Consider the following 48,089-nt stretch of genomic DNA (forward strand, 5'->3'; position numbering starts at 1 on the left):
ACGCCGAGACGATCCTGCACTGGCGCGAGCGGCCGACCGGCCAGCACATCGAGCTGGGCATCGCGGAGACCAACCTCGTCGGGCTGCTCGGCGAGCTGGGCGCGACCTGGTCGCGGTGGGGTGAGCCCCTGCTGCCCATCGGCGTGCTCTACGACCCGTTCGTCGCCCGCGCGCTCGAGCCGTGGGCGTTCGGGATGTACGCGGGCGGGCAGTCGATCCTGGTGGGGACGCCGTCGGGGGTGTCGCTGGCCCCGGAGGGCGGCGCGCACCAGTCGATCACCACGCCGTCGATCGGGCTGGAGCAGCCGGGCTGCGTCGCCTTCGAGCCGGCGTTCGCGATCGAGGTGACGTGGTGCCTGCTCGACGGGCTGGGCCGGCTCGGCCGCCCCGACGGGTCGTCCTCGTACCTGCGGCTGTCCACCGCGCCGGTGGACCAGTCGCTGGCCGCGGTCCCGGACGATCCGGCCGCCCGCGAGGAGCGGCGGCGCCAGGTCGTCGCCGGTGGGTACGTGCTGCGGCGCTCGTCGGAGGCGCCCCGCGTGACGATCGCGGCCATGGGCGCGACGGTGCCGAACGCGCTGGCGGCGGCGGACCGGTTGGGCGCTCTCGGCGTGCCGGCCGACGTCGTCGTCGTGACGAGCGCCGACCGGCTGTTCCGCGCCGTGCGCGCGCGGCGCTCCGACACCGGCGACCCGTCGTGGATCCTCGACGCCTGCTTCCCGGTCGACCGTGCGGCGCCCCTGGTCACGGTGCTCGACGGGCACCCGCACACCCTGGCGTTCCTGGCGGGCGTGCACGGGGTGCGCGCCGAGCACCTGGGCGTGACCGACTTCGGCCGCTCCTCGGACCTGGCCTCGGCGCACGCGCTGCACGACATCGACGCGGACGCGATCGTGAGATGCGCTGTGCGCCTGTGAGGAGCACCTCGGCCGACGGCCGCTGTGGCACAGTGATGCCCGTGAGCATCGACCTGGGGCGGGCCGAGGCCGTCGTGCGTGAGCAGGCCGCGCGCGCCGGCGTCCCGGTCGAGCGGTGGGTCCTCCGGCTCGCGGCCGAGCACTCGGCGCGGGAGCACGCGGCGTGGCACCGCGACAATCCCGGTGTCCTCGAGGCGGAACTCGCGGAAGTCGAGGCCGCACGACTCGCGGACTGACACACTCCCGTGTCGTGCGCCGCGGAGATCTGATCGCCTACGAGCCGGTTCTCGCGACCCGACCAGGCGTCTCCCGACTCCGTCTCATCGTCAGCTCCGACGCCGTGAACGACGCCGACCTCGCCGTCGTCCTCGGCCTGCCGGTCACCCCTTCCGACCGCGGCGGCCTGTTCTCCGTTCGCATCGGCGACCACGGCTGGGTCTCGGCCCTCAGCCTCGAGGCCGTCCTCCGTTCCCGCCTCGGCGAGGTCGTCGGGCATGCGGCGGACGACGAGCTCCAGGAGGTCGGGATCGCTCTCCGGGCCGCCCAGGACCTGTGAACGGGAATTCGAGCAACCAGCACGAGTGAACCGAGCTCCGACCTGGCGTCAGGAACGGGCGTACTCCGGGGGTTCCCCCGAACCCGGCTCCGTGGGGAGGCCCGCCGCCCGCCAGGCGGCGAAGCCCCCGACGACGTCCGTGGCGCGGTGGATGCCCAGGTCCTGCAGCGCGGCCGCGGCGAGCGAGGACGTGTAGCCCTCGGAGCACAGCACCACCCAGGCGACGTCGTGGTCGGTCGCCTCGGGGATACGGGCCTCCGACGTCGGGTCGAGCCGCCACTCGAGGTGGTTGCGCTCGATCACGACGGCGCCGGGGACCTCGCCCTCGCGCTCGCGCTGCCAGCCGGGCCGGATGTCGACCAGCCGCCCGCCGTCGTCCAGGGCCCGGACCGCCTCGGCCGGCTCGAGGCGGGTCAGCCGGGCGCGCGCCGCGGCGAGCAGGTCTGCGATCGTCGTCACTCCGGCGATGCTCCCGGCTCGACGAGCTCGGAGCGCGTCCGGGTCAGCGTGCCGCGCTCGACCCCGTAGTAGGACATCGCCGAGAGCGGCGGCGAGTAGGCGTGCACGCTCACGGCGGCCTCGGTGCGGCGGTTGGACACGTCGTGGACGTGGCCCAGCGGGAAGGCCGCGCCGGACCCCGCCGTCAGGGTCCGTCGCCGCAGGCCGGGCCCGCGGGCGGCGAGCTCCTCGGGGCTCGCGAGGTGGTCGTCGTCCTGCCCGGCGGTCCAGCGCCACTCGGTCAGCTCGCCGCGCACGACGGTGAGGGCGCCGATCGAGCCGCCGTGGTCGTGCAGCTCGGCGGCCTGCTCGGTAGCCCAGCTGATCAGCCAGACATCGAGGTGCGGGTCGGCGTGCAGGCGCCGCGACCAGCGGTGCGACTCGTCGACCTCGACGGGGTGCAGGCCGGCGACGACCTCGGCGGCCACCTGGCGCGTCAGGGCGGTGAGGTCGGCGAGGCTCACCGGGGTGGGGCCGTCGTGCCAGCGGCGGCGGTCGCCGTGCAGCGAACGGGGCAGGAAGGAGGGGGACAGGACTGCGGTCATGACGATGCCTCGCGGTGACGCGCGGCCGGGTGCCGGCCGCGGACGACGCTCCCCGGGGCTCGGCGCCGCGCAGGGAACGGAAGGAATCGTTAGCGACAGTGCTGGTCGAACAGGTGCCCGCGACGGCTCACCCAGAACGGGTCGATGCGGACGCGGAGCAGCACGTGAGATTCATACCAGTTCCTCCGTCGGGCAGGGTGTCGGACCCCCGACCTAGCCTGGACTCCGTGCCCGATGCTCCCCCCGACCGGCCCCAGGGCTGGGTCCGCCGGCTCGCCCGCGACTGCTGGCGCCACCGCGCCCTGACCGCCTCGTCGGTCGGCGCCTCGGTGCTGGGCGTGAGCCTGGAGTCGGTCGGGCCGCTGCTGACGGCGGTCGCGGTCGACCGCGCGGTGCGCGGGTCCACCGACGGGCTCGGCCTGATCGTGGCCGCGGTCGTCGGGCTCGCGCTGGTGAAGTTCGCGATGGCGTTCCTGCGGCGCTACCTCGGCGGGCGGCTCTCGCTGTCGGTGCAGCACGACCTGCGCCGCCGGGTGTTCGGCTCGATCTCGCGGCTCGACGGCCCGCGGCAGGACGCGCTGCGCACCGGGCAGGTCGTCTCGCGGGCGAACTCGGACCTGCAGCAGGTCCAGGGCCTGCTCGGGATGGTGCCGTACTCGGTGGGCACGCTCGCCCAGGTCGTCGTCTCGGTGACGATCATGGCGTTCCTGTCGCCGCTGCTCACCGTCGTCGCCCTGATCACGCTGCCGGTGGCGCTGGCCTTCACCACCGTGATGCGCCGGCGGCTCTTCCCGGCGACCTGGGCGGCGCAGCAGCGGGCGGCCGAGGTGGCGCAGTCGGTGGAGGAGGCCGTCACCGGGGTCCGCGTGGTCAAGGGCTTCGGCCAGGAGGAGCGCGAGACCGGCAAGCTCGCCGGCCTGGCCTCCCGGCTCTACGGCGAGCGGCTGCGGGCGGCCCGCCTCACCGCGCGGCTCACGCCCACGCTGTCCGCGCTGCCCACGGTCGGCCAGCTCGTGGTGTTCGCGCTGGGCGGCGGGCTCGCGCTGGGCGGGCAGATCACCATCGGGGTGTTCCTGGCCTTCACCACCTACATCGCGGCCCTGATCGGCCCGGCCCGCATGGTCGCCGCCGTCGTGGTGACGGGGCAGCTGGCGCGCGCCGGGGTGGAGCGGGTCTACGAGCTCATCGACTCCCAGCCCGACATCGTCGACCCCCCGGGCACCCCGCCGGTCCCCGACGGGCCGGTCACCCTCGAGCTCGACGGCGTCCGCTTCGGCTACGCGCGCAGCGAGCCGGTCCTCGACGGGCTCTCGCTGACGGTGCGGCCCGGCGAGACGCTCGCGGTGATCGGGACGGCGGGGTCGGGCAAGTCCACGATCGCCCTGCTCATCCCCCGCTTCTACGACGTGCAGGACGGGGCGGTGCGGGTCGCGGGCCGTGACGTGCGGGAGCTCTCGCTCACCTCGCTGCGCCGCACGGTCGGGGTGGTCTTCGAGGAGGCCTTCCTCTTCTCCGACACCGTGCGCGCCAACATCGCCTACGGCTGCCCCGACGCGACCGACGAGCAGGTCCGCGCGGCCGCCCGCGCCGCCCAGGCCGACGAGTTCGTGTCCGCCCTGCCCGAGGGCTACGACACCCGGGTCGGCGAGCGCGGGCTGACCCTGTCCGGCGGGCAGCGCCAGCGCGTCGCGCTCGCGCGGGCGCTGCTCTACGACCCGCGGCTGCTCGTCCTCGACGACGCGACCAGCGCCGTCGACGCCACCACCGAGGCCGCGATCGGCGAGACGCTGCGCGCGGTCACCGCCGAGCGCACCACGCTCGTCATCGCGCACCGGCGCTCCACCCTCGCCCTGGCCGACCGGATCGCGGTGCTGGACGAGGGCCGGGTGGTCGACGTGGGCACCGCCACGGAGCTCGCGGCGCGGTGCGACCTGTTCACCGCGCTGCTCGCGGGGCCGGGCGAGCGGATCGACGAGCCGGTGCGCGACGGCGTCGGGCCCGGGCCGTCCGGGGTCACCGACGAGCTGTGGCCGGCCTCCCCCGACCCGGACGACGCCGCCGACGCGCCGCCCACCGATCGCGGGGCGCCCGACGTCTCGGCCGGGCTCGACGGGTCGGTCTCCTCGCGGGAGATGCGGGCCGCGCTGGCCACCCTCCCGCCCGCGGACGAACGGCCGGACCTGCACGGCGAGGACCCGACCACCCCCGACCCGGGCTTCCGGCTCGGCCGGCTGCTGCACCCCGTCCGGTGGGCGCTGGCCGGCGTGATCGCCCTGGTGGCCCTGGACGCCCTCGCCACCATCGCGTTCCCGTCGCTCGCCCGGCTCGCGGTGGACGGCGGCATCAACGGCAACTCGCCGGCCGTGCTGGGTGTGGCGGTCGGCATCGGCCTGGTCGTCGTGCTCGTCGACTGGGTGGTGGTCTGGTTCCAGACGGTGCTCACCGCGCGGGTCGGCGAGAGCCGGCTCTACCTGCTGCGCGTGCGCAGCTTCGCCCACCTCCAGCGGCTCGGCCTGGACTTCTACGAGCGCGAGCTCGGCGGCCGGATCATGACCCGGATGACGACGGACGTCGACGCCCTGTCGTCGTTCCTGCAGACCGGCCTGGCCCAGGCCGTCGTCGCGCTGCTCACCGTGCTCGGGGTGGCGACCGCGCTGCTGGTCACCGACGTCGAGCTCGGCCTGGTCTCGCTGTCCGTGATGCCGGTCCTGATCGTCGCGACCGTGATCTTCCGGCGGCTGTCCTCGGTGGCCTACGCCGACGCCCGCGAGCGGATCAGCGTCGTGAACGCCGACCTGCAGGAGAACGTCGCCGGGCTGCGGGTGGCGCAGGCGCACACCCACGAGCAGCGCTCGGCCGCGGACTTCGCCGACCACTCGGACGCCTACCGGCGCGCCCGGCTGCGGGCGCAGCGGCTGATCGCCACCTACTTCCCCGGCGCGAACCTGCTCTCCGACGTCGCCCAGGCCGCGGTGCTCGGGGTCGGGGCGGCACGGGTCGCCACGGGCGACCTGTCCTCGGGCGTGCTGGTCGCGTTCCTGCTCTACCTGGCCATGTTCTTCGGGCCCGTCCAGCAGCTCTCGCAGGTCTTCGACGGCTACCAGCAGGCCCGGGTCGGCCTCACCCGCATTGCCGAGCTGCTGCGGACACCGACCACGGTCCCCGCCCCGACCGACCCGGTGCCGGTCCACGGTCTGCGCGGCGAGGTGGAACTGCGCGACGTCGGGTTCGCCTACGCGGGATCCGAGGGTTCCCCGGCCCTGTCGGAGGTGTCGCTGCACGTCCCGGCGGGACGCACCGTCGCGCTGGTCGGGGCCACGGGCGCGGGCAAGTCGACCGTGGTGAAGCTGGTGGCACGGTTCTACGACGCGAGCCGCGGCGCGGTGCTGGTCGACGGCATCGACGTCCGCCGCTACGACCTCGCCGGGCTGCGCCGCCGGCTCGGTGTGGTGCCGCAGGAGGCCCACCTGTTCGTCGGCGACGTCGCCTCCAACATCGCCTACGGCCGCCCGGACGCCACCCCGGCACAGATCGAGGAGGCCGCCCGGCGGGTCGGGGCGCTCGACGTGGTCGCCTCGCTGCCGGCCGGTTTCCGCCAGCCGGTCGGGGAGCGCGGCGGTGGGCTGTCGGCGGGTCAGCGCCAGCTGGTCGCCCTCGCCCGGGCCGAGCTGGTCGACCCGGCGCTGCTGCTGCTCGACGAGGCCACCGCCGCGCTCGACCCGGCCACCGAGTCGGCCGTGCTCGCCGCGGGCGACCGGGTGGCGGCCCGGCGCACCACGTTCGTCGTCGCGCACCGCCTGGCCACCGCGGCCCGGGCGGACCGGATCGTGGTGCTGCACGGCGGCCGGATCGTCGAGGAGGGCACCCACGACGAGCTCCTCGCCCGCGACGGCCGGTACGCCCTGCTGTGGCGGACCGGGGCGAGCACGGCCGACGACGCCGAGGAGCTCGTCGACCGGGAGGAGATGCAGGTGGGGAGTGCGGCGGGGCCATGACGCCCCCTCGACGTCACGGCCCCGCCACCAGGCCTCCGCACGCACCCCCGGTGACGGTTCAGGTGCGGATCGTGTGCACCACCAGGTTGTCGGTGTAGCTGCGCGCCCCGCGGTCGAACTCGCCCGCGCACGTGACCAGCCGCAGCACGTCCCCGCGGACCGCGCCGAACACCGCGAACGTCGGGAAGCGGTCCTTGGCCACCTGCTCGGTCCGCGTCACGGCGTACCGCGCGGTCGTGCCGTCCGCGCGGCCCACCTCGACGACGTCCCCGGGCCGCAGGTCCCGCAGGCGGTAGAACACCGCGGGCCCGGTGCGGGAGTCGACGTGCCCGAGCAGGACCGTCGGCCCGCGCCCGGCTCCCCCGGCGAACCAGCCGACCCGGTCGTAGTCCGCCGGCACCTCCGCCGTGCCGTCCGCCGTGAGCCCGAGACGCTGCACGTCGTCGCGGGCCACGTCGATCGCCGGCACCCGCACCGACACCGGTGCCGTCGGATCGGTCTGGCCCGCCCCCGTCACGACGGCGGGTGGCGGGCCGGCGGGCGCCCCCGCCGTCGGGGACGGTGCGGCGCAGCCCACGACGAGCAGCACCGCACCCACGGCCGCGAGGACCGCGACGACCACCGGGACCCGCCGTCGGGACGGCACGCTCAGGCCCGCGACCGCCGGTAGGCGACCGCGCCGGCCGCCCCCGTCGCGAGGACGGCCGCGGCCCCGAGCGCGATCGGGGCGGCGTCACCGGCGTCGGCGCCGCCGGCGCCGGTCTCGACCCCGCCCATCGGCACGGGCGTCAGCTGGCCGCGGACGGTGCCCGCGGTGTAGCCGGCGGTGTGGGTGTCACCGAAGAACGCGGACGGGTTCGCCTCGATCTGCTTCAGCGAGAAGCCCGTGCCGCTGTCCTGGCCGTTCGCCATCACGCCGGTGGTGAACGGGCCCTTCAGGCAGCCCGAGCTGGTGCGGACCTCGCCGTCGCCCTCCGGGTTCGGGAAGGCGATCCGCGGCGGACCGGAGACCCCGGACGCGGCCTCGTGGATGTGCGTCGCCGTGCGGGCCGGGCTCTGGTACTCGCCGGTGACGCCCTCGAGGCGGAGGTCGTAGCAGATGACCTCCTCGTCGGAGTTGATCCGGTAGTCGAAGGTGCCGGTCGCGCCCGGCTCGCCCGGGGCCGGCTGGTTGTTCTGCCCGATCACCATGTCGGGGGTCGCCATCACGGTGAACATGCTGGTGAAGCTCGACGGCTCGTCGACCTGGCCGTCCTGGGCGAGCGCCGTCCCACCGGAGAGCGCGAGCGCGCCGACGGTGACGGCGGACAGGGCGGCGAGCCTGACGGGGGTACGACGCACGGGTCCTCCTGGGTGGTTCGTCCGTTTGCTCCCCTCCCTACGGAGCGCGGGTCACCGGCGTTGACCGGTCCGGGCAGGAATTCCGGGGCGACCGCAACGCCGGACGGCCGGCGTCCGTATCCATCCCGTGCGCTCTTCCGCCCCGCCACACCCGCGGCCCGGCACCATGGCGCTCGTGCAGCGGGAGGTCCGGGTGGACGAGGCCGACGGGGCCGACGGGGCCGACGGGGCCGACCCTGTCGCCGTCGCGCCCGACCTGCGGCGGCCGGCCGACCTCGAGGCCGCCTACCGGGCGCACGCGGGCGAGCTGCACCGCTTCGTCACCCGGCACCTGCGGGACGCGACGGCGGCCGCGGACGTCGTCCAGGAGGTGTTCGTCCGCGCCTGGCGGCACGCCGAGCGCTACGACGCGAGGGTGGCCGGCCTGCGCGTCTGGCTCTTCACGATCGCCCGCAACCTGGTGGTCGACCAGGTCCGCCACGACCGGGCCCGTCCCGGCCGGCCCACCGATCCGGGCGTGCTCGGCGAGGTGGCCGAACGGGCCGCCCGGGACCGGGGCCGCTCGTTCAGCGACGACCTCGTCACCGCCTGGTTCCTCGAGGAGGCGCTGGGGATGATCGGGGCGGACCAGCGGGTCGCCATCGTGGAGACCTCGCTGCGCGGCCGTCCCTACGCGGAGGTGGCCGCCGAGCTGGACGTGCCGGTCGGGACACTGCGCAGTCGCGTGTTCCACGGTCTGCGGAACCTGCGCTCGATCCTGGACGACACCGGAGTGCCGCTGTGACCCTCCCGCCCGACGAGCACGAGGCCCTGCGCGACCGGCTCGGCGCCTACGCCCTCGACGGTCTGGACGCCGCGGAGCGCGACGCCGTCGAGACCCACCTGGCCGGCTGCGCCGACTGCCGCGCGGAGCTCGCCGCCGTCGCGCCCCTCGCCGGGCCGCTGGGCCTGGTCGACCCCGACCTGCCCGCGGCGGCCCGCCCCGGGGACGCCGGTCCCGGCCCGGGCGGCTTCGACGACGTCCTGCGCCGCATCGGGGCCGAGGACGCCGCCGGGCCCGGACCCGCGCCGGTGCGCCCGCTCGCCCGGCCGCGACCGGCCCGCCGGACCGGCCTGCTGCTCGCCGCCGCGGGCCTGGTGATCGCCCTGGCGGGTGCGGCGGCCGGCTTCGGGCTCGGTGCCCGCAGCGCGCAGGGCCCGGTCGAGCCGGTCGCCGTCCAGGCCCTCGCCCCGGGCGTGGAGGCCGACGCCGGGACGATCGCCCACACCTGGGGCGTCGAGGTGGTGCTGACCGCCCGCGGGTTCGACGCCGGCCGGACCTACCTCGTCGCCGTCATCGACCGGGCCGGTCGCCCGGTCGGCGCCGGGGCCTTCGTCGGCACCGGTACGGCCGAGATGGTCTGCCGGCTCAACTCGCCGGTCCTCCCCGCCGAGGCCACCGGGTTCGTCGTGACGACGGGACAGGGCGACGAGGTGCTGCGCAGCCGCTTCGCCTGAGGGGCCGCGGAGGGGCCGATGTACCGGTGCAGTGCGCGACACGGCACCCACCCACGCGCGCGCGGGGCGCTAACCTGGTGTCCGTTTCCGTTCCCGCGCGTGATTGAGGCGATCTCCAGCCGTGTCGACGAGCAGCCCGGCAGCCCAGTTCGGTCCCAACGAGTGGCTGGTCGACGAGATGTACCAGCGGTACCTCGCGGATCCGGACTCCGTGGACGCGGCCTGGCACGAGTTCTTCGCGGACTACGCGCCCGACGACGGGTCGAGCGTCGCGGGGGCGAGCTCGGCGTCGTCCACCCCCTCGTCCAACGGCTCCGTCTCCGGGTCGGCCGACTCGGGCGCGACCCGCACCGAGCGCAACGGGTCCAGCGGATCCGGCACGGCCGGGGCCGCGAAGTCCGCCTCGTCCAACGGCACGGTCACCAACGGCGACGCCGCGACGAAGCCGGCCGACCCGGCCACGCAGCAGAAGACGGCGGAGAAGCCGAAGGCCGAGCCCACCTCCGAGCCCAAGGCCGACGCGAAGGCCGACGCGAAGGCCGAGGCGAAGGCCGAGGCCAAGCCCGCCGCCGGGTCGACCACGCCCGCGAAGGCCTCCGGCGACGGGTCCACCGACGAGACCGTCACCCCGCTGCGCGGCGCGGCGAACGCGATCGCCAAGAACATGCAGGCCTCGCTCGAGCTGCCGACCGCCACGAGCGTGCGCGCGGTGCCCGCGAAGCTGCTGGCCGACAACCGCATCGTCATCAACAACCACCTCAAGCGCACCCGCGGCGGGAAGGTCTCCTTCACCCACCTGCTGGGCTACGCGATGGTCCGGGCGCTCGCGCAGTTCCCGTCGATGAACCGCCACTACGGCACCGACGCCAAGGGCAAGCCCGCGGTCGTCGACCCGGGGCACGTGAACCTCGGCCTCGCGATGGACCTGCCCGGCAAGGACGGCTCGCGCTCGCTCGTCGTCGTGGCCCTCAAGGGCTGCGAGACCATGAACTTCGCCCAGTTCTGGGCCGCCTACGAGGACATGGTCCGCAAGGCGCGCTCGGGCAAGCTCGGCACCGAGGACTTCTCCGGGGTGACGATCAGCCTCACCAACCCGGGCACGATCGGCACCAACCACTCCGTGCCGCGGCTGACCGTCGGGCAGGGCACGATCGTCGGCGTCGGGGCCATGGAGTACCCGGCCGAGTTCCAGGGCGCCAGCGAGGAACGCCTGGCGAACATGGGCATCAGCAAGATCATCACGCTGACGTCGACGTACGACCACCGGATCATCCAGGGCGCCGAGTCCGGCGACTTCCTGCGCCGCATCCACCACCTGGTGCTCGGCGAGGACGGGTTCTACGACGACATCTTCGCCTCGCTGCGGATCCCCTACGAGCCGATCCGGTGGGTGCAGGACCTGCCGGAGTCGAACATCGACCGCACCGCGCGGATCCTCGAGCTGATCGACGCCTACCGGGACCGCGGCCACCTCATGGCCGACACCGACCCGCTGGACCACCCGCAGCGCAAGCACCCCGACCTGGACATCCAGAGCCACGGGCTCACGCTGTGGGACCTCGACCGCGAGTTCCCGGTCGACGGGTTCGCGGGCCGGCAGTGCATGAAGCTGCGCGACATCCTCGGTGTCCTGCGCGACTCGTACTGCCGCACCATCGGCGTCGAGTACATGCACATCCTCGACCCGGAGAAGCGCGCCTGGCTGCAGGAGCGCATCGAGGTCCCGCACGAGAAGGTCTCCGCGGCCGAGCAGAAGTACATCCTGTCGAAGCTCAACGCCGCCGAGGCGTTCGAGGCCTTCCTGCAGACCAAGTACGTCGGCCAGAAGCGCTTCTCGCTCGAGGGCGCCGAGACCGTCATCCCGCTGCTGGACGCGGTGCTCGACGAGGCCGCGGCGCACGAGATGGACGAGGTCGTCATCGGCATGCCGCACCGCGGCCGGCTGAACGTGCTCGCCAACATCGTCGGGAAGCCGGTCTCGCAGATCTTCCGCGAGTTCGAGGGCAACCTCGACCCGGGCCAGGCGCACGGCTCCGGTGACGTGAAGTACCACCTCGGCGCCGAGGGCAAGTTCTTCCGCATGTTCGGCGACGGCGAGACCACGGTCTCCCTGACCAGCAACCCGTCGCACCTCGAGGCGGTCGACCCGGTCCTCGAGGGCATCGTCCGGGCGAAGCAGGACATGCTCGACAAGGGCCCGGACGGCTTCACCGTCATGCCGGTGGCGATGCACGGCGACGCCGCGTTCGCCGGGCAGGGCGTGGTCGCGGAGACCCTGAACCTGGCGCTGCTGCGCGGCTACCGCACCGGCGGCACCGTGCACGTGATCGTCAACAACCAGGTCGGCTTCACCACCGCCCCGGAGCACACCCGCTCCACGCACTACTGCACCGACGTCGCGAAGATGATCGACGCCCCGGTCTTCCACGTGAACGGCGACGACCCGGAGGCGTGCGTCTGGGTGGCGCGCCTGGCGGTCGAGTTCCGCGAGCGCTGGAACTCCGACGTCGTGATCGACATGGTCTGCTACCGCCGCCGCGGTCACAACGAGGGCGACGACCCCTCCATGACGCAGCCCGAGATGTACGACGTCATCGACGCCAAGCGCTCGGTGCGCAAGACCTACACCGAGTCGCTGATCGGCCGCGGCGACATCTCGCTCGACGAGGCCGAGCACGCGCTGCGCGACTACGGCAGCCAGCTCGAGCACGTGTTCAACGAGGTCCGCGAGCTGGAGAAGGCCGAGATCGAGCCCAGCCCGTCGGTCGAGTGGGAGCAGGCGGTCCCGAACTCGCTGCAGACCGCGGTGCCGCTGGAGGTCGTCCAGCGGATCGCCCGGGCGTTCGCGGAGCCCCCGGAGGGCTTCTCGGTGCACCCGCGGGTCAAGCCGGTGCTCGAGCGCCGCGGGAAGGCCGCCTCGACCGAGACCCAGGAGGGCATCGACTGGGCGTGGGCCGAGCTGCTGGCGTTCGGGTCGCTGCTCATCGACGGCAAGCTCGTGCGACTCTCCGGACAGGACTCGCGGCGCGGCACGTTCACCCAGCGCCACTCCGTGCTGATCGACCGCAAGACCGGCGAGGAGTACGTCCCGCTGCGCCACCTGACCGCCGACCAGGGCCGCTTCATGCCCTACGACTCGGCGCTCTCGGAGTTCGCCGCGGTCGGCTTCGAGTACGGCTACTCCGTGGTCAACCACGACGCCCTGGTCTGCTGGGAGGCGCAGTTCGGCGACTTCGTCAACGGCGCCCAGTCGATCATCGACGAGTTCATCTCGTCCGGTGAGGCGAAGTGGGGCCAGACCTCCGACGTCGTGCTCCTGCTGCCGCACGGCCACGAGGGCCAGGGCCCGGACCACACGTCGGGCCGCATCGAGCGCTTCCTGCAGCTGTGCGCGGAGGGCTCGATGACGGTCGCGGTGCCGTCGTCGCCGTCGAACTACTTCCACCTGCTGCGCCGGCACGCCACCGACGGGGTGCGCCGCCCGCTGATCGTCTTCACGCCGAAGTCGATGCTGCGCAACAAGGCCGCGGTCAGCCCGGTCGAGGAGTTCACCTCGGGCGGCTACCGCCCGGTGCTCGACGACCCGACGTTCTCCGCGAACGACAAGGCCGCCGGCGCCTCGAAGGTGCTGATGTGCGCCGGGAAGATCTACTACGAGCTCGTGGCGGCCCGGGAGAAGGCCGGCCGCACCGACGACATCGCGATCGTCCGGATGGAGCAGCTCTACCCGGTCGCCGGCGACGAGATCGCGTCGATCATCGGCCGGTACCCGGGCGCGAAGGAGATCGCCTGGGTCCAGGAGGAGCCCGCGAACCAGGGTGCGTGGCCGTTCCTCGGCCTCATGCTGCCGGAGAAGGTGGAGGGCCTGCGGGGCCTGCGCCGCATCTCCCGGCGCCGCATGGCCGCGCCCGCGGCCGGCGTCGCGAAGGTGCACGAGGTCGAGCAGAAGGCGCTGATCGCCGAGGCGATCGGCTAGCAGCCGTGTACTTCACCGACCGCGGCATCGAGGAGCTGGAGGACCGGCGGGGCGAGGAGGAGGTCAGCCTGTCGTGGCTGGCCGACCGCCTCCGCGCCTTCGTCGACGCCCACCCGGAGCACGCCGGGGCCGCGGACCGCTTCGCGGTGTTCCTGGCCCGCGACGATTCCGACGACGAGGTGGACTGACGTCCATGTGAGCACTTTTCGGCGCTATAGCACCGAAAAGTGCTCACGAGCCGTAGGCACCTACCCGATACCCGCCGACGACAGCCAGTCGCGGGCGACCTGCGCGGGGTCCGGCCGGTCGGGCCCGGCGAGGCGCGCGTTGAGGTCGGTCAACGTCGCGGTGTCCATCCGCTGGGAGATCAGGTTCAGGACGTCGCTCACGGCCGGGTTGCCCAGCTTCGCCGCGTTGACCAGCGGCACCACCTGCTGCGCCGCGAAGTTCGACCGCGGGTCCGCGAGGATCACGAAGTCGTTCTCCACGATCGCCGGGTCGGTGGTGAACAGGTCCGCCGCCTGCACCGTGCCGTCGCGCAGCGCCGCCACCGTCAGCGGACCGCCGGCGTCGAGCGACCGGAACTCCCGGAACGTGCAGCCGTAGCTCCGTTCGATGCCGGGGATGCCGTAGGGACGCGTCTGGAACTCCGGCGGCCCCCCGAACACCATGGTCGGGCACAGCGGACCGAGCTGGTCCAGCGAGGTGATATTGTTCTGCGTCGCGAACGCACGGGTGACCACCACGGCGTCCTTGTCCTCCGCCGGGCTGGGTTGCAGCACCCGCAGCGACGGCGGCAGCTTCTGCTGGACCTGGGCGTAGACGTCCGCGGGGGCCGTGGCGGTGGCCTGGGCGTCCAGGTACTGCAGCAGGTTGCCCGTGTAGTCGGGGATGAGGTCGATCGACCCGTCGCGCAGGCCGGGGAAGTACGTCTCGCGGCTGCCGATGCCGAACTGGCGCTCGACCTTGACCCCGCGGATCGACAGGGCGGTCGCGTAGATCTCGGCGAGCAGCCGGTTCTCGGTGAAGTTCGCCGAGCCGATGCGGATGGTGTCGCCGGCCGCGGGGGCCTGCGGCTGGGAGGCGAGCGGGTCGCCCCCGCCACCGCACGCGGCGACCAGGAGCGCGAGGGCGGCGAGGAATGCGGCGCCCAGGGCGCGGGTCGGTCTCACGGGCATCAGCCTCCAGCGGTGACGGTGTCGGTTCGGGGAGCGGGTTTCCGGGGCGATCGAGCACGCCGGCCGGGGGTGACGGCCTTCTGCAGGCCCTGCAGCAGGACCTCGAGCACGATCGCGAGCAGCGCGACGAGGACGGCCCCGGCGGCCATCTGCGTGAAGTCGCGCTGCGCCTGACCGTCGACGATGTACCGGCCGAGCCCGCCGAGGGAGACGAACGCGGCGATCGTCGCGGTGGCGACCACCTGCAGGACCGCGGTGCGCAGCCCGGCCACCATGAGCGGCAGCGCGTTCGGCAGCTCGACCTGCAGCAGGATCTGCCGTTCGGTCATGCCCATCCCGCGGGCCGCGTCGACCGCGGCCGGGTCGACGCCGGACACGCCCGCGTAGGTGCCCGCGAGCAGCGGCGGCACCGCCAGCAGCATCAGGGCGAGCACCACCGGGGTGAGCCCCAGGCCGATGAGCAGCACGAACAGCACGAGCACGCCGAGCTCCGGCAGCGCGCGCAGCCCGTTCGCGACCCCGACCACCAGAAGCCGGCCGCGGCCGGTGTGCCCGATCCAGGCGCCGAGCGGCACGGCGATCACGGCGGCCACGAGGACGGCGAGGGCGGTGTAGCCGAGGTGCTGGAGCAGGCGTGCGGGGATGCCGGTGGACGCGGACCACTGGGCGGGGGCGGAGAACCAGGCGAGGAGCGAGGAGAGCACGGCTCAGACCTCCACCGACGTCGACGGCCGCGCCCGGCGGTTCGGCCGGCTCCAGGGCGCGAGCAGCCGCCCGACGAGCACCCACAGGGCGTCGAAGAGCAGCGCCAGCACCACGATCGCGAGCAGCCCGAACACGATCTGCGCGGTGTAGAACCGCTCGAACCCCTGGGTGAACAGGGCCCCCAGCGCGCCCTGGCCGATGATGGCGCCCACCGCGACCAGGCTGAACGAGCTCACCGTGGCCACCCGCATCCCGGCGATCAGCACCGGCACCGCGAGCGGCAGCTGGACGCCGACCAGCAGGCCGAGCGGGCGGTAGCCCATCGCGACACCCGCCGTCAGGACCTCGGAGGGGACCTCGTCGAGCCCGTCGACGACGCTGCGCACGAGCAGGGCGACCGCGTAGACGGTGAGCGCGACCGCGACGTTGACCGGGTCGAGGATCCGGGTGCCGAGCAGGATCGGCATGACGACGAACAGCGCCAGCGACGGGATCGTGTAGAGCACGCCGGTCAGCGGCAGCAGGATGCGCCGCGCGCCGCGCGAGCGCCACGCCCACCAGCCCAGCGGCAGGCTGATCACCAGGCCGAGCAGGACGGGGACCAGCGCGAGGACGACGTGCTCGCCCGCCAGCGGGAGGATGTCCTCGCCGAAGAGCCTCACCGCACGGCCTCGGGCGAGGACGCCCGCGCGGTGTGCAGCAGGGTGATCACGGCCTCCGGCTCGATCCCGCCGAGCAGCCGCCCGTCGTCGTCGACGGCCACGCCCCGTCCGGCCGGCGAGCTCAGCGCGGCGTCGAGGGCGCTGCGCAGCGACCCGCCCTCGGCGTGCACCGTGCCCAGCGCCACGTGCTCGGACCCCTGGCGCCAGCCGGTGGGCCGGCCGTCGTCGTCGACGACGAGCAGCCAGCCGTCACCGCCTATCGGCGTGCTGTCCTTGCTGGTCGGGAGAGTCTTGAGCGAGAGCGAGCCGGCCCCGACGAACTGCAGCCGCCGGTAGCCGCGGTCGCGGCCGACGAACTCGGCGACGAAGTCGTCGACGGGCGCGGCCAGCAGCTCCGACGGCGGCGCGAACTGCGCGAGGGTCCCGCCCACGCGCAGCACCGCGACCATGTCGCCGAGCCGGATCGCCTCGTCGATGTCATGGGTGACGAACAGGATCGTGCGGCCCAGCTCGGACTGCAGGCGCAGCAGCTCGTCCTGCAGGTCCGCGCGCACCACCGGGTCGACCGCGGAGAAGGGCTCGTCCATCAGCAGGACCGGGGCGTCACCGGCCAGGGCGCGGGCCACCCCGACGCGCTGCTGCTGGCCGCCGGAGAGCTGCGCGGGGTAGCGGCCGCCCACCCGCAGGTCGAGCCCGACGCGTTCGAGCAGCTCACCGGCCTGCCGGCGGGCCTGTGCGCGGCTGCGCCCGAGCAGCACCGGCACCGTCGCGACGTTGTCGAGCACGGTCCGGTGCGGGAAGAGCCCGGCGTTCTGGATGACGTAGCCGATGCCGCGGCGCAGCGTCGGCGGGTCCTGGGTGGAGACGTCCACCCCGTCGAGCCGGACCGTTCCCGACGACGGGTCCACCATCCGGTTGACCGTGCGCAGGGTGGTCGTCTTGCCGCAGCCCGACGGACCCACCAGCACCGTGATCTCGCCCTCGCGGGCGGTCAGCGACAGCGACTGCAGGGCGACGGTGCCGTCGGGGTAGGCCTTGTGCACCTCGGAGAACTCGATCACCGCAGTGGTTCCTCCGCGGTCCGCGGGCGGCATCCTCGTCGGCCGCCTGGGTCGCAGCACGGTAACCGAAGGTCCCGGTCAGCGCGCGGGAAAGCCGTGATCAGGAGGCGTCGGCCACGTCCGGGGCGATCGGACCGCGAGCGAGGACCTCGGCGAGCTTCGGCCCCGGCATGGCCCGGGCGAACAGCCAGCCCTGGTAGGCGTCCACGCCGAGGTCGCGCAGCACCGCGAACTGGTCGGCGTCCTCCACGCCCTCCGCGACGCAGGTCTGGCCGATCGCCGCGGCGAGCTCGACGACCGCGCGGGCGACCGCCCGGTCGGACTCGCCCGTGGCGACGCCGCGGACGAAGCCCCGGTCGAGCTTGACGATCTGGGCGGGCAGGCCGGTCAGGCGCGAGAGCGAGGAGTAGCCGGTGCCGAAGTCGTCCACCGCGAAGCGCACGCCCGCGGCGATCAGCTCGTTCATCTCCCGCAGCGTCGACGGCGGGAGGTCGGCCAGGCAGGTCTCGACGAGCTCGAGCACCAGCCGGTCCCACGGCAGCCCGGACTCGGCGACCGCCTCGTGCACCGTGGCGAGGAAGTCCGGGTCGCCGGGCAGCAGGCCCGCGAGGTTGACCGCGACCGAGGCCGTGCGGCCCCCGTGGGCGGGCCAGGTCGCGGCCTCGCGCACGGCCGCCCGGAGCACCCAGCGGTCGAGGTCGCCGAGCAGGTCGGCGGCCTCGGCGATCGGCAGGAACTTGTCCGGGAAGATCAGGCCGTGCTCGGGGTGCTGCCAGCGCACCAGGGCCTCGGCGGTCTGCACGCAGCCGTCCGGGCCGACCACGGGCTGGAAGTGCAGGACGAGCTCGTCGTTGACCATGGCCTGGCGCAGCTGGGACTCCAGGCGCAGCGCCTCGTCCGCGCCGCGCATGATCGCCTCGTCGGCCAGGGCCACCCGGCTGCTGCCGCTCTTGGCCTCGAACAGGGCCGCGTCGGCGAAGCGGATCAGGTCGCCGGTCGCGGGGTGGTCGGGCAGCTCCGGCTCGTCGACGTCGCCGCCGGCGACGGCCGCGGCGAGGACCTGCGCCACCGGGTCCGCGTACGGGTCGATCTCGCCGCCCCCGGCGCTGGCGGGCAGCCCCAGCGCCGCACCGACGGCGGCACCGATCGTGGCCGAGACCCGGACCAGCTGGCCGTGCACCGGCACGGCCGTGCGCAGGAGCTTCCCGACGAGGTCGGTGAGGGCGTCCAGCCCGCCGTGCGCGTCGACGTCGGCGCAGACCACGACGAACTCGTCGCCGGAGTGGCGGGTGGCGCTGCAGCCCGGGGGCAGCCCGTCGCGCAGCCGGTCGGCGAGCCACACCAGCAGCTCGTCCCCGGCGTCGTGCCCGAGCGAGTCGTTGACCCGCTTGAAGTTGTCCAGGTCGCAGAACAGCACCGCGGTGCGCCGCGCCGACGGGCCGGAGAGCAGCTGCGACACCGCGCGGGTGAGGGCCCGGCGGTTGGGCAGGCCGGTCAGCTCGTCGTGCATCGCCTGGTGGCGCAGCGACGCCTCCACCCGCCGGTTCTCGGTGACGTCGGTGAAGACGACCAGGTGGGTCGCGTGCCCGGCGTCGTCGACCGAGACGGACACGTGCAGCTCGCACCACACCGGGTCGGTCAGCTCGCCGCGGGCACCGCGTTCCCGGCGGCGCAGGGCGCGGGCGGTGCAGGACCAGCTGATCGAGCCCGCGGACCCGGCGGGACGGCCGAGCAGCGGGGCCGGCATCGCGACCGTGTCCGGGCCGAGCTCGGCCTCCAGGTCGAGCAGCTCGTCGGCACGCCGGCCGCGCAGCGCCTCCTGCCCCTCGCCGAGCAGCCGGCACAGCGACTGGTTGGCCTGCACCAGGCGCTCGTGGTCGTCGAAGATGGCGACGCCGACGGGCGCGACCGCCAGCAGGTCGGTGAACCGCTGCGTGGAGGTCCGCATCCGCGACTCCACCGCGCGGCGCTCGGTGACGTCCTCCACGGACCCGGTGATCACGACGCGGGCCCCGACGGTGGTCCGCTCCGCCCGGACGTGCAGCAGGCGGTTCGGGGCGTGGGCGGCCCGGACCTCGAGGTCCAGCCGGGCGCCGGTCTCGACCATGGCGGTCCACCGGGCCCAGACCTGCGGGCGGTCCATCGGGTGGACGCACTCGGCGACCGTGGTCCGGAGCACCGGGCCGACGCTCGGGAGCCCGAACAGGGTGCGCGCCACCGACGAGATCGTCCAGACGTCGGCGGTGCGGTCGAGCTCCCAGGCCCCGACACCCGCGAGGCGGGTCAGCCGCTCGAGCCGGCGCCGCTCGTCGGCGACCGCGGCGTCCACGGTGCGCCGCACCGTCTCGGAGCCGTCGAGGTCGCTGACGTCGACGGCGAGGAGGGCCCGGTGCGGGGAGTTCGGCAGGCGGTCCCAGCGCAGCAGGCGGACCGGCACGGTCGCCCCGCCCCGGCGCCGGATCTCGCCGGTCTCGCCGGTCGGTCCCGGTGCCCCGCCGGTGACGAGGACCGCGTCCACCGGGCGACCCGCCATCTCGGCGACGGGCGTCCCGGCGAGCCGGGCGAACTCCCGCGACGCGGTGACGACGAGGCCCTCGGCGTCGTAGACCACCGCGGGCCCCTCGGGGAGGAGCTCGAGCAGCGGGTCGGTGCCGCCGGGGGCGGACACGGGCGCGGCGGCCACGGTCGCGGCCTCGACGGGGCTGGCGGTGGTGCTCGCAGTGCCAGCGGTGCGCGCGACCGCGGGCAGCGGAGCGGACGGGGTGCCGGCCCGGTGGCGGTGCGCCCCGCCGTCCTCTCGGCGGCGCGGGCCGGGCGCCGGTGCCGCGGGCGTGGCGCCGTGGCGCGGGGCCGGGGCCGCCGGGGACCCGGGCCGGGTGGCCGCCTCGGAGCGGGCCGGGCGACCGCGCGGGACCGTCGGGAGGGTGTCCGCCTCGCACCGCCCGGCGGACCCGTCGGCGCGCTCCTCCCCGCGGGTCTCGTCGGCGGCGTGGGGACGGGCGGGCGCGGGAAGCTGGTCGCCGACGAGGCCGGGCTCGGACGCGGAGGCGGACGCGGCGGCGCCCGAGGCGTCCGCCACCCGCACCACCGCGAGTCGCGGCGTTCGCCTGGCTCCGTTCACGCGTTCGACCCCTCACCGGCGGTGCACCCCTGACCCGATCGGGCCGGTCGGACCGCCTTCCGATCACCGCAACGAAGGAGACCGCGCCGGGGTCCGGGCACATCACCCCGTCGGGTGCACCGGGGCGCCGACCGACCCGTCTCACGCGGTCGCGTGCATCAAGTCGGGCGTATCTGTCTCAACCCGGACGGTGAGCGGTTGGACGACGGCACGTAGAGGCGACGAACGGCACAGAACTCATGGTGTGTCGCGCGGCCGGTGGGTCGTTCACTCAGACGCGCGTCGTCCTTCACGATCCGTGCGAGCCCGTCGGCGCCAGCGGTCGGCAGGGCGCCGCGACCGGTACCCCGTCCCCGATCGGTTCACACCTGATCACCCAGAAGTTCGTGCCGTTCGTCGTGCGTGATCCGGCTCACCCGTCGGTGGCGACCTCGGCCACGTGCGTGCGCACCACCCCGTCGGCCCCCGCCGCCTCCGCGACCGCCGCGGCGACCGCCGGCGCGACCCGCGGGTCGAGGGCGCTGGGGACGATGTGGTCGACGCCGAGCTCCTCGGAGGCGATCCGGAAGATGGCGTCGGCCGCGGCGAGCTTCATGTGCTCGGTGATGCGGCGCGCGGAGGCGTCGAGGGCTCCCGCGAACACGCCGGGGAAGGCCAGCACGTTGTTGATCTGGTTCGGGTAGTCGCTGCGGCCGGTGGCGACCACGGACGCGTGCTTCCGGGCCACGGCCGGGTCGATCTCCGGGTCCGGGTTGGACAGCGCGAACACGATCGCGTCGTCGGCCATCGTCTCGATGACCGACTCGGGCACCGTCGAGCCGGAGAGACCGAGGAAGACGTCGGCGTCCGCGAGCGCGGTCGTCAGGTCGCCGCGCAGCCCGCGCGGGTTGGTCTGCTCGGCCAGGGCGTACTTGGCGACGTTCATGTTGTCGCGCCCGGTGTGGATGACCCCGCGGGAGTCCAGCACCGTCACGTCCTCGACACCGGCCTCGATGAGGATCTTCGCGCAGGCCACTCCGGAGGCGCCGGCCCCCGAGACGACCACCTTGAGCGGCTCCAGGTCCCGCCCCAGCGCCGCGGCGGCACCCCGCAGCGCGGCGAGGACCACGATCGCGGTCCCGTGCTGGTCGTCGTGCATGACGGGACAGTCGAGCGCCTCGATCAGCCGCCGCTCGATCTCGAAGCACCGCGGCGCCGCGATGTCCTCCAGGTTCACCGCCCCGAAGCTCGGGCGCAGGTGCACCAGCGTCTCCACGATCTCGTCGACGTCGGTGGTGTCGAGCACCAGCGGGATCGAGTCCAGGTCGGCGAACGCCTTGAACAGCGCCGACTTGCCCTCCATCACCGGCAGCGACGCGCGCGGGCCGATGTCGCCGAGGCCGAGCACGGCCGTGCCGTCGCTGACCACCGCGACCAGCCGGTGGGTCCACGTGTAGCGGGCGGTGAGCGCGGCGTCGTCGGCGATCGCGCGGCTGACCTTCGCGACTCCGGGGGTGTAGGCGATGGACAGGTCGCGGCGGCCGCCGAGAGGGACGGTCGGCGCGATCGAGAGCTTGCCGCCCTCGTGCGGGCCGAAGATCTCGGCGTCGGTGAGGTCGCGGCCGCTCGTGTCGGCGGTGGAGCCGGTGTCGGCGCTCGGGACGGAGCTCGTGCTGCTCACGCGGTCCTCCTGCTGCTGGTGGTGGTCGTGGTCGTGGGACCCGCCGTCGCCGACGACGGATGGGCGGCGAGAGGAGGGCGCCGGACCGGCGGACGGTGGAGTCCGGCGATCGGTCGGTGCACGGTGGACATCTCGCCGCGCGAGGGATGACTCGCGCCGGGCCGGGCGGGGGTGACCCGCAGGGGCCCGATCCTGTCGTGCGTCGGGCGCCGTGTCTGCGCCTCGTCGGGGTCGGGCCGGTCACAGGCGCGGCGGCATCCGGCCGGCCGATAGGGTGCGTCGGCGTGGATGCGAAGGAACTCGCCGTGCCCGGTGCGTGGGTGTTCACCCCGCCGGTCTTCCCCGACTCGCGCGGCGCCTTCGCGGCACCCTTCCAGGCGGAGGTGTTCGCCGGGGTGGTCGGGCACCCGCTGCATGTCGCGCAGGCCAACACCAGCGTATCCCGGCGCGGCGTGCTGCGGGGGCTGCACTACGCCGACGTCCCGCCCGGCCAGGCCAAGTACGTGCAGTGCTCCGCGGGCGCCCTGCTCGACGTGGTGGTCGACCTGCGCGTCGGGTCGCCGACGTTCGGCGACTGGGACGCGGTGCGGCTCGACGCGGACACGCTGAACGCGGTGTACCTGTCCGAGGGGCTCGGCCATGGGTTCCTCGCCCTCGTCGACGGCACCGTCGCCACCTACCTCTGCTCCACCGCGTACAACCCGGGCGCGGAGCACGGGGTGGACCCGCTCGACCCCGCGCTCGGGCTCCCCTGGACAGACCATGTACCCGCTGACGAGCTCGTCCTCTCCGACAAGGACCGTGCCGCTCCCTCCCTCGCCGACGCCCGTGCCGCCGGTGCCCTGCCCGACGCCGAGGCCTGCCGGGCCCGGGTGGCGGCGTTGACCGCGGGTTCCTGACGGCGGGTCGGGCCGGCCGCCGTCACCGTGATCGGCGGCTCGTGAGCGACACGCGCAAGCCGGTGTGCGACACGCTCACGAGGTCCGTGGCGGGCCGGCGGGTCACCAGGTGGCGGCCAGCTTCGTCAGGGCGGCCTTCGCCGTGGCCTCGGGGACGCCGGCCGACGGCGGCACGGTGAGGACGACCCGCCCGCCCGCGGCGCTGCGGGACACCCCGGGCCCGCCCGTCGGGGCGGGCGCGGACGCGGTGGTGGCGGCGACGGCGAGCACGAGCGGCTTCCCGCCGCGCGTGACCGTGCAGGTGACCTGACCGGCCTTCGGCCCGTTCGCGACGGCGGCCTTCAGCTCGGCCGCCGGCACCCCGAAGGCCTTCGCGACGGCGGGCACCGAGGCCGTGCATCGGGCGGCGGGGGTCGGGGTGGCCGGGGTGGTCGTGCTCGACGGCGCGGTGGTGCCCGGTGTGGTGGTCCCGGGCGTGGTCGAGCTCGGCGGCGTGGTCGTGGTGGAGGACGGCGGGGTGGAGGACGGCGGGGTGGTGGTCGACGGCCGACCCGACGACGATGGCGCGGCGGGCGCCCCTGCGCTGCTGGCCGGCGGTGCGGCGGGCGCCGGTGCCGGTGCCGGTGCCGCCATCGGCGCGGCCACGGCCGCGGCCGCCGCCGGTGCCGGGACGACCGGGCTGCCGCCGACCAGGCCGGTCGTCGGGACGGGAGCCGCACCCGCCGTCGTCGTCGCGAGGTCCGGGGACGGGAGCGCCGCGAGCGTGGGGTCCGGGGTGGTCCCGGGGGTGAGGTCGGCGTCCGGGATGCCGCCCTCGGAGTCCGGCACTCCCAGGGCACCCGAGGAGTAGGCGTCCGCCCAGCGCAGGACGGTGGCCACGTAGGTCTCGGAGTGGTTGTAGCGGAAGACCGCGTCGTGGCGCCCGGAGGCCGTGGCCAGGTCCGTGCCGCCGGCGCAGAGGTAGCGCCCGGTGGCGAGGGCGGCGTCGAAGGCGTTGTCGGGGTCGGCGGTCCCGTCGCCGTTGCCGTCGGCGCCGTAGGTCCGCCAGCTGGTCGGGATGAACTGGGTGGGGCCGACGGCCCGGTCCCAGGTGACGTCGTGGTCGAGGGCGCCGCCGTCGGTGTCGGTGATCGCCGCGTTGCCGCCGGTGCCGTCGAGCTGCGGGCCGAGGATCGGCCGCACGGTGGTCCCGTCGGCGCTGACCGCGCCGCCGTACGCGTGCGAGGACTCCACCTTCCCGATCCCGGCGACGAGGGCCCAGGACAGCGAGCAGCCCGGGGCGCTGCGGTACAGCGCGGCCTCGGCCCCGCGGTAGGCGGTCAGCATGGTCTCCGGGACCCCGGCGCCCCCGGACGGCAGCTCGGCGGGGGGCAGCTCCCCGGGCAGCAGCTCCGGCAGCGGGGCGACCCCGGCCTCGGGCGCGCGCCCGGTGGCGCCGACCTCGCTGGTGTCGACCGGCGGCAGCGCGGCCGTGACCGGCACGTGCGGCCCGCCGGCACCGAGGGCGCCGAGCAGCAGCACCGCACCCACCGCCCAGGTGACCAGCACGCGCGGCCGAGGACCACCGCCCGCGGTGCGCTCCGTGGCCACCATCCACGCCGAGCCGATCCACGGCCCCCGCTCGTTCCCCACCGACCGCTCCCGTCCCCCGGTACCCGTCGAGGGGACTGTCGTGGCGGCGGGTCCTGACGCTAGCCGCGTCCGGCCTTCGTCCCCCGAACGTGACCTTCAGCGTCGGCGCAGGCGGCCCGGACCCGGCCACAGCCGGTGGGTGACGACCGCGAGCGCCTCGGCCGGCCCGAGGGTGCGCGAGTCGGTCGACGCGAGCGGCGCGTCCCCGAGCGCGAACCAGCGCCCGTCGTCGTCGGGAAGGGCCAGGCGCTTGACCGAGAGCTGGTCCGGCCGCGCGGGCCACCGCACGAGCGCGACGTCCCCGGCCCGGGCCCGGCGCCCGGGCAGGGCCAGCACCACGTCGCCGTCGTGCAGCGTCGGCGCCATCGAGGAACCGCGCACGAGGACCCGGCGCGGCGCTCTCACCAGCGACGACCGTCCGCCGTCACGCGCCGACGCGTTCATCTCCCATCCCCTGCCCGGGCTCGACGCCGGGAGTAGGTTGGGCCGCGGTCGGAACGATCACCGTGAATGGAGGCGACATGGGACTGCTCAGCATCCTCCCGGGGCGAGCGCAGCGACGGGGAATCCTTCGGCCGCGCCTGGAGGCCACCGCGCACTGCGACCTCCCGTGCGGCGTGTACGACCCGGCGCAGGCCCGGATCGAGGCCGAGTCGGTCAAGGCGATCCAGGAGAAGTACCAGGGCTCCGACGACCCGGAGTTCAAGGAGCGTGCCATCCAGATCAAGGAGGAGCGCTCCGACCTGGTGAAGCACCACCTGTGGGTGCTGTGGACGGACTACTTCAAGCCGCCGCACTTCGAGAAGTACCCGCAGCTGCACGAGCTGTTCAACAAGGCCACCAAGGCGGCCGGCGCCACCGGGACCAAGGGCTCCACGGACCCGAAGTCCGGTGAGGAGCTGCTCGGCTACATCGGCGAGATCTCGGACATCTTCTGGGAGACCAAGAAGGGCTGAGGCCCGTGAGTCGGCGCGCCCGCCCCGCTCGTCGGGGCGGGCGCGTCGTCGTGTCAGGAGGTAGTGGTGAGCGAGAGCCCGGTCGGCCGGCTGTACCTGCTGCGTCACGGGGAGACCGAGTGGTCGCGGTCCGGGCAGCACACCGGCCGCACCGACATCCCGCTGACCGCGCGCGGCGAGGAGCAGGCCCGGGTGGCCGGCGACCTGTTGCGCACGCTGCGCGGCGACGCCCAGCCCGCGCCGGTGGTCTGGTGCAGCCCGCGCACGCGCGCCGCCCACACCGCGGACCTCGCCGGGCTCCGCGTCGACGAGGTGCGCGAGGACCTCGTCGAGTGGGACTACGGCGACTACGAGGGCCGCACCACGCCCGACATCCGCACCGAGGACCCCGGCTGGACGATCTGGACGCACCCGGTCCCGCACGGCGAGACCGACGAGGCGATCGCGGCACGCATCGACCGCGTCGTCGCCGACGCGGACGCCGAACTGGCCGGGCGGGACGTCATCCTCGTCGGCCACGGGCACGCCTCTCGCGTGTTGATCGCCCGCTACCTGGGCCTGCCCCCGTCGGCCGGGGTCGGGTTCGCGTTCGACCCGGCGTCGGTGACCGTGCTCGGCCACGAGCGCGGCGAGCACCGCATCGACCTGCTCAACGTGCCCGGAGGGCTCGTCGAGGCGCCCCCGCCGCCGGCGGACCGGCACTGAGGGCCGGCCCCGGCGCTACTGCTCGGCCCAGTCCCGCCCGGCCCGGGTGAGCACCCCCGCGAGGACGCCGACGCAGACGATCGCCAGCGGCCCGCCGAGGTCGGGGCGCCCCGAGGTCACGCCCGCGTAGAAGGCGACGCCCAGCCCGATGAGCTGCGCGACCACCACCGGTCCGCGCGCTCCGCGGCTCCCCCGGGCCAGGGCGACGCCGGCCGCCGCGGCCCCGAGGCCCAGCAGGATCACGAAGCCCCAGACCTGCGGCACGCCCTGGAGCGCGAGGAACACGACGCCCGCGACGAACAGGGCGATCCCCTCCCCCGCACACACCAGCGCGGCCACCACGACCGAGCGCGGCGGGGACGTCGACAGCACGGAGCCCAGCGTAGGCGCCGCCCGACGGGGCGTTCCCGGCCCCACGCCCGGCCCAACGGTCCGGGCGGCGGGGCTACGGTGAGTGCCGTGCGCGCCCTGCTCGTGGCCAATCCCTCGGCCACCACCACCACGGCAGCAGGCCGCGACGTCATCGCCCACGCCCTCGCCAGCGAGCTGAAGCTCGAGGTGGTGGCCACCCGCTACCGCGGGCACGCGGCGGAGCTGGCCGCGCGAGCCGCGAACGAGGGCGTCGACCTCGTCGTCGTGCTCGGGGGCGACGGGACCGTCAACGAGGCCCTCAACGGCCTGCTGGTGCACGGCCCGCACCCGCAGGCGCCCGCGCTCGGCGTGGTGCCGGGCGGGTCGGCGAACGTCTTCGCCCGGGCCCTCGGCGCGCCCCGCGACCCGCTGGAGGCCACCCACCAGCTCCTGGGCGCGCTCGCGGCGGGGCGCAGCCGGACGGTCGGGCTGGGCAAGGCCGACGAGCGCTGGTTCAGCTTCAACGCCGGTCTGGGCTGGGACGCGGACGTCATCGCCGCGATGGAGCGGGCCCGGGGCCACGGCCGCGAGGTCACCCCCGCCCGCTACGTCGACACGGCGATCCGGCGGTGGGCGCGGGCCCGGGCCAACCCGCCGTCGCTCACGGTGGAGATCCCCGGCGAGGAGCCGGTCGAGGGCGTGAAGATGGCCATCGTCTCCAACACCGACCCGTGGACCTACCTCGGCGGGACGGCGGTGCGCACCAACCCGGGGTGCTCGTTCGACGGCGGGCTCGGGTTCTTCGCGATGCGCCGGCTCGGGCTGCCGACGATCGCGCGCACGGTGCGGCAGATCCTCCGGGACGAGGGCTTCGGCGGCCTGCCGTCGGTGGTCCGCCACGACGACGTGCCCGCGCTGCGCATCACCACCGAGGAGCCCGTCAACCTCCAGGTCGACGGCGACCACCTCGGGCGGCGCAGCGACGTGGAGTTCGTGGCGGTGCCGGAGGCGCTGCGCGTGGTCGTCTGAGGTGACCTGGGTCACTTCCGCGCCGACGACCGCGTGTCGCGAGCCGACGAACGGCGGCTTGATCCGGCCTTCGGGGGACCTGAGAGCCACATCCCGGAGCCGCGAGGAGCGCCACCGGGAGCATAGCGACCGCTCGTCGCCGACCGACGCCCGGGTCGACGACTCGTCGTGTCGCGTTTTCCGCTCGTCGCAGTGACCGGCCCGTCACGGTCCGCCCAACTCCACTCACCGCCCGCGCAAGCCCGTCGAGCCGCTTGGGACTCGATCCAGAGGCGTATCTCCTGCAGATTCTTGGTCATCCCCCGCGAGTGCCGGGCAGGAATGCGAGAGCAGAACTGCCCGGCCGGTCCCCGGGAGCCGGTGAGAGATCACCGGAATCCGGAGGGCACGGGAGGTGGACACCGCCGGGTGTCCGGCCGGCGGCAAGGACGCCGCAGGTCGGAGAGCCGGATGTCGGGCCTCCCCGCACACGAGAACGGTACGGACGGACCGCGACGACGGTCCGGTGCGATTCCGCCCCGAAGGAATCGCCGACGACGACGCAACCCGGCGCGCACCCCGAGGCGCGCCCAGCTGAGGAGACCAGCACGATGGACTGGCGGAACGACGCTGCTTGCCGCGACGAGGACCCGGAACTGTTCTTCCCCATCGGGACGAGCGGCCCGGCCCTGACGCAGATCGCCCAGGCGAAGGCCGTGTGCCGTCGCTGCCCGGCGATGTCGGAGTGCCTGACCTGGGCCCTCGAGTCCGGTCAGGACGCCGGTGTCTGGGGCGGCGCGGACGAGGACGAGCGCCGCGCCATGAAGCGCTACGGCGTGCGCATGGACGTCCAGGCCTGATGCGGCCTGTCCGGGGACGGACGCTCGCTCCCCACGCGTCCGCCCCCGCACGGAGTTGAGCGAAGGGCCCCTTCGGTCGAGTAGATCGACCGGAGGGGCCCTTCGCTCGTTCCCGACGTCGGGTCCTACCGCCGCGTGAGCGGGATGCGCAGCTCCGCCCGCGTCCCGCCGTCCGCGTCCGGTCGCACCGAGAGGGTCCCGCCGAGCTCGGAGTCGACGAGCGTGCGCACGATCTGCAGGCCCAACCCGGGCGCGCGCTCCAGGGAGAACGTGTCCGGCAGTCCGGCGCCGTCGTCGACGATGTCGATGCGCAGCTCGCTCGCGGTCCGCGTCGCCACGATGCGGACCGACCCCGAGGTCTGCGGGGTCGGGAAGCCGTGCTCGAGCGCGTTGGACACCAGCTCGGTGACCACCAGGACCAGCGGGGTCGCCATCACCGCCGGGAGCGCCCCGGCCCGCCCCTCCCGGGACAGCGACACCCCGGCGCCCGCCCGCACCAGGTCGTTCATCATCGGCAGCACGCCGGCCAGGACCTCGTCGATGTCGACCCGCTCGTCGACCGACGCGGCCAACGACTCGTGCACCAGGGCGATCGAGGCCACGCGCCGCATCGACTCGGTCAGCGCGGAGCGTGCCTCCTCGTGGCGGGTCCGCCGGGCCTGCAGCCGCAGCAGCGCGGCCACCGTCTGCAGGTTGTTCTTGACCCGATGGTGGATCTCCCGGATCGTCGCGTCCTTGCTCATCAGCGCCCGGTCGCGCCGCCGGACCTCGGTGACGTCGCGGACCAGAACCAGGGCGCCGCTGGGCACCCCGCGCGGCCGCAGCGGCAGCGCGCGTACGACCGCCGTCGCTCCCCGCCCCTCCACCTCCGTGCGCGGCGAGGGGGTCCCGGCCAGCGCGTCGCGCAGCATCGAGACCACCTCGGCGCCCTCGAAGGGGTCCGCGGACACCCGGCGGGTCACCGTCGGCAGGTCCGCTCCCACCAGCTCGTCGGACCACCCGAGCCGGTGGAAGGCCGACGCGGCGTTCGGGCTGGCGTAGAGGACGGTGCCGATCGCGCTGACCCGCACCAGGCCGTCGCCGACCCGGGGCGACGAGCGGCCCTCCTCGGCGTCGTCCGCCGTGGGGAAGGTCCCGTCCGCGATCATCTGGCACAGGTCGCCGGCCACCGCGAGATAGGAGATTTCCAGCGTCGACGGGACCCGGGGCGCGGCGAGGTTGGTGTCGCGACCCAGGACGGCGATCACGCGCCCCTGGTAGACCACTGGCACCACCTCCCGCCGGATCGACCGTCCGCGGTGCCAGCGCGGCTGCTCCTCGCGGCGCATCGTCGTGTCGTCCAGGGCGCGGGCCAGCTGCGGGTGCTGGGTGGCGGTGGCGGTCCCGCCGACCATGTCGTCGGGGTGGGCGGTGGGCGCCGTCGTCGGTCGGCTGTGCGCGACGCAGAGGAAGTGCGGCGCCGCCTCCGGGTCGGTGGTCACCGGCACCCAGAGCAGGAAGTCCGCGAACGACAGGTCCGAGAGCAGCTGCCACTCCGACGCGAGCCGTTGCAGGTGCGCGACCTCGTCGCCGGAGAGCTCGGTGTGCGTGGCGAGCAGGAAGCTCAGCGTGCTCACCGGGTCATCCAACCATCGGCCGGGGCGGGCGACGGCGCATGGGAGACTGGCCTCATGTCGAAGCGCGCACGTCAGAAGCGGGACCGCAAGAAGAAGGGCTCGAACCACGGCAAGCGTCCCAACAGCTGACGCGGTGCCGGGCCGGAACGACGAAGGGCCCCCGGGTGTCACCCGGGGGCCCTTCGTGCGTCTCGGGGGCCTCAGACCTGCCGGCGGGTCTCCACGCGGGTGGAGTTGACCTCGACGACCGTGCCGCCGGGCGTCCGCTCGACGCTGATGCTGGCCTGCTCGAGCACCGTCTCCCGGATCCGCTCGCGCAGCTTGCGGTGCAGCGTGTCGGGGGCCCGCTCGCCGCCGCAGGTGCGGGCGAGCAGCGTCTTGACCTTCTCCTCGAGCCCGTAGCGCGCCAGGCACGGCCCGCACTCCTCGAGGTGGCGACGCAGCTGGGCGTCCCGCTCCTCGTCGCACTCGTGGTCGAGCAGCAGCCAGACCTCCGCGAGGACCTCGTCGCAGTCGGTCTCGTGGGGCTCTCCGCAGCTCATGCCTCGCTCACCTCACCCCTGATGAACCCGCGGTCGCGCGCGGTGTCGGTCAGCGCGTCCCGCAGCTGACGGCGGCCGCGGTGCAGCCGCGACATCACCGTGCCGATGGGCGTGCCCATGATCTCGGCGATCTCCTTGTAGGCGAACCCCTCGACGTCGGCGAGGTAGACCGCCATCCGGAAGTCGTCCGGCAGTGCCTGCAGGGCGTCGCGGATGTCGGTGTCCGGCAGCCGGTCCAGCGCCTCCGCCTCCGCGCTCGGCAGGCCCGCCGACGAGTGCTCGGCCGACTGCGAGAGCTGGTAGTCGGTGATCTCGTCGGTCGAGTTCTGCTGCGGCTGCCGCTGCTTCTTGCGGTAGGTGTTGATGTAGGAGTTCGTGAGGATGCGGTACAGCCAGGCCTTCAGGTTCGTCCCGGGCTTGAACGACGTGAAGGACGAGTAGGCCTTGAGCACGGTCTCCTGGACCAGGTCCTCGGCGTCCGGCGGGTTGCGGGTCATCCGCATCGCGGCCGCGTAGAGCTGGTCGACCATCGGCATCACGTCGCGCTCGAAGCGTTCGGCGCGTTCCGCGACGGACTCGGTCTCCAGGTCGGCGGGAGTCGACCCGCCCTGCTGCACGTCCGTGGCGGGGTCGTCCACCGCCGCCTGGTCGACCGCCTCGGACACCGCACTCCCTTCGCGCCACGTCTCGATCGTGGCGACGGATCGCGGTGAGGCTACCCCGGTGGCCGTGCCGACACCCCCTTCGTCGGGTGTGAGGAGCCGGATCGGGGTCCGCTCCAACGTCATGGCTGGCATGTCGGTGTGAACACGGTCCGGGGTGCGCCTGTTCCCGCTCGTAGGCTCACTCCCCGTGGCTCGTACCGCCGCCGGCACCCCGGCCCTGGCCCTGCTCGCGAAGGCCGGCATCACCGTCACCACCCACACCTACGAGGCCCCCGGCGTCGCTGCGTACGGCACCGAAGCTGCGGACGCCCTCGGCCTCGACCACGCGCGGGTGTTCAAGACCCTGGTCGCCGAGGTGGACGGCACGCCCCTGCTCGCGATGGTCCCGGTGTCGGGGCAGCTCGACCTGAAGGCGCTGGCGGCCGCGCGCGGCGGGAAGAAGGCCGTCATGGCCGACGTCGCCGTGGCCGAGCGCCTGACCGGCTCGGTCGCCGGCGGCATCTCCCCGTTGGGGTCGCGGCAGCGGCTGCCGGTCGTCGTCGACTCCTCGGCGCTCGGCTTCGACACCATCTACTGCAGCGCGGGCAAGCGGGGCCTGCAGATGGAGCTCGCGCCCGGCGACCTCGTCGCGACGGCGGGCGCGACGACGGCGGCCGTCGCCGGTCAGGGCATCTGAACGACGAAGCGGAAGCGCACGTCCCCGCGCGACAGGCGGTCGAGCGCGGACGGGAGCCCGTCCGGCGTCACGGTCTCGACGTCGGCCACGATCCCGTGCTCCGCGCAGAAGTCCAGCATCTCGCGGGTCGCCGGGACTCCGGCCGACCCGGTGCCCACCAGCCGCTTCTCCCCCACGACCAGGGACATCGGGTCGAGGTCCAACCGCTGCGGCGGGATGCCGGCGAGCACGTAGGTGCCGTCGACGCGCAGCGCCTCGAAGTACGGGGCGAGGTCCATCGGGTGGCCGGTGGTGTCGAGCAGGACGTCGAAGCGGCGCCGCTGACCGGCGAGACCCTCCGAGGTGACCACCACGTCGTCCGCGCCGAGCTCCTTCGCCGCGTCGGCCTTCGCCGCGCTCGTCGTCAGCGCCACCGTCTCCGCGCCCAGCGCGTGCGCGAACTTCAGCGCCACGTGACCCAGCCCGCCGACCCCGATCACGCCGACGGTCGTCCCCGGGCCGACGTCGTACCGGCGCAGCGGCGCCCACGTCGTCACGCCCGCGCACAGCAGCGGGGCGGCCTCGGCCGGGTCGAGGGCGCCCGGGAGCCGGTAGGTGAAGCCCCGGTCGACCACGATCTCCGTCGAGAACCCGCCCTGGGTCGTCCCGCCGGAGACGGGGTCCACGCCGCCGTAGGTCAGCGTCGGGAAGGCGTCGCAGTCGTTCTCCCGGCCCGCGCGGCACGGGCCGCACACCCCGCACGAGCCGATGATGTTCCCGACGGCGACCCGGTCCCCCTCGACGAGGTCGGTCACCTCGGCCCCGACGGCGGCGACGACGCCGGTCATCTCGTGGCCCGCGACCAGTGGGAACGACGCCGGGTCGCCGTGGGCGAGGGAGTGCAGATCGGTCGCGCAGACGCCGCAGTGGGTGATGCGGACGACGACGTCGGACGGGCGCGGGTCGCGCCGGGAGAACGTCCAGGGCGCGGGGGCGGCGCCCGGCGCGGCGGCGGCCCAGCCGGTGACCTCGTGCATGGCGGATCCCCTTCGAAACGAACTGGTTGGTTGCTCACGACGCTAGCACGTGACCAACCGGTTGGTTATGATCGAGCGATGCCGAAGGACGGGAGCGCGACGCGGCGCCGGCTCCTGGACGCGGCGACCGCGGAGTTCTCCGCCCGCGGGATCGCCGGAGCCCGGGTCGACCGGATCGCCGCGGCCGCGGAGGCGAACAAGGCCCAGATCTACGCGTGGTTCGACTCCAAGGACGGCCTGTTCGACGCCGTGTTCGCCGAGCACCTGGCGCTGATCGTCGACCTCGTGCCCTTCGACGCCCGCGACCTCCCCGGCTACGCCGTCCGCCTCTACGACGCCTACCTCGCGCAGCCGGCGGTGATCCTGCTGGCGGTGTGGGCGCGCCTCGAGCGGGTGCCCACCGGCGACCTGCTGACCCAGGTCGGCGACGAGGTGGCGCGCAAGCTCGACGCGGTCCGCGCGGCCCAGGCCGAGGGCCTCGTCGACCCGGAGATCGATCCTCGCGACGTGTACGCGCTGGTCATCGCGCTGTCGATGACGTGGTCGCCCGCGGCCACGGTGATCGCGGCCGCGCCGGAGGACCCCGAGGCCGACCACACCCGTCGTCGGGAGGCCCTGGCCCGCGCCGTCCGCGGCGGGCTCACCACCTGACCCACTTTCGGGGCACCTGGCCGGGAAACGCACCCGGCGGCCGTTTCACTGGCGGCCATGCGTGTGCTGGCCGTCGTCGTCGTGCTCCTGTGCTCGCTCGCCGGCTGCGCGTCGCTGGGACTCGGGCGCGACGACACCGCGGCGGGGGCGGCGGCCCGCGACGGCGCCGGCGGCGACAGCGGGACGGCGGAGTCGGTGCGCGCGGCCGCCCGGGCCACGGCGGCCGACGGCGGGGCGCGGGTCGCGGTGGACTCGCGGGGCCCGGCCCGCGACGGCTCCGTCACGACGACGGGCACCGGCAGCATCGACTTCCGCGGCCGGACCTCCTCGACGGCCCTGCGCATCAGCGACCTCGGCCGCGTGGACGCCCTCGCCGTCGGGCGGACCGCGTTCGGGGCCCTGCCGCCCCGCGCGCTCGACGACATCTCCCGGGGTCGGCAGTGGGTGGCCGTCGCGCTGGACCAGGTCGACACCGGGCTCTACGCGGACACCGTCATCCAGCTCGGGTCCGGGGTGACCGGCAACGCCGCGGACCTCATGACGGTGCTCGGCGCGATCCGCGACGACGTCGTGGTCGTCGGACCGGAGACGATCGCCGACCGGCCGACGGTGCACCTGCGCGGCACGGTCGACCTCGCCCGGCTGCGGGAGCTCGCGCCGGACCTGGCCGGTGCGGCGACCCGCGCGGCCGCCGAGCTCGGGCGTCCCGACGTACCGGTCGACGTGTGGCTCGACAACCGGGGCCGGGTCCGGCAGGTCACCCAGACCCTCGTCCCCGGCCGGGCGAGCACGACGACCACCCTGCTCGAGGCCACCCCGCCGGCCCCCGTCGTCGCCCCGCCCGCGGCGATGGTGCGCGACCTGTTCCGGGAGCTGCGCCTGCGCTCCCGGTGAGGGTCACTCGAGCACGAGCCCGTCCGGCAGCGGCGGGAAGAACCGCGCGATCCACGGCTCGATCGCCTCGCGCACGGGGCCCTTCGCCTTCAGGGAGTGGTCGCCGCGCACCGTCACCACCTCGCGGTGCGGCGCGACCGGCGGGACCCCGAAGCGGTCGCGGTCGCCGGACACGGCGAGCACCGGGATGCCGGCGTCGGACACGGCGTCGATCTCGGGCGAGCGGTCGGGACGGGTCCCGTCCTTGCGGGCCGGGGCGAGCAGCGGGAACGCCAGCGCGAGGACGCCGACCGGACGCTTCGGAGCCGCCACCGCACCCCGGCACGCCACCCGCGCGCCCGACGACCGGCCGCCGTGGACCTGGTCGGTGTCCGGGAACCGCTCCGTCAGCTCCGCGAGCACGCACGCCCACGCCTCGTCGAGCTGCGCGGCCGGTGGCGGGGCCTTGCGCCCGGCGACGCGATAGGGCTGCAGCACCCGGGCCACGGCGATCGGGACCGGCGCGCTCGCGGCGGCGGCGAGCAGGTCCGGGGCCTCGATGCCACCGCCCGCGCCGTGTCCCAGGACGAGCAGGCCCCCGCAGTAGCCCGGGTGCTCCAGGTGCACGACGGCGGGTCCGTGCGGGGTCGGGACCTCGAACTCGTCGATCCCGACGATCACGACGGGTTGACCGCCTCGAGATCCAGTCCCTGCTGCTCGGGCTGCTCGTGGTGTTCGGCCACCAGCTCCGCGCCGTGGTTGCGCACGTTGTTGACCTTCGACGACACCTGCCGCATCTCGATCGCCGCGAGGATCTCCTCGGACGGCCCGAGCAGCCCGGTCGGGTCGTCGTTCTCCGGGTCGAGCCAGTCGGCCCACCGGTCGGGCGGGAGGACCAGCGGCATCCGGTGGTGGATCTCGGTCAGCGGACCGGCGGAGTCGATCGTGACGACGGTGGTGGAGACCAGCGGGTCGGCGCCGCGCTCCGGACGCCAGGTCTCCCAGAGACCCGCGAGCGCGAGGGAGCGCCCGGCGAACGTCGAGTCGGCGGCGAACGTCATGAAGTACGGCGTCTTCTGCTTGCCGTCGCGCAGCCACTCGAACCAGCCGTCCGCCGGGAGCAGGCAGCGTCGCGACGCGGCCGCCTTGCGGAACGCCGGCTTCTCCAGCAGGGACTCACCCCGCGCGTTGATCATCCGGTTCCCGACCGACGGGTCCTTGGCCCAGGAGGGCACCAGACCCCACCTCATCGCGCGGACCGAGCGTTCGAGCGACTGCGGGTCCGGTGTCCCGTCCTCGTCGCGCGGGTGCCGGTCGACGACCCCCGGGATCGTCAGCGTGGGCGCGACGTTGTACTCGGGGGTGTCCAGCGTCCCGTCCGTGGCGTCCCGTGCGTCGAACTCCTCGGCCAGGTCGGCCGGATCCTTGGCGAGGGCGTAGCGACCGCACATACAGCGATTGTCGCACCGCTTCGGCACCCCGACCGGTCCTCGACCGGTCGTCGGTCATCGGTCATCGGTCGTCGGACGGCAGGTAGCGCGCCCCGCGACGTTCTCCGACCCGAACCAGGTCGCCGGCATCGACGAGATCGTTGAGGAGCTTCAACGCCTCCACGCGGTCCAGCGCGAACCGCTCCCGCAGAAGCCTGTTCGTCAGCGGCTCCGACCGTGCGAGCGTCAGGACGTCCTGCCGGAGAGTCGCACTCGACAGACGAAGACCGGGCGGGGGTGCGATCGACGGTGCGAGGACGTATCTGGCTCCGGCGCGCTCCCCCGACTGGGAGAGGAAGCCCGCGTCCCGCAGGCGCTGCAGTGCACCACGGGCGTGGGTGCTGTCGGCTCCGAGAAGTTCTCGGGCGACCGTGTTGGTGAGCACCTCACCTCGCGCGGCGTGGACGAGGAGAATCCGGTCTCGCGGCTTCAGCGCTCCACGGTTCTCGATCTCGCCGATCCAGGCGCGCTCGAACGGTGCCACCGCACTGTTCATCGGCAGACTGACGCTGACCGACGTCGAGTCGGCGTCGAAGACAGGAGCGTCGAGCAGCTGCTCCGCCATGACGTCCTGCATCAGGTCGATCCCACGACCTGCGTCCTCTGCCAGCCGATAGCGTCGGAGGGCGTCGATCACCGCCAGGTTGCGGGCAGCGTTCTGCTCCCTCAGGTTCGCCACCGTGACGGGCTCGGGCAAGGGGCCGGGAGAACGGACGAGCACCCGGCTCGGCCGGATCTCGATGGTCACCGGACGACGGTTGTCCTCGTAGACGCGGTGAGCGACGGCATTCGCCACCGCTTCACGCAGGACAGCCAGCGGTATGCGTTCCATCTCATACCGCCGGAGTCCGACCACGGCCAGTTCCGACCCGATCTCGTCGGTCACACGAGAGGTCGCACCGGCGACCTGTACGGGCAGTGGACCCGTGATCCGGTACCTCTTGTCCTCCACCATCGTGGCGTCGTCCCGGTAGCGGAACACCTCGATGTACGACTTGCCGAGCACACGCTCCGGCTCCGCGACCAGGTAGAGGACGCCCGCAACGGTCAGCGCTCCCCGCGCACCCGTTCCGGTGGCCAGACCGTGCTCCACCATGCGATCGCCGATGTCGGTCGACCAACCGAACCGGCTCGCCACGTCGTCGACGAGAGCCGGATCGGCCTGCTCGACGGTCAGACCCGTTGCCGTGGCCTCGAAGCGAGCGAGCGCGTGGCCGGTGACGAACTCGGCGAGCTGCGCACCCATCAACGTCACGTTCATGGCCTCCCGTCGGACGACGACCAGCCCTTCTGCCGTCTGCGCGAACCCCTGCTCGCGCCGAGCGACGGAGAGGACCGCGATGTCGACGTCACCGACGGAGACGACACCGACCTCGTACCGGCCACCGTCGTGAACGCTGGCCACCACGCGGTGGAGCCGAGCCAGCGCTTCCCCGTCGACGTTGACCCCGACCGCTCGCCCGTCAGGACCGACCCCGACGAGCACGACACCGCCATCGGTGTTCGAGAAAGCTGCGACCGCACGAGCGATGCGCGCTTCGGACACCCCTTGCTTGAACTCGACGTGGTTCGATTCGCCTGCGTATGCGCGGAGGAACTCCTCGGCGGTCATCGCCCTCGGCCACTCACCAGCAGCTCGAGGGTGGTGAACCGGATATGCCATACTTGTTCTCCCCGCCCTTGAGGGTAAGAAGTATGGCATAAGGGTGGCCGTCCACGACGGGCATCCCGGATACTCCGGAATGCCTCACGTCGCGAGGGGCCATGATGGGGCACGTGACGAGTCCCTGGAGCGCGCCCGCCGCCGACGGTCCCGTGCACGGGACCGTGGCCGTGCCGGGCTCGAAGTCCATCACCAACCGCGCCCTGCTGCTCGCGGCGCTCGCCACCGACGGCGTGCCGCGCACCGTCGCCGGGGCGGCGCGCTCGCGCGACACCCGCCTGATGGTCGACGGACTGGCGGCCCTCGGCGCCGGGACCACCGTGCGCGACGGCCGGGACGGGACCGTCGACGTCGACGTCGTCCCCGCGGGGAGGCTGCGCGCCGCGCGGATCGACTGCGGGCTCGCCGGCACCGTCATGCGCTTCCTGCCGCCCGCGGCCGCGCTCGCCGACGGCCCGGTGGAGTTCGACGGCGACCCGCACGCCCGCACGCGTCCCATGGGCGGCGTGCTCGAGGGGCTGCGCGGGCTGGGCGTCGGTCTGGAGCCCGCGGACGCCGACCGGCTGCCGTTCACCGTGCTCGGCCGCGGCGGGGTGCGCGGCGGGTCGGTCACCGTGGACGCCTCGGCGTCCTCGCAGTTCGTCTCCGGCCTGCTGCTCTCCGGCGCCCGGTACGACGACGGGGTGGCGGTCACGTCCTCGACGCCCGTCCCGTCGCTGCCACACGTGGACATGACCGTGACGATGCTGCGGCTCGCCGGGATCACGGTGACCTCGGAGGACTCCCGCTGGGCGGTGTCGCCGGGGCCCGTCGTCCCGGACCCGACGTTCGTCGTGGAGCCGGACCTCTCCGGCGCCGCGGTCTACCTGGCCGCCGCGATGATCACCGGTGGTCGGGTGACGGTCGCGGGGTGGCCGGAGCGGCGGCCCGCGGCGAACCCGGAACGGCACACGCAGTCGCGCCACGACCTGCCCGGTCTCCAGCCGCTGGCCGCGGTCCGCCGGGCGCTGGAGGCGTTCGGGGCGGAGCTCACCGAGGGCCCGGACGGCCTGACGGTGCGGGGCCCCGACCGGCTGCGCGGCGTGGACGTCGACCTCGGCGAGATCGGCGAGCTCACGCCGACCGTGACGGCCCTGGCCGTGGTCGCCGCCCGCGACGGGGAGTCCTCCCGGCTGCGCGGGGTCGCCCACATCCGCGGGCACGAGACCGACCGGCTCGCCGCCCTGGTCGCCGAGTGCACCGCGGTCGGGGCGCACGTCGCCGAGACCGAGGACGGCCTGGAGGTCCACCCGGCGTCGGGACTGACCCCGACGCGGCCGTGGGGCGCCTACGCCGACCACCGGATGGCGACGGCGGGCGCGCTGCTCGGCCTGGTCGTGCCGGGCCTCGCGATCGACGACGTCGCGGCGACGGCGAAGACCCTCCCGGACTTCGCCGACGACTGGCCCGCCCTGATCCGCGGGGTGGGGATCCCGGCGTGAGGGGTGCGGCCGGGCGCTACGACGAGAGCGACGTCCGGGTCCGGCCCGGCAAGGGCACCCGACCCCGCTCGAAGCGCCGGCCCGACCACGCCGACGCCCGGCCGGCCATGGTCGTGGGCGTCGACCGGGGACGGTGGACCTGCGCGCCCGACGACGAGCCGGCAGCACGGGTCGTCGCGATGCGGGCGCGGGAGCTGGGGCGCACGCCGGTCGTCGTCGGCGACCACGTCGACCTCGTGGGCGACACGTCCGGCGCCGACGACACCCTGGCGCGGATCGTGCGGGTGGCCGACCGGACCAGCGTGCTGCGCCGCACCGCGGACGACACGGACCCCTACGAGCGGGTCGTCGTCGCGAACGCCGACAACCTCGTCATCGTGACCGCGCTGGCCGACCCGGTCCCGCGGACCGGCTTCGTCGACCGCTGCCTCGTCGCCGCGTACGCCGGCGGCCTCGCGCCCGTGCTGTGCCTGACGAAGGCCGACCTGACCGACCCGGAGCCCTTCGCCGCCGAGTACGCCGAACTGGACCTGCCCGTCGTCGTGACCCGCTCGGACCGGGATCCGGACCCGCTGCGGGACCTGCTGCACGACCAGGTGTCCGCGCTGATCGGGCACAGCGGCGTGGGCAAGTCGACGCTGGTCAACGCCCTCGTGCCGGACGCGGAGCGGGCGGTGGGCGTGGTCAGCGGGGTCGGGAAGGGGCGGCACACGTCCACGTCCGCGGTCGCGCTCGGACTCCCCGACGGCGGGTGGGTGGTGGACACCCCGGGGGTGCGGTCGTTCGGGCTGGCCCACATCTCGCCCGACGACGTCGTCGCCGCGTTCGGCGACCTCGCGACGGCGGTCGAGGACTGCCCGCGCGGGTGCTCGCACCTCGGGCCGCCGGCCGACCCGGAGTGCGCGCTGGACCCGTTGGTGGAGTCCGGCGGGCTGTCGGCCGGGCGGCTCGCGGCGCTGCGCCGGGTGCTGGAGGCCCTGCACATCCCGGCCTGGGAGATCTAGGTCAGGGTGTACGCGTCGTAGACCACCCGCGAGGCCCGGCGCTCGGCCACGGCCACCGTCAGGACCCGGGTCATCCAGCGGTACGACGGCGCGGAGGTCTCGAAGGTCGCGTGCACGCGGAAGTAGTACGACGACGGGTCGGCGTCCTCGCCGCGTGCCAGCGCGGCCAGCACTTCCGGCGGGCCGGCGCGCACGCCCGCCGTCCGGATGAACACGTCGGCGCCGTCGTGCGACCGCAGCAGGTAGCGGGTGTCGATCGTGGTCGCGCCGTCGGCCTGGATCACCTGCCAGTCCGCCCCGCCGGGGACGACGACGCCGGAGAAGCGCTCCCCCGTGACCGTGCCGCCGACGATCGGGACGATGCGCCGGTGCCCGGCGTCGGTGACCTCGAGGTCGACGGGTTCGGCCAGCTCGACCTCGACGTGGGCCAGGAACTCCAGGACCGGCACCGGCAGCGTCACGACAGGAGGCCGCCGACCAGCTCGAGGCTCCGGGCCCGCAGGGTGGCCCTCGCCTCGGGGTCCCCGGCCTGCGCATGGAGGCCGGCCTCGCGCTGCCGGTCGAAGAAGCGACCGGTGACGCCCTCGACGTCGTCGCCCACGGCGAGGCGGCGGGTCGCGGCCACGCCGGACTCCAGGGAGTCGACGGAGCGCCCGATCTCGCTCAGGACGATCTTGGTGGGCATGTACGTGCCGGGGTGCAGGGCGTTCGCGGTGACCTCGTCCGTGGGGAGGCGCTCCGCGAGGTCGACCGCGTGCAGGATCTGGGCGAGCTTGCTCTGCGCGTAGGCCCGGCCACCGTCGTAGGAGCGCTCGAGCATGAGGTCGTCGAAGTCCAGCGGGTGCTGGGCCCCCGACGCGACGTGCACGACCCGGGCGGCCCGCTCGTCGCCCGACGCACGCAGCAGCGGGAGCAGCTTCTCGGTGAGCAGGAACGTCGCGAGGTAGTTCACGGCGAACCGCAGCTCGTACCCGTCGACGCTCGTGCGGCGCACGCGCCCGTCGGGCTCGCCGCTGCCGATGCCGGCGTTGTTGACCAGGACGTGCAGCTCCCCGGCCCGCTCGGCGATCTCGTCGGCGGCGCGGGCGACCTGCGCGAGGTCGGCGAGGTCGGCCTGCACGGTCAGCGGCGGGTGGGCGGCGCGCTGCGCCACCTCGGCCGACAGGTCCTCCAGCCGCTCGGCCGAGCGGCCGTGCAGGACCAGGCGGACGTCGTCCTCGGCGGCGAGGTCGAGCGCGAGGGCGCGGCCGAGGCCGTCGGTCGCGCCGGTGATGGCGACGGTGCGGGGCATGGAGGGTGCGACGCCGCGGGATGGATCGGTATTCCCGGGGTACGCCCCCGGGTGCAGCTCTCCGTCCCGGAACCCGGTCCCGACGCCGCCGTCGCGTTCGTCGCCGAACACCTCGGCGACCTCGCCTGCGACACCCCGGCCGCGTCCGGGGCCTTCCGCGGCGGGCAGACCGCGGCCGACGCGGCGCTGGACGCGCTCGACGTCACGAACTACGCGCGCCGTCGCAACGACGTCTGGCCGCCCGAACGGCGGGGGGCGTCGAAGATGTCGCCCTGGATCCGGCACGGTCTGCTGTCGCTGCCGGCGCTGTGGGAGCACGTCGCCGACGCCCCGCAACGCGACCGCACGAAGTACCGCGACGAGCTCGCCTGGCAGGAGTACGCCCGGCACGTGTACGCCCGGCTCGGTCCGGCGTTGGGCGACGACCTGCGCGCCCGGCCGCCGCAGCCGCCCGAGCAGTGGGACGACCCGTGGCCGCGGGACATGAACTGCATGGACGTCAACCTCACGGAGCTCCACGACGACGGCTGGCTGGTCAACCAGTGCCGGATGTGGCTCTCCAGCCAGTGGACCGTGCGGGCGGGCGCCCGGTGGCGCGACGGCGACGACGCCTTCTTCACCCACCTGCTCGACGGGTCGCGCGCGGCCAACCGGCTCGGGTGGCAGTGGACGGTCGGGTCCGGCACGGGCAAGGCCTACGGCTTCTCGCGGCACCAGGTGGAGAAGCGGGCGCCGAAGCTCTGCGCGAACTGCGTGCTCAACGCCGCGTGCCCGGTCCAGGACTGGCCGCCGGAGCAGCGCACGACGCGCCTCGATCCGCCGGAGCTGCTCCGCTCGGACCCGGACCCGGACGCCACCGGCGGTCCCACCGTCTCCCCCGAGAACGAGGTCGACGCGGTGTGGCTGACCGCGGAGTCCCTGGGCGACGACGACCCGGCCCTGGTGGCCCACCCCGACGTCCCCGCGGTCTTCGTGTTCGACGAGCCGCTGCTGCGCCGGCTGCGGCTGTCGGGCAAGCGGCTGGTGTTCCTGACGGAGACCCTGGCCGACCTGGCCACGCGGCGCCCGGTGGAGCTGTACCGGGGGTCCGTGCCCGAGGAGCTGTCCGGGCAGGGTCGTCACCGGGTCGGGGTCACGTTCGCGCCGGTGCCGGGCTTCCGGCGGCACGCGGCCCGGGTGGAGCCGGCGGCGGTGCACCCTTGGGCGTGGTTGTTCCGGCCCCGCGCCGGGCGGCTGCAGAGCTACACCGCTTGGCGCAAGGGGATGCCGCAACGTCCGGACGGGGTCGGCTGAGCTCCCGCGCGGACCTCGTGAGCGTGTCGCACGTGCGTTTGCGCGTGTCGCTCACGAGGTGGCGATCACGAGGGAGACGGGCGCGTGTCGCGTCCTTCGGTCCGGGCATCATCGCGGCGTGCCCCGAGTCGCCATCGCCTGTCAGGGCGGCGGCAGCCAGACGGCGTTCACCGCCGGTGTGCTGCGTCCGCTGCTGCGCTCCCCCGACGTCGAGCCCGTCGCGTTCACCGGGACGTCCGGCGGCGCGATCTGCGCGTTGCTGGCCTGGTACGGCTACCGGACCGGCGGGCGGGCGCGGGCGGTGGAGCTGCTCGACGGGTTCTGGCGGGACAACGCCGCGACCGCGCCGCTGGACGCCGTCACGAACGCGGTCGGGGTCGGTCTGCTGCGCCTGCGCGACCTCGGCGTCCTGCCGCTGCCCGCGTTCGACCCGTACCGGTTCCCGGAGATCGCGCGGACCCAGCTGCGGGCCCTGCTGGAGCGGTGGGTCGACTTCGGCCTGCTCGCCGCGCTGCCCCGGGACGAGGGGCCGGCGCTGCAGCTGGGCGCGGTCGAGGTGCGCAGCGGGGCGTTCCGCCGCTTCGACTCGCGGCGGGGCGAGATCACGGTCGACGCCGTGCTGGCCAGCGCGGCGATCCCGACCCTGTTCCGGGCGGTCGAGACCGACGACGGCGTCTACTGGGACGGCGTGTTCTCCGAGAACCCGCCGATCCGCGACCTCCCGGCGCTCGACCCCGACGCGATCTGGATCGTGCAGCTCTTCCCGCGCGTGATCGACGTCGAGCCGCGCTCCCCCGGGGCGATCGCCGACCGGCGGGCCGAGCTCACGGCCAACCTGTCCCTGGAGCAGGAGATCGACGCGATCGAGAAGATCAACGAGTTCGTCCGGGCGGGCTACCTCGACGGCGCCGGCTACCGCGAGGTAGCGATCGACCGGATCGAGCTGGAGCGCCGCCTCGACTCCGCCGCCGCGGCCGACCGTTCGCCGGCCTTCCTCCGGGGACTCATTGCCGACGGCGAGCGCGCCGGCGAGGCGTTCCTCGCCCGCCGGCCGTCGCCGGTCGGGCTCTGATCGCCGAGTGCGACACGGCGCAGGATCCGAGGCCCCGGGACCTGCCTGACGTAGCTCTCGCGCTGCGGGCCCCGGCGCCCGCCCCGCCGAGCGCGACACAGTGCAGGTTCCGAAGCCCCGGGACCTGCCTGACGTAGCTCTCGCGCCGGAGCGACCGGGCCCTACCCGCCGTCGGGAACGTCGAGCTCGAGCACGAACGGGAGCTCCTGCACGCCGTACCAGGCGAGGTCGTGGTCCTCGGCGTCGCCGAGGGCGAGCTCGGCGTCCTCGTCGCCCAGGTCGGCCGCGTCGACCACCTCCGCCGCGCGGCGCACGTCCTCCGCGGCGTCCTCCAGGTCGAGGTGCACCGACGCGAGCCTCGCCATCGGGACCGGGCCGGCCACGCGCACCACCGAGGCGTCCAGGTCCGGCCGCAGGGTCACGTCGTCCACGTCCGCCGTCACGACCGCCCGGCGCGCCGGGGCCTCCGGGTCGTCCGCCCACTCCGCGGCCAGCAGCCGCAGCGAGGACCGCGCGGCCTCGAGCATCGCGACGTACTCCAGCTCCTCCTCGTCGCCGGCGAGGTAGGCCTCGCGCAGCGACGGGGTCAGCGCGAACGCCGTCCCCGACAGCGGCTGGATCGCCTCGTCGGCGAGGAGCCGGCGCAGGCCCGCCACGGTCGTCGGGATGTAGATCCTCACCGGTCGCGGTCCTCGCGTGCCCACCACTGCGCCGTCGTCCGCAGTGCCGTGCGCACCACGTCGCCCTGCTTGCGGGCGTCCATCACGTTCCACCCCATCGCCGCGCGGTCCTCGGGTCCCGGGGCGTGCGAGGTGACGCGCAACCCGGCCCCGCGCAGCCGCCCGATCTCCCGGGCGCTGCGGCCCCCGACGATCCCACGGAACAGTCCGTCGGCCGCACCCCCCACCCCCGTCAGGCGTGCCCGGCCGCGGCGGGCCAGCGGGACCAGCACGAGCGCCTCGTCCAGGGCCGGCATGTCGGTCCCCAGCAGCAGGTCGGCCGACGTCGCCGAGCAGACGCCGCCGTCGACGTAGCGGCGCCCGCCGATCCGGACCGGCTCGAACCAGCCCGGTACCGCGCATGACGCGCTCGCCGCCTCCGCGCACGACGCCGGCGGGGCGCCCCCGCGGCCGAACGGGACGCGGGCGCCGCTGTCGTAGTCGGTCGCGACGATCCGCAGCTCGGGCGCGGCCGGCGGCGCGGGCCACGCCTCGGGCGCGAACGAGGACACGAGCCGGGTCACGCCGCTCGTGTCCGCGCGCCCCACCGGGAGCAGCGCGGAGGCGACCGCGAGCGGCGGGAAGCGCCGCGGGTGCCGGGCGACCTCACGGAGCAGCCGCACCGAACCCGGGCCGACCCGCGGCAGGGGCGGCAGCCCGCCGCGCGCCCCCCGGCGACGCGGGCGCGTCCCCGACGACGGGCTCTCCCGCGGCTCGAGCAGGTGGGACACGAGGTCGTCGACGGCGACCCCGCTGGCCAGCGCGGATGCGATGATCGACCCGGCCGAGGTGCCGATCAGCACGTCGGCGTCGCGGGCGTCGTGCCCGGTGTGCTGCTGCCACGTCGACAGCGCCGCCACCGCCCACGCGTAGCCCAGCGAGCCGCCCGTACCGAGGACGATCGCGCGCCGGGAGGGAGTCCGGGTCGGGCTCACCGCGGCACCGTGGCGACGAGCTCGGCCAGGGCCTCCGTCACCAGGTCGCCGAACTCGTCCACGTCGGCCATGGAGTCGCGGTCGGCGTTGAAGCCGTAGAACACGCCGCCGTCGTAGCTGGTCAGCCCCACGGCCAGGGACTGCCCCTTCGCCAGCGGCACCACCGGGTACATCTCCAGCATCCGGGCGCCGCCGGCGTAGAGGGGGTGCTGGGGCCCGGGCACGTTCGAGACGACGACGTTGAACAGCCGCCGCGACAGCCCGCTGGCCGCGCGGGCGCCGAGGGCGTGCAGCGTCGGCGGTGCGAACCCGCCCACCCGGACGAGCGCGTTCGCCCCGACCGACTGCCCGGACTGCTTGTGCTCCCGCATCGCGTGCGCCACGTGGTGCATCCGCAGCACCGGGTTCGGCTCGCCGACGGGCAGGTCCACCAGGTACGAGGCGATCCGGTTGCCCAGCAGCCCGCCGCCGCTGATCGCGCCGGTGGCCGCCGCCTCGCCGCGCACCGAGAGCGGCACCATCGCGCGCATCGTCGTCGTCGGGGTCACCGAGGCGCCGCGGGAGAGCAGCCAGTTGCGCATCGCCCCGGAGATCACCGTCAGGACGACGTCGTTGATCGTGCCGCCGTGCGCGCGCCGGACCGCGCGGTAGTCCTCCAGCTCGGTCCGCGCGTGCGCGAAGCGCCGCTGGGTGGAGATCGGGACGTTCAACGGGCTCGTGGGGGCCGGCCGGACCGCGGTGCGGACCGCCGAGAGCAGCCCGCCCGCGACCCCGGCGACCTTCGTGACGGTGTCCGCGGCGTCGCGGACCGCGGCGTGCGCGGCCTCGACGGCGTTGCCCGGGCGGGCGACCGCCTCCCCGAACGCGTCCAGCACGAGCTTCCACGCCGGCGGCTCGGGACGTGCGGTCCAGGTGTCGTCGGGCTCGTCGCGGCCGTCCGGGGAGTCGTCCAGCACGACCTGCGAGATGTCGATCGAGGCGATCCCGTCGACCATCGCCTGGTGGGTCTTCGTGACGATCGCGACCCGGCCCCCGGAGAGCCCGTCCACCAGGTACATCTCCCACAGCGGCCGGGTGTGGTCGAGCGGGCGGGACATCAGGCGCGCGACCAGCTCGTTCAGCGCCCGGTCGGTGCCCGGGCCGGGCAGCGCGGAGCGGCGCACGTGGTAGGTGACGTCGAAGTCGGTGTCGTCCACCCACACCGGACGCGCGACGCCGTAGGGGATCTGCTTGATCTTCTGCCGGTACCGCGGGACCAGCCCGATCCGCCCGGAGATGAGCTCGACGAGGCGCTCGTAGTCGAAGCCGGACCGGGGCTTGCGGAAGACGGCCACGCTGCCGACGTGCATCGGCGTCGTCGGCTGGTCCATGTAGAGGAAGGAGGCGTCCAGGGCCGTGAGGCGGTCCGGCATGGCCTCGATCCTCGCACGACGGCCGGTGGCGCTCCGTCTGCCAGAGTGGTCGGCGATGTCACGCCAGGAGCAGGACGACAGGGGCCCGGACGAGGTCTCGCCGAAGGACCGGTTCGTCACCGTCTACGGCCGCAGACCGGTGCTCGAGGCGCTGACCGACACGGCCCTGGAGGTCGACAAGGTCGTCCTCGCCGAGGGCGCCGATCCCCGGGCCGTCCGCTCCATAATGGACGCCGCCCGCACCCGCGGCGTGCGGGTCACGCGCGCCTCGGCGCACCGCGTGAAGGTCCTGGCCGGCAACGGGCGGCAGGACCAGGGCGTGATCGCGGACGTCGTCGCTCCCGGGATGCGCACCCTCGACCGGTTCCTCGCCGCCCTCGGGCCGGACGCCGGCGCCCGGGTCCTGGTGCTGGACGGGCTCACCAACCCCGCCAACGTCGGGATGATCCTGCGCTCCGCCACCGCGGCCGGGCTGGACGGCGTGCTGCTCCCCCGCCACGGTCTCCCGTCGATCGACCCGCTCGTGGTGAAGGCCTCCGCGGGGGTGGCGTTCCACGCGCCCGTGCTGCGCTCCGGGACCGCCGCGGCCGGGCTGGCCGCACTCGCCGAGGCGGGGTTCGTCCTGCTCGGGCTGGACGGCGGAGCGACGGCGTCGTTGTTCACGGCGGACCTGGCCCCGCGCACCGCGCTGGTGGTCGGCGGCGAGACCGACGGCCTCACCTCCGACGTGCGGGGCGAGCTGCACGACACGGTCGCGATCCCGATGGCGGGCGGGGTCGAGTCGCTCAACGCGGCGTGCGCGGCGACGCTGGCGTGCTTCGAGCTCGCGCGGCGCGGGCCGAGCCGTACCCAGGACTGAGATCATCCAAACCGGCCCTGTCCGACGGCGGGCGTCCCTACAGTCGCGTCCATGAGCGTGGCAGTGCACGAGCCGGGGCCGGCGCCGCTCCGGGGCGGGTCGGGAGCGCCCGCCGGGGTCCGGCCACGGGAGGGCCGGGCGTGCACGGCGCCGCGCCTCGCGCGACGGATGGACCGCCGTCCGCGGCCACGCCTGCGCCCGCTGCACGCGGTGCTGGCGGACCTCGCGCCGACGCCGCCGCCGGAGCCCCCACCCGCCGTCGGGTCGACGCCCGCACCCGATACCCGCGCCTGGGAGGCCGCGCTCGAGGGTGCCCGGGCGCAGGCCGGACCGCTGGCCCTGCGGGTGCTCGCGGCCGTCGCCGAGGTCCTCGACGGACGGCGGCCGGTCGAGCACTTGGCGGGGGTCTGCCCGGCCGAGGTCCTGGACCGGGTCGCGGCCGTGGTGCGCGCCGCCGTCCGCCGGGGCGGGCCCGGCACGCGGGTGCGCGGGCTGCGGCTGTGCCCCGTGGTCGTCCCGGGGCCGCGGCCGGTGCTCGCCGTGGAGGTCGCCGCGGCGCTCTGCCCGGTGGGCCCGGCCGGCCCGGCCCGGCCGGCACCGACCCGCGGCCGGTCGACCGCCGCGCGCCCGCCCCGGACGCGCGCCGTCGCCGCCCGTTTCGAGCTCGCCGACACCGGCTGGCGGTTGACCGAGCTCGTGGTGGGCTAG

General features: G+C 74.7%; 48 protein-coding genes (1 of these 48 only partly in view). 23 read left to right on the forward strand and 25 right to left on the reverse strand.

The window, feature by feature from the left end; all coding sequences use genetic code 11:
- The 3 genes in view from WCD74_RS13595 to WCD74_RS13605 are tightly spaced (at most 41 nt apart) and all read left to right on the forward strand, a layout consistent with a single transcriptional unit that may run on beyond the window.
- On the forward strand, positions 1-917 hold the end of the coding sequence (locus WCD74_RS13595; RefSeq protein ID WP_337695366.1) for a thiamine pyrophosphate-binding protein. Its footprint begins 1,420 nt before the window's first position; the window shows 917 of its 2,337 coding nt (coding positions 1,421-2,337); its start codon lies beyond the left edge, outside the window; the stop codon is at positions 915-917.
- A 41-nt stretch (positions 918-958) separates the two neighbouring features.
- Positions 959-1,153: a hypothetical protein gene (locus tag WCD74_RS13600; RefSeq protein ID WP_337695367.1), complete on the forward strand. Its 195-nt coding sequence runs from the start codon at positions 959-961 to the stop codon at positions 1,151-1,153.
- Between the two features lie 14 nt (positions 1,154-1,167).
- Positions 1,168-1,473, forward strand: coding sequence for a type II toxin-antitoxin system PemK/MazF family toxin (locus WCD74_RS13605; protein WP_337695368.1), 306 nt, complete (start codon positions 1,168-1,170; stop codon positions 1,471-1,473).
- Positions 1,474-1,521: 48 nt separating this feature from the next.
- On the opposite strand, the gene WCD74_RS13610 is transcribed toward WCD74_RS13605, so the two are convergent.
- Entirely contained in the window at positions 1,522-1,932 is a 411-nt protein-coding gene (locus tag WCD74_RS13610) for a rhodanese-like domain-containing protein (protein WP_337695369.1), read from the reverse strand.
- Complete coding sequence (locus tag WCD74_RS13615) at positions 1,929-2,516, reverse strand: cysteine dioxygenase (protein ID WP_337695370.1); 588 nt, start codon at positions 2,514-2,516, stop codon at positions 1,929-1,931. The genes WCD74_RS13610 and WCD74_RS13615 overlap by 4 nt, the downstream gene beginning before the upstream one ends.
- A gap of 227 nt (positions 2,517-2,743) precedes the next feature.
- Between WCD74_RS13615 and WCD74_RS13620 the strand changes: the two genes are divergently transcribed.
- On the forward strand, positions 2,744-6,511 hold the full coding sequence (locus WCD74_RS13620; protein WP_337695371.1) for an ABC transporter ATP-binding protein: 3,768 nt from the start codon (positions 2,744-2,746) through the stop codon (positions 6,509-6,511).
- Positions 6,512-6,569: 58 nt separating this feature from the next.
- Here the strand turns inward: WCD74_RS13620 and WCD74_RS13625 are convergent, their stop codons facing one another.
- On the reverse strand, positions 6,570-7,157 hold the full coding sequence (locus tag WCD74_RS13625) for a sortase domain-containing protein (protein ID WP_337695372.1): 588 nt from the start codon (positions 7,155-7,157) through the stop codon (positions 6,570-6,572).
- 2 nt (positions 7,158-7,159) lie between these two features.
- Positions 7,160-7,852, reverse strand: coding sequence for a CHRD domain-containing protein (locus WCD74_RS13630; protein WP_337695373.1), 693 nt, complete (start codon positions 7,850-7,852; stop codon positions 7,160-7,162).
- A 175-nt stretch (positions 7,853-8,027) separates the two neighbouring features.
- Between WCD74_RS13630 and WCD74_RS13635 the strand changes: the two genes are divergently transcribed.
- The 4 genes from WCD74_RS13635 (at position 8,028) to WCD74_RS13650 (ending at position 13,513) form a co-directional block, all read left to right on the forward strand.
- Complete coding sequence (locus WCD74_RS13635; protein WP_337695374.1) at positions 8,028-8,636, forward strand: sigma-70 family RNA polymerase sigma factor; 609 nt, start codon at positions 8,028-8,030, stop codon at positions 8,634-8,636.
- On the forward strand, positions 8,633-9,349 hold the full coding sequence (locus WCD74_RS13640; RefSeq protein ID WP_337695376.1) for a zf-HC2 domain-containing protein: 717 nt from the start codon (positions 8,633-8,635) through the stop codon (positions 9,347-9,349). The genes WCD74_RS13635 and WCD74_RS13640 overlap by 4 nt, the downstream gene beginning before the upstream one ends.
- A 121-nt stretch (positions 9,350-9,470) precedes the next feature.
- Positions 9,471-13,325, forward strand: a complete 3,855-nt coding sequence (locus WCD74_RS13645) for a multifunctional oxoglutarate decarboxylase/oxoglutarate dehydrogenase thiamine pyrophosphate-binding subunit/dihydrolipoyllysine-residue succinyltransferase subunit (RefSeq protein WP_337695377.1) — start codon at positions 9,471-9,473, stop codon at positions 13,323-13,325.
- Positions 13,326-13,330: 5 nt separating this feature from the next.
- On the forward strand, positions 13,331-13,513 hold the full coding sequence (locus WCD74_RS13650) for a DUF6104 family protein (RefSeq protein ID WP_337695378.1): 183 nt from the start codon (positions 13,331-13,333) through the stop codon (positions 13,511-13,513).
- A 60-nt stretch (positions 13,514-13,573) separates the two neighbouring features.
- On the opposite strand, the gene WCD74_RS13655 is transcribed toward WCD74_RS13650, so the two are convergent.
- The 6 genes from WCD74_RS13655 to WCD74_RS13680 all read right to left on the reverse strand — a co-directional run bounded on the left by WCD74_RS13655 (position 13,574) and on the right by WCD74_RS13680 (position 21,631).
- Complete coding sequence (locus tag WCD74_RS13655; RefSeq protein ID WP_337695379.1) at positions 13,574-14,503, reverse strand: ABC transporter substrate-binding protein; 930 nt, start codon at positions 14,501-14,503, stop codon at positions 13,574-13,576.
- A complete protein-coding gene (locus WCD74_RS13660; protein ID WP_337695380.1) occupies positions 14,503-15,207 on the reverse strand; it encodes an ABC transporter permease in 705 nt (234 codons plus the stop codon). The genes WCD74_RS13655 and WCD74_RS13660 overlap by 1 nt, the downstream gene beginning before the upstream one ends.
- 3 nt (positions 15,208-15,210) lie before the next feature.
- Positions 15,211-15,870 carry an ABC transporter permease gene (locus tag WCD74_RS13665; protein WP_337695381.1) on the reverse strand — a complete coding sequence of 220 codons (660 nt, stop codon included), beginning with the start codon at positions 15,868-15,870 and terminating at the stop codon, positions 15,211-15,213.
- Positions 15,867-16,931 (reverse strand): ABC transporter ATP-binding protein, encoded by a 1,065-nt coding sequence (locus tag WCD74_RS13670; protein ID WP_337695382.1) that lies wholly within the window; start codon positions 16,929-16,931, stop codon positions 15,867-15,869. Before WCD74_RS13670 ends, WCD74_RS13665 begins: the two co-directional genes overlap by 4 nt.
- Positions 16,932-17,031: 100 nt before the next feature.
- Positions 17,032-20,052: an EAL domain-containing protein gene (locus tag WCD74_RS13675; RefSeq protein WP_337695383.1), complete on the reverse strand. Its 3,021-nt coding sequence runs from the start codon at positions 20,050-20,052 to the stop codon at positions 17,032-17,034.
- Positions 20,053-20,464: 412 nt separating this feature from the next.
- Entirely contained in the window at positions 20,465-21,631 is a 1,167-nt protein-coding gene (locus tag WCD74_RS13680; protein WP_337695424.1) for an NAD(P)-dependent malic enzyme, read from the reverse strand.
- A gap of 365 nt (positions 21,632-21,996) precedes the next feature.
- On the opposite strand from WCD74_RS13680, the gene WCD74_RS13685 reads away from it, so the two are divergent.
- Positions 21,997-22,611: a dTDP-4-dehydrorhamnose 3,5-epimerase family protein gene (locus WCD74_RS13685; protein WP_337695384.1), complete on the forward strand. Its 615-nt coding sequence runs from the start codon at positions 21,997-21,999 to the stop codon at positions 22,609-22,611.
- Positions 22,612-22,713: 102 nt separating this feature from the next.
- Here the strand turns inward: WCD74_RS13685 and WCD74_RS13690 are convergent, their stop codons facing one another.
- Together WCD74_RS13690 and WCD74_RS13695 are read right to left on the reverse strand one after the other, a co-directional pair.
- The gene (locus WCD74_RS13690) at positions 22,714-24,243 is read right to left on the reverse strand and encodes a lytic transglycosylase domain-containing protein (RefSeq protein ID WP_337695385.1); all 1,530 of its coding nucleotides are present in this window, start codon (positions 24,241-24,243) and stop codon (positions 22,714-22,716) included.
- Positions 24,244-24,339: 96 nt separating this feature from the next.
- On the reverse strand, positions 24,340-24,648 hold the full coding sequence (locus WCD74_RS13695) for a S26 family signal peptidase (protein ID WP_337695386.1): 309 nt from the start codon (positions 24,646-24,648) through the stop codon (positions 24,340-24,342).
- Between the two features lie 116 nt (positions 24,649-24,764).
- Here WCD74_RS13695 and sodN point away from each other — a divergent pair, with 116 nt between their 5' ends.
- Both sodN and WCD74_RS13705 read left to right on the forward strand, forming a co-directional pair.
- Positions 24,765-25,199 carry a superoxide dismutase, Ni gene (gene sodN, locus WCD74_RS13700; protein WP_337695387.1) on the forward strand — a complete coding sequence of 145 codons (435 nt, stop codon included), beginning with the start codon at positions 24,765-24,767 and terminating at the stop codon, positions 25,197-25,199.
- Between the two features lie 63 nt (positions 25,200-25,262).
- Positions 25,263-25,904: an acid phosphatase gene (locus WCD74_RS13705; protein WP_337695388.1), complete on the forward strand. Its 642-nt coding sequence runs from the start codon at positions 25,263-25,265 to the stop codon at positions 25,902-25,904.
- Positions 25,905-25,919: 15 nt separating this feature from the next.
- Here WCD74_RS13705 and WCD74_RS13710 read toward each other — a convergent pair whose 3' ends face one another.
- Positions 25,920-26,276: a hypothetical protein gene (locus WCD74_RS13710; RefSeq protein ID WP_337695389.1), complete on the reverse strand. Its 357-nt coding sequence runs from the start codon at positions 26,274-26,276 to the stop codon at positions 25,920-25,922.
- 87 nt (positions 26,277-26,363) lie between these two features.
- On the opposite strand from WCD74_RS13710, the gene WCD74_RS13715 reads away from it, so the two are divergent.
- Both WCD74_RS13715 and WCD74_RS13720 read left to right on the forward strand, forming a co-directional pair.
- On the forward strand, positions 26,364-27,284 hold the full coding sequence (locus tag WCD74_RS13715) for a diacylglycerol/lipid kinase family protein (protein ID WP_337695390.1): 921 nt from the start codon (positions 26,364-26,366) through the stop codon (positions 27,282-27,284).
- A 590-nt stretch (positions 27,285-27,874) separates the two neighbouring features.
- On the forward strand, positions 27,875-28,123 hold the full coding sequence (locus WCD74_RS13720; RefSeq protein ID WP_286053567.1) for a WhiB family transcriptional regulator: 249 nt from the start codon (positions 27,875-27,877) through the stop codon (positions 28,121-28,123).
- A gap of 125 nt (positions 28,124-28,248) precedes the next feature.
- Here the strand turns inward: WCD74_RS13720 and WCD74_RS13725 are convergent, their stop codons facing one another.
- Entirely contained in the window at positions 28,249-29,739 is a 1,491-nt protein-coding gene (locus tag WCD74_RS13725; protein ID WP_337695391.1) for a sensor histidine kinase, read from the reverse strand.
- 54 nt (positions 29,740-29,793) lie between these two features.
- On the opposite strand from WCD74_RS13725, the gene WCD74_RS29955 reads away from it, so the two are divergent.
- Positions 29,794-29,868 carry a 50S ribosomal protein bL37 gene (locus WCD74_RS29955; RefSeq protein WP_372460497.1) on the forward strand — a complete coding sequence of 25 codons (75 nt, stop codon included), beginning with the start codon at positions 29,794-29,796 and terminating at the stop codon, positions 29,866-29,868.
- A 71-nt stretch (positions 29,869-29,939) separates the two neighbouring features.
- Here WCD74_RS29955 and rsrA read toward each other — a convergent pair whose 3' ends face one another.
- Complete coding sequence (gene rsrA / locus WCD74_RS13730; protein WP_337695392.1) at positions 29,940-30,281, reverse strand: mycothiol system anti-sigma-R factor; 342 nt, start codon at positions 30,279-30,281, stop codon at positions 29,940-29,942.
- Positions 30,278-30,898 (reverse strand): sigma-70 family RNA polymerase sigma factor, encoded by a 621-nt coding sequence (locus tag WCD74_RS13735; RefSeq protein WP_337695425.1) that lies wholly within the window; start codon positions 30,896-30,898, stop codon positions 30,278-30,280. Before WCD74_RS13735 ends, rsrA begins: the two co-directional genes overlap by 4 nt.
- Before the next feature lie 235 nt (positions 30,899-31,133).
- Here WCD74_RS13735 and ybaK point away from each other — a divergent pair, with 235 nt between their 5' ends.
- On the forward strand, positions 31,134-31,622 hold the full coding sequence (gene ybaK / locus WCD74_RS13740) for a Cys-tRNA(Pro) deacylase (protein WP_373696080.1): 489 nt from the start codon (positions 31,134-31,136) through the stop codon (positions 31,620-31,622).
- Here the strand turns inward: ybaK and WCD74_RS13745 are convergent.
- Entirely contained in the window at positions 31,610-32,638 is a 1,029-nt protein-coding gene (locus tag WCD74_RS13745) for an NAD(P)-dependent alcohol dehydrogenase (protein ID WP_337695393.1), read from the reverse strand. The genes ybaK and WCD74_RS13745 overlap by 13 nt on opposite strands.
- Before the next feature lie 78 nt (positions 32,639-32,716).
- Between WCD74_RS13745 and WCD74_RS13750 the strand changes: the two genes are divergently transcribed.
- Together WCD74_RS13750 and WCD74_RS13755 are read left to right on the forward strand one after the other, a co-directional pair.
- The gene (locus tag WCD74_RS13750) at positions 32,717-33,289 is read left to right on the forward strand and encodes a TetR family transcriptional regulator (protein WP_337695394.1); all 573 of its coding nucleotides are present in this window, start codon (positions 32,717-32,719) and stop codon (positions 33,287-33,289) included.
- 57 nt (positions 33,290-33,346) lie between these two features.
- Entirely contained in the window at positions 33,347-34,183 is an 837-nt protein-coding gene (locus WCD74_RS13755; protein WP_337695395.1) for an SCO4651 family lipoprotein, read from the forward strand.
- A gap of 3 nt (positions 34,184-34,186) precedes the next feature.
- Here WCD74_RS13755 and WCD74_RS13760 read toward each other — a convergent pair whose 3' ends face one another.
- From WCD74_RS13760 to WCD74_RS13770, 3 genes are all read right to left on the reverse strand, one after another.
- Positions 34,187-34,843, reverse strand: a complete 657-nt coding sequence (locus tag WCD74_RS13760; protein WP_337695396.1) for an alpha/beta hydrolase family protein — start codon at positions 34,841-34,843, stop codon at positions 34,187-34,189.
- Positions 34,840-35,613, reverse strand: coding sequence for an SOS response-associated peptidase (locus tag WCD74_RS13765; RefSeq protein ID WP_337695397.1), 774 nt, complete (start codon positions 35,611-35,613; stop codon positions 34,840-34,842). The genes WCD74_RS13760 and WCD74_RS13765 overlap by 4 nt, the downstream gene beginning before the upstream one ends.
- 61 nt (positions 35,614-35,674) lie before the next feature.
- On the reverse strand, positions 35,675-37,264 hold the full coding sequence (locus WCD74_RS13770; RefSeq protein ID WP_337695398.1) for an ATP-binding protein: 1,590 nt from the start codon (positions 37,262-37,264) through the stop codon (positions 35,675-35,677).
- Between the two features lie 164 nt (positions 37,265-37,428).
- Between WCD74_RS13770 and aroA the strand changes: the two genes are divergently transcribed.
- The gene (gene aroA / locus WCD74_RS13775; RefSeq protein ID WP_337695399.1) at positions 37,429-38,796 is read left to right on the forward strand and encodes a 3-phosphoshikimate 1-carboxyvinyltransferase; all 1,368 of its coding nucleotides are present in this window, start codon (positions 37,429-37,431) and stop codon (positions 38,794-38,796) included.
- Positions 38,793-39,800, forward strand: a complete 1,008-nt coding sequence (gene rsgA, locus WCD74_RS13780; protein ID WP_337695400.1) for a ribosome small subunit-dependent GTPase A — start codon at positions 38,793-38,795, stop codon at positions 39,798-39,800. Before aroA ends, rsgA begins: the two co-directional genes overlap by 4 nt.
- Here the strand turns inward: rsgA and WCD74_RS13785 are convergent.
- Together WCD74_RS13785 and WCD74_RS13790 are read right to left on the reverse strand one after the other, a co-directional pair.
- Positions 39,797-40,261, reverse strand: coding sequence for a DUF3237 domain-containing protein (locus WCD74_RS13785; protein ID WP_337695401.1), 465 nt, complete (start codon positions 40,259-40,261; stop codon positions 39,797-39,799). The two genes, rsgA and WCD74_RS13785, sit on opposite strands and share 4 nt — an antisense overlap.
- Positions 40,258-41,091 (reverse strand): SDR family NAD(P)-dependent oxidoreductase, encoded by an 834-nt coding sequence (locus WCD74_RS13790; protein ID WP_337695402.1) that lies wholly within the window; start codon positions 41,089-41,091, stop codon positions 40,258-40,260. The genes WCD74_RS13785 and WCD74_RS13790 overlap by 4 nt, the downstream gene beginning before the upstream one ends.
- Positions 41,092-41,142: 51 nt before the next feature.
- On the opposite strand from WCD74_RS13790, the gene WCD74_RS13795 reads away from it, so the two are divergent.
- Both WCD74_RS13795 and WCD74_RS13800 read left to right on the forward strand, forming a co-directional pair.
- Positions 41,143-42,384 (forward strand): FAD-binding domain-containing protein, encoded by a 1,242-nt coding sequence (locus WCD74_RS13795; RefSeq protein ID WP_337695403.1) that lies wholly within the window; start codon positions 41,143-41,145, stop codon positions 42,382-42,384.
- 118 nt (positions 42,385-42,502) lie between these two features.
- Positions 42,503-43,456: a patatin-like phospholipase family protein gene (locus WCD74_RS13800; RefSeq protein ID WP_337695404.1), complete on the forward strand. Its 954-nt coding sequence runs from the start codon at positions 42,503-42,505 to the stop codon at positions 43,454-43,456.
- A gap of 161 nt (positions 43,457-43,617) precedes the next feature.
- Here WCD74_RS13800 and WCD74_RS13805 read toward each other — a convergent pair whose 3' ends face one another.
- From WCD74_RS13805 to WCD74_RS13815, 3 genes are read right to left on the reverse strand one after another with little or no spacing between them, the layout of a single operon-like run.
- Positions 43,618-44,136 (reverse strand): DUF6912 family protein, encoded by a 519-nt coding sequence (locus WCD74_RS13805; RefSeq protein ID WP_337695405.1) that lies wholly within the window; start codon positions 44,134-44,136, stop codon positions 43,618-43,620.
- The gene (locus WCD74_RS13810) at positions 44,133-45,110 is read right to left on the reverse strand and encodes a patatin-like phospholipase family protein (protein ID WP_337695406.1); all 978 of its coding nucleotides are present in this window, start codon (positions 45,108-45,110) and stop codon (positions 44,133-44,135) included. Before WCD74_RS13810 ends, WCD74_RS13805 begins: the two co-directional genes overlap by 4 nt.
- Positions 45,107-46,522, reverse strand: a complete 1,416-nt coding sequence (locus tag WCD74_RS13815) for a WS/DGAT/MGAT family O-acyltransferase (RefSeq protein ID WP_337695407.1) — start codon at positions 46,520-46,522, stop codon at positions 45,107-45,109. Before WCD74_RS13815 ends, WCD74_RS13810 begins: the two co-directional genes overlap by 4 nt.
- Before the next feature lie 55 nt (positions 46,523-46,577).
- Between WCD74_RS13815 and WCD74_RS13820 the strand changes: the two genes are divergently transcribed.
- Positions 46,578-47,381, forward strand: coding sequence for a TrmH family RNA methyltransferase (locus tag WCD74_RS13820; protein WP_337695408.1), 804 nt, complete (start codon positions 46,578-46,580; stop codon positions 47,379-47,381).
- 51 nt (positions 47,382-47,432) lie between these two features.
- Positions 47,433-48,089, forward strand: a complete 657-nt coding sequence (locus tag WCD74_RS13825; protein WP_337695409.1) for an Rv3235 family protein — start codon at positions 47,433-47,435, stop codon at positions 48,087-48,089.

This window comes from Actinomycetospora aurantiaca (assembly GCF_037401875.1).
GTDB classification, from domain to species: domain Bacteria; phylum Actinomycetota; class Actinomycetes; order Mycobacteriales; family Pseudonocardiaceae; genus Actinomycetospora; species Actinomycetospora aurantiaca.

Coding starts and splice junctions, on each gene's coding strand:
- WCD74_RS13825 (WP_337695409.1), top strand. CDS start 47,433: ATGAGCGTGGCAGTGCACGAGCCGGGGCCGGCGCCGCTCCGGGGCGGG.
- WCD74_RS13720 (WP_286053567.1), top strand. CDS start 27,875: ATGGACTGGCGGAACGACGCTGCTTGCCGCGACGAGGACCCGGAACTG.
- WCD74_RS13790 (WP_337695402.1), bottom strand. CDS start 41,091: ATGCCCCGCACCGTCGCCATCACCGGCGCGACCGACGGCCTCGGCCGC.
- WCD74_RS13615 (WP_337695370.1), bottom strand. CDS start 2,516: ATGACCGCAGTCCTGTCCCCCTCCTTCCTGCCCCGTTCGCTGCACGGC.
- WCD74_RS13820 (WP_337695408.1), top strand. CDS start 46,578: ATGTCACGCCAGGAGCAGGACGACAGGGGCCCGGACGAGGTCTCGCCG.
- WCD74_RS13765 (WP_337695397.1), bottom strand. CDS start 35,613: ATGTGCGGTCGCTACGCCCTCGCCAAGGATCCGGCCGACCTGGCCGAG.
- WCD74_RS13815 (WP_337695407.1), bottom strand. CDS start 46,522: ATGCCGGACCGCCTCACGGCCCTGGACGCCTCCTTCCTCTACATGGAC.
- WCD74_RS13750 (WP_337695394.1), top strand. CDS start 32,717: ATGCCGAAGGACGGGAGCGCGACGCGGCGCCGGCTCCTGGACGCGGCG.
- rsrA (WP_337695392.1), bottom strand. CDS start 30,281: ATGAGCTGCGGAGAGCCCCACGAGACCGACTGCGACGAGGTCCTCGCG.
- WCD74_RS13655 (WP_337695379.1), bottom strand. CDS start 14,503: ATGCCCGTGAGACCGACCCGCGCCCTGGGCGCCGCATTCCTCGCCGCC.
- WCD74_RS13755 (WP_337695395.1), top strand. CDS start 33,347: ATGCGTGTGCTGGCCGTCGTCGTCGTGCTCCTGTGCTCGCTCGCCGGC.
- sodN (WP_337695387.1), top strand. CDS start 24,765: ATGGGACTGCTCAGCATCCTCCCGGGGCGAGCGCAGCGACGGGGAATC.
- WCD74_RS13770 (WP_337695398.1), bottom strand. CDS start 37,264: ATGACCGCCGAGGAGTTCCTCCGCGCATACGCAGGCGAATCGAACCAC.
- WCD74_RS13745 (WP_337695393.1), bottom strand. CDS start 32,638: ATGCACGAGGTCACCGGCTGGGCCGCCGCCGCGCCGGGCGCCGCCCCC.